Origin of the sequence: Bradyrhizobium tropiciagri (genome assembly GCF_018130545.1) — a bacterium.
GTDB classification, from domain to species: Bacteria; Pseudomonadota; Alphaproteobacteria; order Rhizobiales; family Xanthobacteraceae; genus Bradyrhizobium; species Bradyrhizobium tropiciagri_A.
Genome location: NZ_JAFCKF010000003.1, coordinates 783,597 through 838,312, shown reverse-complemented (window position 1 = coordinate 838,312; position 54,716 = coordinate 783,597). Strand labels below are relative to the sequence as shown.

The following is a 54,716-nucleotide window of genomic DNA, read 5'->3' as shown; positions in this document are numbered from 1 at the left end:
GTCGAGCTTGCGCAGCAGCGCGGGCCAGGCGAGTTCGCCGTTGCGGGCGCCGCGGCCGGGCTTTGGCAGCATCCGCTCATAAGTGTCTTCGAGGATATTCTGCGGCGGATAGATCAGCTTGGTGTTGCAGGAGAGCGCCATCACCTGGGTCTGGCAGGCGCGCTCGAGGCGGAACAGCACGTTGAAGGCGGCAGGCACCGTGCGGCCGACGACCAGCAGGCCATGGTTGCGCAGGATCATCGCTTCGTTGTCGCCGAGGTCGCGCACCAGCCGCTCGCGCTCGTCGACATTGTCGGCGATGCCCTCGAAGTCGTGATAGGCGATGTGCAGAAAGCGCATCGAGGTCTGCGCCAGCGGAAGCAGGCCGCATTCCATCGCAGAGACCGCCATGCCGGCCGGCGTATGGGTGTGCGCAACGCAGTCCATGTCGTGCTTGGCCATGTGGATGGCGCTGTGAATCACGAAGCCCGCGACGTTGACGTCATAATCTGTCGCATTGAGCAGCGTGTTGCCCTCGACGTCGACCTTGATCAGGCTGGAGGCGTCGATCTCCTCATACAGCATGCCGTAGGCGTTGATCAGGAACTGGTCGGTGGTGCCGGGCACGCGGCAGGAGATGTGGTTCGCGATCATCTCGGTCATGCCGTAGATCGCGGTCAGACGGTAACATGCGGCGAGATCGACACGGGCCTGCCATTCCTCCGCGCTCACCTGCTCGCGAACGGATTTAACGACCTTGATCGCGGGTGAGCTGACGGGGGGATTCATGGCGTTCTCTCCTTGAGATGTCTGCGAGGCCGGAGCCCGATTGTTGCGGTGGAACATAGCAGAATCTGCGCGGCGGCAAGCCGTGGCGCGCCTGCTTATTTGCAGGGCTGGCGGGCAAAAACCGAATGTGGATTGGCGCGCCGCGCCTTCGATGCCACACTGCGGAAAACAGCCGAGGCGCGTCAAATGAGCGATCGCGAGATCCGTATCGCCGTCCTGCATTTCTCCCACGAAACCGTCTCGTTCCTGCCGAACGAGACCACCCTCGACGACTTCATCTATCCGGGTTCGCCGGCGAAGGGCGTGGCGCTGCTGCAATTCGACCCGAAGAATTACATGGGCGGCTTCGTCAAGGTCGCACGCGAGTTCGCCGAGGTCGAGCTGGTCGGCATCGAATCTCCGCTGTGGCCGAAGACTTACACCGGATCGGGCTGGATCACCCAGGAGGCCTACCGGACCTTCACCGGCAAGATGATCGCAGGGCTGAAGGAGGAGGGGCCGTTCGACGGTGTCTATCTCTGCCTGCATGGCGCGATGGCGGTACGCGGCGTGCCGCGGCCGGAGGCCGATCTGGCACGGCAGGTGCGCGAAGTGGTTGGCCGCTCCGCCTTCATCGCCGCAACCTTCGACCCTCATGGCAATGAGGACGAGGCATTCCTCGAACAGGCGGACATGGCGTTCGCCGTCAAATATTTCCCGCACTATGACGCGCATCTGCAAGGCGAACGGGCGGCGCGTACGCTGGTGCGGGCGATCCGCGGCGACTTCAAGCCGGCGCACAAGACGATCAAGGTTCCCGTGATCTCGCCCACCGTGCTGCAATGGACCGGGGCACGTCCCTGGATGGATCTGGTGCAGCGCGCGTTGATTTGGGAGGCCCGCGAGGTCGACGTCTACGTCAACATCTTCTTCGGCTTCCCGTTCGCCGATGTCCCCGATGTTGGCATGACCGTGCAGGTCCTGACCAACGACAATCCAAAGCTCGCCGAGCAGGTCGCGCGCGACCTCGCCGGCACGATCTGGCGGCTGCGTGAGGCGTTGCTGCAATCGACCAGGCTGCACAGCATCGCCGAGGGCGTCGCGCTGGCAAAGCAGGCGGTTGCCGATGGCAACACGCCGGTGGTGCTGGCCGATCACAGCGACCGGTCGGGATCGGCGACCTGGCTGCTCCGCGAGATCATCGCCCAGGACCTCGCCAACACGGTGATCGCCACCATTGCCGATGCCAGGGCGCCGCGCATCCTGAAGGCCGCCGGCGCCAAGGCCGGCGATGCCTTCGATATGGAGATCGGTGGTCGCGTCGACGAGTCGGCGGGCGATCCGGTTCGTATTCAAGGCACCATTTCGGCTGCGGGCGAAGGCTACGGACAATTCTGGGTCTGCGTGCGGTTCGGCCGCAACAATGTGCTGATCCTCTCCACGTATCTGGTGCAGGTCATGGAGCCTTTCTCGCTGAAGGCGCTGGTGCCCGACATCGGCGCCTTCGATGTCATGGCGATCAAGTCGCGGGTCCACTTCCGGCGCGGCTTTGACGACAACGGCTTCGCTAAGACGATCCTGCTGGTCGAGCCAGATCAGCCGTTCCTCGGAACGACGCGTCTCGACAAGTTGCCCTACAAGAATGTCGATCTTGCGCAGTTCTATCCATACGGCAGCCCGGCATTTTCGGAGTCGTCGTCATGACGGACGGTCGCTATCGTCTGATCGGTTCGACCGCGTCGCCCTATGCGATCAAGCTGCGTGCGCTGATGCGTTACCGACGGATTCCCCATGACTGGGTGATCATGACCAAGGCATTGCGCGAAGCGACCGCGCATCTGAGGCCGATGTTGATCCCGGTGCTGCAATATCCCGACGGCAGCTACCGCGGCGAGAGCACGATGCTGGCCTATGATCTGGAAGCGCGTCACCAGGGACGCTCAGTGATCCCGGACGACAAGGCCACGGCCTTCGTCTGCGACCTGCTCGAAGACCTCGCCGACGAATGGGCGGTGAAGCCGCTGTTTCTCTATCGCTGGTGGGATCCGGAAGACCAGGCGTACGTCTCGCGCTGGGCAGGGGAGGAATGGTCGACCTCGGACGCCGAGGCTGGCAGCCGCGAGGAGATCGAGCAGTTTCGGCAGCGGCAGATCTCGCGCATGGTCATTCTCGGCGCGACGGACGAGAACAGGCCGCTGCTTGAGGAGAGCTATCGGCGAACGCTCGCGGCGTTCGAGCCGCATGTCGGCATGACGAACTATCTGTTCGGCAGCCGGCCGTCGCTGGCGGATTTTGCCTGGTTCGGCCAACTCAGCGAGATGGCGACTGACCCGAGCCCGATGCGCATCATGCGCGAACGCGCGCCGTTCACCGATCACTGGGTGCGGCGGCTCGATGACGCATCCGGCGTCGACGGCAACTGGTATCCGCGCGAGCAAGCGCTTGGCGGGTTCGCTGAGGCGCTGCTGCGGCTCGCAGGCGAACTCTATCTGCCGTTCCTGGCGGCCAATGCGGACGCATTCGCCAAAGGGCTCGATCGCGTCGAGATCAATGTCTGGGATCTGCCTTACGCGCTCGCGCCGTTCAAATATCAGGTCAAGTGCCTGCAGCAGTTGCGCGAGAAGTTCGCCGCACTGGAGGCCGGAGATCGGGCGGCGTTGAAGCCGGTGCTGGAACGCACCGGATGCCTGGCCATCCTGGATGGCGGCTGATCAATCGGGGCGGCTTCAAAACGGCGTGAGCTCAGGTTCGGTGCCTGCTGCCAAGCGCGGCCGCGATCGTCTCTGGATTCCTGATCCGCTCGATCAGCATGTCGATGCGGTCGCCGCCCCAAAACAGCTCGCCGTTGAACACCATGCTGGGCACGCCGAACACGCCGAGCGCTTCGGCCTCGTCGATAATGCGATCGTGCTCGGCGCGGGCCGGGCCGCGAACATAAGCCTCGAACGTGTCCGCGGAACCGCCGATCGCGGTAATCACGCCGGAGATCTGCGACAGGTCGTCGATCTCCAACTCATGGTTCCAGAACTTCTGGAACACCATGTCATGGTAGGGCCGGAATAGCCCGTGTCGCTGCGCGAAGAGCATTCCGGCGCTGGAGTGAAAGGCGTCGTAAATCCGGCGCGGGCCTTTCATCGTCAGTCCCTGCGCGTTGGCGAACCGTCGCGCATCCATGTAGGAGTAGCGCACCTTGCGCCAGAAATGCGGCGTGCGTGCCTCCACCGTGCCCATGAATTCGGGAATGCGTAGCGTGTAGGGCAGCCATTCCAGCTCGACGCCGCACGCCTCTTCGAGCTCGAACAGCCGTTTGTTGGCGACATAGGCATAGGGAGACTTGTAGTCGGTGTAGATCCGGACCTTCGGCTTTTCCATCAGCGTTCCTCATCCCGTCAGCACAATTGTTCCCGATCCCGCACGATGGCGCAATGCTGCGTGACGACGGAGGAATGGACGCAAACGAGTGGGCCCCGGTGCAGTCAAGCATCGCGGGGCCCTGCAACTTCGTTTTAGCGAAGGATGTCTGGTATGAACCAGTGGTGTTTCGGGACCTAAAAGCGCTTGGCCTTTGCGCTCTCGTCCTGCGGATATGTTCAGATTGTCGGCGGCACACGCGGCTAGCAGCTGCTATCAGCCTCAACGTGCACCGAGACCTTGCCGCTGAGCAAGGTCACTGGCTTTCGCCGGTGGCGTCATGCTCCTCTCCAAGAGTGGGCCGACGGACCTCTGTCCGCTTCTGCTGCCTGGCGGCCGATCCCATAATCGTCCGTCAATTCCTGCGACGCGAGGAGCAGACGCTCCAGCACCTCAACAGGTGCAGTCACGGAAATGCTGCGGCAGTTATGGCCAACTGTCAAGTTAACGAAGGGGGTAATTCAGGTCAGGAATCCTGTCGCGACTTGGTCTGTCGATACAGGGTGAAGTCCGGATCATGCGTCATTTTCCAGTAGTCGACGAACCGCCACGGCATCGCCGAGAAAACCCGGCCGCTGCTGTTGCGGTAGTAGGTCGTCATGCCCGGATGCGTCCAGATCAATTGCTCATGCTCGGCATCGACGTTGCGGATGTATTCGTCGTGCGCGTCGGGATGCACGTCGATCGCGGCGATGTCGTTCTCGATCATCTCGACGAGGCAGGCTGAGATGTAGCGGCTCTGACATTCCGACTGGAAGATCACGCTGCCGCCATGCGCCGGTCCCGAGTTGGGACCGAGCATCAGAAACAGATTGGGGAAGTCAGGCACGGTGAGGCCGAGATACGCGGTCGGATTGTCGTCGCCCCACGCCCGCTTGAGGTTCTTGCCGTCACGCCCCGTGATGTTGAGACGCGCCGCCATCTCGGAAACCTTGAAGCCGGTCGAGATCACGATGACGTCGTGCGGCCGCGATGTGCCGTCAGCCGTGATGATGCTGTCCGCCGCGAAATGATCGATCTTGTCGGTGACCAGTTCGACGTTCGGCTTGGTCAGCGTCTTGAACCAGTTGTTGTCGAGCAGGATGCGCTTGCCGTAGGGCGGATAGGTCGGCATGCACTTCTCGATCAAATCAGGGCGATCCTTCAGCTCGGAGAGGATGAAGTCGGCGAGCTCTTCGCGGTGCCGGTCGTTGCCCTTGTTGACGGCGCGCTCGGGATGCGGCCAGGCCGGGTCCTTGCGCAGGAACGGCAGCAGACCGTCGCCGTAACGCCAGAACATGTTGAAGCGATACCACTGCACATAGAACGGCAGATGAGCGAGCAGCCATTGCGCGCCTTCGGTGATCGGGTCGGAATAACCCTTCACCGGGCGTGCCCATTGCGCGGTCCGCTGGTAGACGGTGACCGAGGCGACGCGGTCGGCGATCGATGGCACCAGCTGCATCGCGGTCGCACCGGTGCCGATCACGGCGACATGCTTGCCGTCGAGCTTGATGTCGTCGGACCACAGCGCCGAATGAACCTTGAGGCCGGCGAAGTCTTCGTCTCCCGCAAAGCGGGCGGGCAGGGGATCATTGAGTTGGCCGATCGCGCTGACCAGCGCGGTGGATTCGAAGGTCTCTTCGCCGCTGGCGGTCTTCAGCGTCGAGATCCAACGCCGCTTGCCTTCGTCCCAACGTGAAGCGACCAGTTCGGTCTTGAGGCGGACGTGCTGACGGATGCCGTATTCGCGCACGACCTTGAGCAGATAGTCGAGCAGCTCCTGGCGCTGCGCGAAGTAGCGGGTCCATGGATTGCGCGCGCCGAAGGAGAAGGAATAGGAGTGGTTCGGCGTATCGACGCCGCAGCCGGGATAGCGGTTGACGTACCATGTGCCGCCGATCTCGTCCTGCTTCTCGACGATGGTGTAGGGAATGCCGAGCCGTCCGAGCGCGACGCCAAGCGCGATCGCGCAGACCCCGGCGCCGACGATCAGCACATGCTGCTGCGCCAGCCTTGCGTCGGACGGACGCTCGCGCCAGCGGGCCTCGCGGGGAACAAACCCCATCTCCTCCCGCATCAGCGGCGCATACTCCGGCGTGACGTTCTCGCCGAGCGTCGCCCGCATCATCCTCAGCATCAGCTCATCGCCGGGATCAGTGATGGCTGGCTTCGGCGCGCCGTTGGCGAACAGGTTCAGGACCGCGGCGCGGATCTCGTCCTGGATCTCCTTAGGTACACCGGCGTCCGGATCGGGGATCAGGCGCACGTCGCGCTTCGGCTTGTAGGGCGGCTCGAGCCACTTCTCGTCCCCGGTCATATGCACCAGCACCATCAGCAGCACACGGATGTCGCCCTCGGCGATGGCGGAGGACAGATCGAGGTGTGGGCGCGAAAGCTCGATATTCATACGTTGTCCTCAGCTCGCTGGTGCTTCGGGCAGACCGCCATAGGCGGCCCAGGTGGTGCCCGCGATGTAGCCGGCATCGATCGGCAGGTTGATGCCGGTTACGCCGCTGCTCTGCGGCGAGAGTAGCCAGGCGATCGCCTGCGCCACTTCCATCGGCTCGACCAGCCGGTTCAGCGCGGTCGGCCGTGCCAGCAGATCCTTGTTCAGCGCGCCCGACGCGATGCCGGCCTCGAGCGCGGCCGTGCGGGTGAAGCCGGGCGACACCGCGTTGACCCGCACGCCCGCGCGGCCCCATTCGGCGGCGAGTGTCTGCGTGATCTGGATGACGCCGGCCTTCGCCGCGGTATAGGCGTGGATCGGGCCCGACGTCATGCCGGCCACCGAGGCAACGTTGACGATCGCGCCATGTCGCCGCTTCGCCATGCCGATACCGACACTGCGCGCGACCAGGAAGGTGCCGCGCAGGTCGATATTGACCTCGCGGTCCCACTGCTCCATCCGCACCCGCTCGATTGTGTGCATCTTGCCGAATACGCCGGCCGCGTTGACGAGGCCGCTGATCGGCCCGTGCGCCTTCTCGATGTCGGCAACTCCGGTGACCACGGCGGTCTCGCTCGCGACATCGAACGGTGCAGGCCAGAGGATGGCGTTCGTGCCGACCAGCGGTTCGGGCGCGATATCGACGATGACGACGCGGTGTCCCTTATCGGCGAGCAGTGTTGCGGTCGCCGCGCCGATGCCGCGGCTGCCGCCGGTGACGAGGATGATGCCGTCAGCGCTCATGACTTCTTTCCCTTGTCGCTGGTGGTGAACAGGCCGCGAGTGACCAGCTTCTGGTAAGCCGTGATCACGTAGTCAGGCACGGCGGTGACGCCTTGCTCGGAATAGGAATAGCGTCGGCTGAGATAGCCACGTGCGCCCATCAAGACCTGGACGATGGCCTCGAATTCTTCGTCGCTGAATGTATTGGTCGCACCCGCAGCCCGCGCGCGCTGCAGAATCCGGACATAGGCATTCGAAATGTTGTCGAAGTGCTTCTGGTAGCCGATCGGCGCGAAGAACTCGGCTTCGTTCAGAATGCGGAGAAACTCCGGCACCTCGCGGATGAAATCGAAGAAGGCGCTGAAGCGTTCCACCTCCTGCCGGGCCTCGCTGGCGGTGCCGGTGCGGGCATGGATGAAGCGAACCATGTCGAGGCCGATCTTCGGCAGTAGCTGGTCGAGCAACTCCTGCCGGTTCTCGAAGTGATTGTAGAAGGTGCCCTGCGCGACGCCGGCGGCCTCGGTGATGCGCGCAACGGAGGCTTCGGCATAGCCGTATTTGCCGACGATCTTGGTCGCGGCGTCGAAGATCTTCTGCTTGGTCCAGGCGTTGCGCTCGACCCGGTTGAGCTTTGTCACCTTGGCGGATGTCGCTTGTGTCATGCGATGGCCTCGAGTTCGGCGCGGAGGACGCGTTTGAGCACCTTGCCGGATGGATTGCGCGGCAGGCTGTCGCAGAGGATCAACTGCCGCGGCACCTTGAAGCCGGCGAGCCTTGTCCGGCAGAAATCTGTGAGATCAGGCAGATCGAGCTTGGCGTCATCGGCCAGCACCACGATGGCGACCGGCTTTTCGCCCCAGCGCGCATCAGGCAGGCCGATCACCGCGACCTCGCGCACCCCGGGCATCTCGTAGATGACGCGCTCGACCTCCGAGGAGGCGATGTTCTCGCCGCCGGAGATGATCATGTCCTTCTTGCGGTCGGTGAGATAGAGGAAGCCGTCCTCATCGAGATAGCCGACGTCGCCGGTGCGGAACCAATCGCCGAAGAAAGCGGATGCCGTCTTCTCCGGATCCTTCCAGTAGCCCTGCGTCACCTTCGGACCGCGCAGGCAGATCTCACCATCCTGGCCGGCGGGCAGGCGCTTGCCGGCATCGTCGCGGATCTCGATCTCGACATGGGCGATGGCGCGGCCGGTCGAGCCGATCTTCTCGATCTCGCGGCCGGCTTCCATGAAAGTGTCGCCGCCGCAGCTTTCGGTGAGGCCGTAGGCATCGATATAGCGCGCATTCCCAAAATAATCCGAGAAGGCTCGGATGCGGACCTCCGGCGTCTTCTCGCCGCCGCCGATCGCCCATTGCAGGCTGGAGACGTCGTAGCGCTCCCGGTTCGGGCAGGTGAGGAGAGCGGTGGTCATGACCGGCGCGAACCACGCGGCGTTCAGCTTCTCGCGCGCGATCGCGGCGAGCGCCGGTTCCGGCTCGAAGGTGCGGTGGATGCATAGCATGCCGCCATGCCAGAGCACGGCGATGCCGGGCAGATCGAGCGCGCCGACATGATAAAGTGGGCCGACGATGAGCAGCCGCGTGTCGGCGTTCAATCCAAGCACCAGCGTCTGGTCGGCGGATTTCCAATAGATGTTCTCGTAGGTGAGCATCACCCCCTTGGGGCGATCGGTCGTGCCCGAGGTGTACATCAGGCGCATCAGGTCGCGCGGCTGGCGAACATGGATCGGCGCCGGCGCGATATCGGGCGCGAGGTTGGTAATGCTGGACTGCGCGACTTCATCGAGCAGTACGACGGGTGCATCGCCGACCGCGATTGCCGCCAGCTCCTCGTCGGCGACCAGCAGGCGCGCGCCGGCATTGCCGACGATGTAGCCGACCTCATCGGCTGACAGCCGATAATTGATCGGGAGGAACACCGCGCCGATATGGCTGGTCGCGAACACCAGTTCGAGAAAGGCCGTGCTGTTCTTCATCAGGACGGCGACCACATCGCCCGGCGCAATCCCGCGTGCAGCGAGCCAGCCTCCGACCTGGCGGACACGCAGATCAAACTCGGCGTAGGAGACGTCCTCGCCGCGATATTTCAGCGCACAGCGGTCCGGAGCCCGCCTGGCATGAAATGCAATGAAGCTGGAAAGATTGATCATTTGCCGCTCGTCGGGCCGATTCCGGCGCCGTTTTCTCCCTAGATGAATTATGAGTCGTAATTCATATTTGGCTTGACGTCACCCCCCTTGCTCTGAAAACATTGTGGCCATGGAGACGAAACGATCTCCGACAGGGCTTTTGGGAACGCGAACCCGACAGGGAGGGGAACGATGACGAGGACCCGGAAACCGGGCATCAGCCGGCGTTCGACGCTTGCGCTGATGGGCGCCGGTGCGATGACTTTTTCCGCGCCATGGGTGGCGCGTGCGCAGGCCAAGACGATCAAGATCGGCATGCCGACCATCCTGTCGGGCCGCGTCGCGCAACTCGGTACGTCCTCGCGCAACGCGGTGATGCTGGAAGTCGAGAAGGTCAATGCCGCTGGCGGCCTGGCCGGCCGGCAGATCGAGATGGTGATCCGCGACTCCAAGGGACAGCCGCAAGAAGCCGCGCGGATCGCGCGCGAGCTTGTCAACACCGACGGCTGCGAGATGCTGCTCGACGGCGAGGCATCGTCGGGATCCTTCGCGGTTCACGAAGTGGCGCGCGATCTCGGCGTGCTCTGCATCCACACCTGCTCGGAAGCCTCGTCGCTGACGGCCGATCCCAAGCAGCACATCCCGAACGCCTTCCGTTGTGTGCGGCAGGGCATACATGACTCGATCGTCGGCGCCAGCTACGCCGCAGGGATTGCCAAGGCCAAGGGCCTGAAGAAATGGGCGACCTGTTCACCGGACTATGCCTATGGCCGCGACACCACCGGCGAATTCGTGCTGTATCTGAAGAAGTTCGCGCCCGATGTCGAGATCATCAGCGAGTCCTGGCCAAAGCTGTTCCAGCCCGATTACACCGAGGTGGTCACCAAGATCCTGCAAGCCAAGCCGCAGGCGATGTATTCCTGCCTGTGGGGCGGCGATCTCACCTCCTATATCGACCAGGCCAATATCTACGCGCTGTTCACCCAGATGGAGGTGTTCGCGGTCAACATGGCCGACTACACCGCGCTGACCGTGGTGAAGAACCTGCCCAAGGGCATCCACTCCGGCGACCGCTACATCAAGACCTTCCCGCCGACGCCGGAGAATGCAGCCTGGGGCGATGCCTACAAGGCGAAGTACAACGAGTATCCGACCAATTGGTCGTGGCAGAACGCAACCGCGGTCATGTTCCTCAACGAGGCCGTCAAGAAGGCGGGTTCGACCGACGGCAAGAAGGTCGCGGAGGCGCTCACCGGGCTCACCATCAAGTGCCCGTTCGGTGCCGACGGCACCGTCACCATGCGCGCCGACGATCACACGCTGGTCGGCTACGCGATCGGCTGGGGTACCACGATCCCGCAGGAGCCTTACGTGCCAGACGTGAAGGCCGGCGACTGGAAGACCATCTTCGAGCTCGAAGCCGAGTGGAAGAAGAGCAAGGGTTACACTTGATCCGCACATAAGGCGGAGGCAGCACGCTGTCTCCGCCTTTGATCTGATGCTTATCGCGCGCCGGCGTTGCGGCCCGCCGTAATGGATGATTCCTGTGGACCTCGACGCGCTCGCCAGTTGCCTCACCAGCCCTGCCTGCCTGGTGACACAGACCACCAGCGGCCTGATCATCGGCATGCTGTTGTTCCTCGTCGCCGTTGGGCTGACCTTGATCTTCGGCGTGCTCAAGGTGGTCAATTTCAGCCACGGCGCCTTCTACATGTTCGGCGCCTATTTCGCGATGACGGCCTACCAGCTCACCGGCAGCTTTGCGCTGGCGATCCTGAGCGGCGCTGTGGGCACCGCCATCCTCGGCCTGATCTTCGAGCGGGTGTTCATGAGCCGGGTCTACGGCCGCGACGTGCTGATGCAGCTCCTGGTCTGCTACGCCTTCGTGCTGATCTTCGACGACGTGGTCCGCATGATCTGGGGACCCGAATTCAAGTCGATGGGCATGCCCGCCGCATTCCAGGTGCCGCCGCTGTTCATCGCCGGCGGCGTGGTGCCGCCATATTACCTGCTGCTGATCGGTGTGGCCCTCGCGGCCGCGGTGGTTCTCGGGCTGGGGCTGGCGCGTTCCCGGATCGGCAAGGTCATCCGGGCGGCCGCCCATAATCCCGGGATGGTGTCAGCGCTCGGTATCAACACCGGGCTGATCTATGGCGGCGTGTTCGCGCTCGGCGGCATGCTGGCGGGACTTGCGGGAGCGCTTGCCGCGCCGGTGCGCTCGCTGACGCCGGGCATGGGCTTCTCGGTTTTGATCGAGTCCTTCATCGTCACCGTGATCGGCGGCATGGGTTCGATCCTGGGCGCGCTGATCGGCGCGCTGCTGATCGGCTTGATCCGTTCGTTCGGATCGCTCGGCTTTCCGCTGTTCACCGAGGGGCTGATGTATCTCTTCATGGTGATCGTGCTGGTGTCGCGCCCAACCGGCCTGTTCGGCAAGGAGGTCGCATGACCGAGTTGCAGGCCGGGCAGGGCGCGCAACCGCTCGAGGTGGCCCGGATCGACGCCAGGCCGCAGCGCCATCGCGATCTTCTGATCGCGCTCATCGCGTTCGTTGTCTTGGCGCTGCTGCCGGTTTTGTTCGGTAGCAAGCAATTGCTCGACTTTGTGATCCGCTGCGCAGCCTATGGATTGTTCGCGACGTCGCTCAATCTCCTGGTCGGCTACACCGGACTGATCTCATTTGGGCACGGTATGTTCTTCGGCCTCGGTGCCTATAGCTTTGGCTTGATGATGCAGAAGACCGGCGTGCCGATCCCGGTGGCCTTCTTCGCCACATTGGCAATGACCTTCGTCGTCGCCGTCGTGATCGGGGCGATCTGCGTGCGGCTAAAGGAGATCTACTTCGCTTTCGTCACGCTGGCGTTCCAGATGCTGATCCATTCCACCATCTTGTCGTGGCAGTCGCTGACCGGCGGTGACCAGGGCCTCCGAGGCGGCATTCCGCGGCCGCCGTTCCTCGGTATCGATCTCTCGAACCATCTGCATCTCTATGTCGCGAGCTGTGCGCTTCTGGTGATCGGGTTGTTCCTGATGCGCCAGATCGCGCAGTCCCCATTCGGCTACACGCTGCGCATGATCCGGGACAACGCCACGCGGGCGAGCTTCATTGGCATCGATGTCTGGCGCGCCAAGCTGGCCATCTTCGTGCTGGCGGCGCTGTTCGCCGCGACCGGCGGCATGATCATGGCGTTGTTCGTCTCGGGAGCCTATCCCGAATTCGCCTATTGGACGATGTCGGGCGAGGGCATCTTCATCAACATGCTCGGCGGGGTGACCACCTTCCTCGGGCCGATGGTCGGCACCATGCTGTTCCTTATCCTGAATGACACCGTTACTCGTGTGACCGAGTATCACGGCATCGTGCTCGGCATCGTGATCCTGTTCTTTGCCATCGGCCTGCGCAAAGGGCTGATGGACTTCGTCGTCGAATGGTTCGCGCAGCGACGCAGCGAGGAGCGCGGTTAGCCATGCTGGAGATTCGCGGACTCTCGAAATCCTTTGGCGGCGTCAAAGCGACCGACAACGTATCGCTCGACTTCGCTGATGGCTCTCTCACCGCCGTGATCGGTCCGAACGGTGCTGGCAAGAGCACATTCTTCAACCTGATCACCGGCGCGCTGCGGCCGGATGCCGGGCAGATCCTGCTCAATGGCGTTGACATGGCGGGCAAGACGCCGCCGGAGATCGTGCGCAACGGCATCGGCCGCGCCTTCCAGGTCGCGAGCATCTTCCCGTCGCTGACGGTCGAGGAGACGATGTTGGCTGCGGTCTGCGCCGATCAGCGCCGCGCCGGTGTAACGCACCGCCGCTTCCCGTTGGCCGAGACGCGCGATCGCGCCGAGCATGCGATGGAGCTGCTCGGCCTCGCCAGCAAGCGCAACCGAACCGCGGCGACGCTGTCGCATGGCGACCAGAAGCTGCTCGATATCGCGCTCGCGCTGGTGCTCGATCCCAAGGTGCTGCTGCTCGACGAGCCGACCGCGGGCATGGGCACCGAAGAGCGCTGGCGCATGATCGACAAGGTGCGCGAGCTCTGGGAGAAGCAGAAGATCACCGTCGTGTTCATCGAGCACGACATGGACATCGTGTTCAAGATCGCGCCTGAGATCGTAGTGCTTTGTTATGGGCGAATCCTCGCGACCGGAGCGCCGGACGCGATCCGCAGGAACGAGGCCGTCATCGAAGCCTATCTCGGCAGCGACGACCATGCGGGAGCAGTGGCATGAGCGCGCAGCCGGTGGTGCAGGTCGAGGACCTCGACGTCTACTATGGCACCAGCCAGATCCTGTTCGGCGTCGGTCTGTCCGTGCGGAAGGGCGAGACCATGGCACTGCTCGGCCGCAACGGCGCCGGCAAGTCCACCACCATGAAAGCGATCATGGGGTTGGCGCCGGCGCGCCGCGGCAAGGTCACCTTGCGCGGCCAGGCGGTATCCGGGATGCGGCCGCATCACATCGCACGCGCAGGGCTCGGCTTCGTGCCGGAAGACCGCCAGATCTTCCCTGAGCATACTGTTGAGGACAATCTCGTGATCGGCCAGAAGAGGGGGCCCGATGGCGAGGACGAGTGGTCGATCCGCCGGGTCTATGACGTGTTTCCGCTGCTGGAGCCGCTGCGGTACCGGATCGCCGGACGGCTGTCCGGCGGCGAGCAGCAGATGTTGGCGATCGCCCGCACGCTGATGGGCAATCCGGTGCTGCTGTTGCTGGACGAGCCGAGCGAGGGACTGGCGCCGATCATCGTCCAGCGCATTGGCGAGTTGCTGCGGCAGCTCCGCGGTACCGGTGCCACAGTATTGATCGCCGAGCAGAACATGCATTTTTGCCTTGGCCTTGCGAGCCACGCGACGGTTATCGACAAGGGGCAGATCGTCTACACATCCTCCATCGAAGAGCTGAAGGCCAACGACAACATCCGGCAGCGCTATCTGGCGCTGTAGGGCCCTTCGAAGCTAACGGGAGGACAAATGGCGGGCGAACGCAAGCTGACGCCGACGCACGAGGCGCCGTATCGCGGGCTGAAAGTGCTCGATTTCGGGCAGGGGATCGCCTCGCCCTATTGCGCGATGCTGCTCGGGGTCTATGGCGCCGACGTGGTCAAGGTCGAGCCGCCGGAGGGCGACTGGTCGCGCTATCTCGGCACCACTTACGGGAATCACACCACACTTTCGGCGGTCTATAATCGCGGCAAACGCAGCCTTTGTCTCGACATGAAGCACAAGGACGGCATTGCGATCGCGCAGAAGCTGGCGCGCGAGGCCGACGTCCTCATTGAAGGATTTCGTCCCGGTGTCGCCGAGCGGCTCGGGCTCGGCTATGAGCGCCTGTCGCGCGACAATCCTGGCCTCGTCTATCTCTCGGTCAGCGGCTTCGGGCAGAGCGGGCCGTATTCAAAACGGCCCGGTTCGGATTCGGTGGCGCAGGCGTTTTCGGGGTTGGTCTCGATCAATGTCGGTACCGACGGCGTGCCGCATCGGGTCGGCACCACGATCTCCGACGTCGTCACCGGCGTCTATGCGTTCCAGGCCATCGCCACGACGCTGTTCGCGCGCGCGACCGTCGGCACCGGCCGTTGGATCGATGTCAATCTCTGCCAGTCGACCTCGGCGCTACTCGGCCACAAGGTCGCGGAATTCATCCTCGAAGGCGGTGCGCCGCGTGCGCTCAATGTGCCGGCCGGCACCTACCAGACGAAGGACGGCTGGATCATGGTGACGCTGGTGAACGAGCCGCAATACAAGCGGCTGTGCGCTGCGATCGGACGCGAGGATCTCGCCAGTGATCCACGTTTCGCCGATTTCGCCCGGCGTGCCGATGCCGCCGACACGCTGATCCCGCAATTGCGCGAGGTGTTCCTGACCGAAGCAACGGATACATGGCTGGCCCGACTGCACGCCGCCGATATCATCGCGGAGCGGATCCTTAGTCCCGGCGAATGGCTGCGCAACGCCCATGTGGAGGCGACCAGGGCATCGGTGCGCCAGGATACGCCGGGTGTCGGCGCGGTCTACTCGCCGCGCACGCCGGGGATTGCGAGCCTGTCCGAGGATCATCTTTGTCCAGCGCCGGACGTCGGGCAGGATAGCCGCACCGTGCTGACAGAAGCTGGATTTGGCCCGACCGAGATCGATGCCCTGCTGCTGTCCGGCGCTGTGCGGCAAGCCAAGAGCTAACAGGAGGCAGATCATGAGCACGGAGCTCGTTCGTTACTCGGTCACCGACCAGATCGCGGAGATCGTGCTGGATCGCGCGCCGGTGAATGCGCTCAGCATCCCGCTGATCGACGCATTGCTGGCGGCGCTGGCGAAGGCGCGCGACGATGAGGCCGTGCGCGCCGTCATCATCAGCAGCGCCCATAAGGTGTTTTGCGCCGGCCTCGACCTCGACATCGTCAGGGGCAAGCCCGCGATCGAGACCAAAAAATTCCTTGAGCGGCTGTATTTCGCGCTGAACGATACGCAATACCGCCTCGGCAAGCCGACCATTGCCGCGATCGACGGTGCGGTGCGGGCCGGTGGCATGACGATCGCAATCTCCTGCGACATGATCATCGCGGGCGACAGCTCGACCTTCGGCTATCCAGAGATCGACGTCGGTCTGATCCCGGCGATCCATTTCGTGCAGCTGCCGCGGCTGGTCGGCAAGCACCAGGCGTTCGGTCCGCTGTTTCTGGGCGAGCCGTTCGATGCGGCGACCGCCTTCCGCATGGGCTTGCTCAGTGAGGTGGTTCCGAAGGGCACTGCGCTCGATCGGGCCCGCGAGATCGCGCGCAAGCTGGCCATGAAGTCGCCGATCGTGATGAAGATCGGCCGCGACGCGTTCATGCGCGCGGTCGATGCCGATTTCCGCCGCTCGGTGGAGAACACGGCGGAAAGTTTCGTCGTGGTGGCCTCGACGGAGGACTGTCAGGAAGGGTTGAATGCATTCGTCGAGAAGCGGACGCCTAACTACAAGGGACGGTAGATGGCTGGATTGTATTTCGAGGAGTTCGAGGTCGGGCAGGAATTCCATCACGAATTCAGCCGGACCGTGACGGAGATGGACAACACCATGTTCAGCCTGCTGACCATGAACCCGCAGCCGCTGCACCTCGATGCGCATTTCGCAGAGAAGACCGAGTTCGGCCAGCGGCTGTTCAACAGCCTCTATACGCTCGGCATCATGGTCGGCATGAGCGTGTACGACACGACCTTGGGAACAACGGTCGGCAATCTCGGCATGACCGACGTCAAGTTTCCAAAGCCGGTGTTCCATGGCGATACTTTGAAGGCCCACACCAAGATCATCGGCAAGCGCGCCAGCAAGTCGCGGCCGACCCAGGGCATCGTCGAATTCGAGCACACCATGACGAATCAGCGCGGCGAGGTGGTGGCGAGCTGCCGCCGCACCGGCCTGATGCACTGCAAGCCGAAGGCATAGACGATGCGATCATTCCTGTTCGTTCCCGGCGACAGCACCCGGAAATATGAGAGCGCGAAGAAGACCGCGGCCGATGCCCTGATCCTCGACCTCGAGGATTCCATCGCGCCGGACCAGAAGGTGGTTGCGCGCGGCATCACGCGCCAGATGCTCGATGCACGCAATCCGGCCCAGAAGATGTATATCCGCGTCAACGCGTTTGACACGGACTTGACACTGGGAGATCTGGCCGCCGTGATACCAGGGAAGCCTGACGGCATCGTGCTGCCGAAATGCGCTGGCGCCGCCGATGTCAACAAGCTCGCACTTTATCTCGATGCATTCGAGGCCGCGTCGGGTATCGAACAGGGCACCACGCGCATCGTCACGGTCGCAACCGAGACAGCGCGAGCGGTGCTGAAGATACTCGACTTCGAGAATATGAGCCCGCGGCTGTGGGGCATGATGTGGGGCGCGGAGGACCTTGCGGCCTCGCTCGGAGCGACTCGCAACCGCACCGACGGCCGCTATCACTCACCCTTCATCCTGGCTCGGGATCTCTGCCTGATCGGCGCGGCCGCCGCCGGCGTAATCGCGATCGACACTATCGCCACCGACATCAACGATCTCGACGCGCTGAAGACGGAGGCGATCGCGGCGCGGCAGGACGGTTTCCTCGCCAAGGCCGTGATCCATCCCAAGCATGTCGATGTCGTCAACGCGGCTTTCATGCCGACCGACGAGGAGATCGCATGGTCGGAGCGGGTAATCGCGGCGTTCGCCGACAATCCATCCGGGGTCGCCAAGATGGACGGCAAGATGCTGGATAAGCCGCATCTGCGCGCCGCCGAGAAGATCCTGGCGTCGCGCCGGACATAGTCCGCGGCCAGGCGTCTCCGCAAGAAGGGCGGCGATCCGGTCAGACCGCGAGAAACTCCAGCTCGAAGGCGACGCCGTGGCTTAAGGGCCGGAGATGGATCGAGCCGCCATGGCTTACCATCACGGCTTGCGCGATTGCCAGCCCCATGCCGGTGCCGCCGCTGTCGCGGCGGGTGGTGAAGAAGGCATCGAAGATCTTGTCGCTGTTGGCGTCGGAGATCGGGTCGCCGTCATTGCTTACGGTCACCCTGACGGTAGAAGGTTCGCCGGTCGCTTCGACCTGCACCGACTTGGCATTGTGACGGAACGCGTTGTCGGCCAGATGCGCCAGTACGATCAGCGCCTTCTCGCCCGACATCCCGATCGAGCGCTCGAGGCAGCCGCTGGCGATGATTGTGCGGCCTGTAAAGCGGCTCTTCAGGTTCTCGATAACGGAGGAGAGCGGCGTCTGCTCGTTCTGTGGCACGCTTTCCGCGCGGGCCAGCTCGCGCAGCCGCTGGCTCATCGTATCGAGCCGCGCGACGTCGCCAAGAATGTTCGAGATGAAGCTTTGTTGTTCGGATCGTGTCAGCGTATCCGATTTGCTTTGCAGCGAATCCTGTAGCAGTTCGGCTGCGCCCCGGATCGAGGTCAGCGGCGATTTCAATTCGTGTGTCAGGTGAGCCGAGAAGGTGGCGATGTAGTCGGAGCGGCGCGACAGTTGCTGGGCCATGTCGAGGAAGCTGTCGGAGAGCTGGGCGAGCTCGCGGGTGCCATAGTGCTGCAGCGGCTGAAACGCGTTGCGGTCGCCGCGACCGATTCGCATGGCGCGATCGACAAGTTCGCGCATCGGACGCGTAACTGTGCGTGAGAACACCAGGCCGATGGCGATCGTCGCCAGGATGACGGCTATCGCGGCCAGCAGGAACTTGCCGCGCTCCCGATAGAGATGCTCGAAGATATTGCTCGGTGTCCGCGACGCATAGATCACCCCGGCGACGCGGTCATTGACGATGACCGGCATTGCAGAGAAGACATGAACGCCGACCCCGCGGCTGATCGAATAGATTGGCGGCGGAGGTTTGTCGGGGACACGGATGCGCAACGCGGCGCTATACTGGCCGCGTAGCGCGGCCGCCACCTCTTCGATATGGGCCAGCGATTGTCCGGCCTCCTGGCGTCCGGCGATGACGACACCCTGCGGATCGAGAATCCGAAAGCCTGCGAGCGTCACCTTCTGGGTGTCCAGCACTAGGGGCATCAGCCGTGCACCGATGGCGACATAGGCCGGGTCTGCGGGCTTGGTCGCCGGCAGCGCGTCGGGCCGTCGCCGCAAGAGGTCGTTGCCGGCAAGATCGAGCTCGGGCCGGATCGGTGTCACCTGATCGCCGGGGTCCGGCAGCGCCTCGGTTGGAACTGCGGCGCCGAGCGGGATATTATTGCGAAGCTGTGCGCGCACGTCCTGTGCATAGATCACAGCCAGCACGCGACTTTGCGCGATCAATTCGGCCTGAGTTTGACGAATGAGCTGGTTATCGTAGAGACGGAAGAAGAAAAGCCCAAGTAACGGGAGCACCGCGACAAGGGCTAGCACGGCAAAGATGATAAAGCTGAGCGACGGTCGCCACTTCTGGCGGGCGCGGTAGGACGTCATGCCTAAGGCTCGCACCGGCCGAGTTTGAACCCGACTCCGTGCACGGTCTCGATGACACTGTCGCAATTCGCCGCGGCGAGCTTGGCTCTGATGTTGCGGATATGACTGTCGATGGTGCGGTCGGAGACCTGGATATTGAGCTGATAGGCGGCGCTCATAATCTGCTCACGGTTGAAGACTGCCGCCGGCCGCGTCAGGAAGGTCCGCAGGATGCCGAACTCGATCGCGGTCAGGTGCAGCGGCGTGCCCGCGAATGTTGCGACGTGCTGCTCGGCGTCTACCGAGAGCTGTCCTTTGGACAGCGCGCCCGGCTCCGGCGCGCCAGGTCGCGGCGTCAGCCGCCGCAGGATCACATTGACGCGCGCGACGAGCTCGCGGGGGCTAAACGGCTTGGTCACGTAGTCGTCGCCGCCGATCTCGAGCCCGAGGACGCGATCGATCTCGTCGTCGCGGGCGGAGAGGAACAGGATCGGCACGTCGGATGATTTGCGAATCTCGCGGCAGACATCAAGCCCGTCGAATTCCGGCATGCCGATATCGAGGACGATCAGATCCGGTCTGTCATTTGAAAATCTGACCAGGGCTTCCTTGCCATCACGCGCCTCGACCACATTCATGCCCGCTTTCTTGAGAGCGACGCGGATGACCTCCCGGATATGGAGGTCATCGTCGACGATAAGAATACGGTGGGTCACGAGTCCACTCCGAAAAGAACGCAATCTAGCCTGTGGTTGCCGCTTGCTGACGGTCCAGGAAGCGCTGGAGCCGCCAGCTGCGGAAACCCCAGCTGCGCCATGATGTCATCTGCTCGCGTTGCTCTTTTACAAGGCAATTGCGGCGGTAAACAAGGCTCGGATCGAAGAAGCGGAGCTGAAGCGCCCTGTCGATAGCCGGGAGGGCCTGCGGGCCGAGCCGGATCAGATAATCCATATCCAGATTGACCCCGCTGCCCGAAGCTTCCCGGCTGTGGCCCATGTTGTAGTCGGCAATGATGGCCGCGAAATTGGTCAAGGAGCAGGTGTAAAGGACGATCGCCAATGCGGTCAGGTTAGCGTGGATCAACCATTCGTTCGAGCGTCGCTGGACGATGCGTGCCAGGATCAGGACCAACCCGAGCACGACAAGCAGCATCCAGACGAACGCCGCGATACGCCAGTACGTAAGCAGGTAGATCTGGACGTAGAGATCAAGCCGGAGCATCGCAGAGATAACCAGCAAGACATTCTGTCCGATCCAGAAGTAAACGAGCGATCGCATCAGACGTGATCGCTCGGCAGGGCCTCCTGGCCGCATCGTCACCAGAACGAAGCTCGCGGCGAGCAATGCGGTAATGATCAGAGGATATGCGCCGCGGTGTGCATAGGACGCATAGGTCACGTCTGCGGGCAGCGTCCCATTGCCCCAGAGATATATCAGGTCGAGGATGGTCTGGATTGAAAACAGCAGGTTGAACAGGATCAGCGAGCGCAAGATAGTGCCTGCGCCGAAGAAGCCCGTGTCGGCCGGGCGGGACCGATCGTTCTCGGCAAATCGGGGCCGATCGTCCGCCACCTCGATGTGGTTGCGCCATCGGATGTGGATGAAGGGCCAGACCAGCGCCGCTGCCGCGATCCAGAATAGCGTACGGCTAATGCTGAGATAGGAGGAGGGATCACCTGGGTTCAGCTGACTGATCCATTTCGTTAGCAATGGGTTGGCCGCCATGAACAGCAGGACGAAGAGGCTTCCGAGCAGCAACGGCACGCACCACAGGGTGAAGCTCCTGGTGAGCACGGGCAAATTGAACGCCCGGATCGCGTCCTGGAACAATCTGAGGGGGCCGATCAGATAGAGCTCGAGCAAGGAGGCAGCTCCTCGGACGAGGCTGTCGAGATAAGGATTGGTCGTCAGCATCAGGGCTGTGCCGAGGGCAAGCGCAATGATGACGAGTGAAGCCGCGTTGATATCCTCGAACGCTGGCAGTAGCCCGGCGAAGACGATCCACCCGGCAAGCAGCAGCCGACGATGTTCGAGATTGCCGCGGTTGAGAATCAGCGACGCGGAAGTCAGCGCGATTGCGAAAATGACGACCGAGAGTCCGAGGCGCTGGTCGTAGAAGAACCAATCGGCCAGTGCCGCGAGGGCAAGCATCACCGCGATTTTCGTCGGCGGGAGGTTGCTATCGACCGATTGGGTCGTGGTCTCTGGTGGCACAAGGCTTGTCATGATGACCTCGGGAGCGAAGGGATGCGTCGGCTGCAGCGGGCGGATTCGTTTGCTCCGGTATCGCATCCGGCCCGCTGCTTGGCCGACCTTGACGCCTGCATGTGCAAACGGCTGGAGCGCGACCAGCAGGAGTTCAGGATTTTTATGCAGATTGCGTGCAGATGCGCCTTGTCGGCTCGCGCCGGCGGATCTCGTCTGATAGGGACGGAGCGTTCGACCTCTTCAGTTCTTCCTGGTCCCCATGCAAATCAGCAAATGCGTCGGCATTATCCTGCTCTGGATCGCAGGCCTCGTCTTCGTCTTCGCGGGCATCAACAACAACGACCCGTATCTGGTCCCGTTGCGTGGGGCGGGCAATCTCCTCCTCGTGGCCACAAGCGGTGCCGTTGTCCTCTTGCTGGTTCGTCGCGGCGCCTGGCGCTGGCGGGCGTGGATGGGCAGGCTCTTGGTGATGCTGTGGTGCTTGCCGCCGCTTGCGATGCTGGCGGCGCACGGTGTGTTCGAGCTGCGCAGGCATCGCGTTCTTCAGACCGAACCGCTGCTCGCGCGCTCGCTTGGGCAGCATTTCATCGTCGGCTATCGGTCGTTCGATGAAGTCGCGCCACTGGCGGAGAAAGGGTTCATTGCGGGAATCTATGTCACGCGACGCAACATTGCCGGCAGGACGGCTGATGCGTTGAAGGCGGAGATCGCGTCGCTGCAGGCCAAACGGAGCGCGGTGGGTCTGCCGCCGCTGACGGTCGCGACGGATCAGGAAGGTGGCATCGTTTCGCACCTTGCGCCGCCGCTGACGAAGCTGCCTGCGCTGGCCTCACTGGCCGACCTGCCGCCGGATCAACGAAACGCAAAGGCCGAGGAGTTCGGCCGCATCCATGGCCGCGAGCTAGCGTGGCTCGGTGTTAATTTGAATCTTGCGCCAGTGCTCGACCTGCGGCCCGAGGCGAAGCGTAATCGGCTCGATTTCAATACGCTGATCAATCAGCGGGCGATCTCCGACGATCCAGCCAAGGTGGGTGCGATTGCGCGGGCCTACATTCAAGGCCTTGAGTCGGCCGGCGTGAGCGCCACGGTGAAGCATTTTCCAGGATTGGGCCGCGTGCGCGCCGACACGCATCATTTCACTGCCGACCTCGATACGCCGCTCGGCGAACTCGAGGCGACCGACTGGCGCCCGTTCCGCGATGTATTGGCGACGACCGGCGCGCGCCTGATGGTCGGGCACGTGGCGGTGAGTGCACTCGACCCCGGACGGCCTGCGTCGCATTCGAAGGCCGTCGTCGATGGGCTGATCCGAAAGACCTGGAATTACCAGGGCGTGGTCATGACAGATGATCTGGTGATGGGAGCGATCTATCAGCACGATGTCTGCACCGCGGTCGTGGAGGCGTTGAATGCCGGCGTCGATCTCCTGCTGGTCGCCTACGATGGGCTGCAATTCTACCGGTTGTTCGCGTGCGCCACCGATGCCGCTGCGCGAGGCGGCCTCGACGCCACCATGCTGCACGACAGCGAGACGCGGCTCAGGCGCGCGATGCTGATCGACTAGATCACGGGTGTCAGGAGTGCACGCCGACAGCCGATTTGTTGTCCTGCTGCTTCGACCAGGAAACATAGTAGGCGACGGCAGTCATCGCCGCGATACCGGCGATGCTGACCGCGAGCTGCCTTGTCAGCGAGTACGGACCGGTGATCAGGATCAGGTGCGCAGCGAAGGAGAGGAACACGCCCGCGCAGAACACGGCCAGCCATTCCTCGCCGCATTTGATGACCGGCTGCAGGGCATAGGATCGCAGGTACTCACAGTCGCGCGGCACCAACCAGGTGAACAGGAAGGTCAGGGTCAGGAAATGCAGGATGCGGTGCGGTGCGACTTCCTCCCGGTCGTTCTGCAGGAGCACATCGCTCAGCCCGCTCGGCATCATCTGCGCGAGCGCCGGGATCTCGCTGCTGGAGACGATCGTCAGCGCGAAGAGCAGATACAGCAACGCGGTGGCGCGCAGCGCGGGAATGGCCTGTATCGCGCGGATCGTCGGGGCGTAGCGCGTGCCGATGAGTGCAAGCCAGCCACCCATCACGAACAACAATTGCCAGCAAAACGGATTAAGATACCAGGCTCCATATGTGGATGATGTCAGGTTCCAGTCGAGGACACGGGCGGTGGCGTAAAGGGCCACGGACGCGAGAAGTGTCGCGCTCGGGACGTACAGTAGCCCGAATACGACGATCGGCTGGAAGGCCATCAGGGCGATAGTGAGTTGCAGCACGTCGAGATTGAGCGGCTTGGCCTGCAGGAACAAGCCATAGATCAGCGTTCGGATCGGGTGATCGATAAAGCCGGTGATGTTGAATTCGCTGATGATCTCGGGCGCCGCGGTTCGCGCGGCGACATAGCTGATCAACTCGACATAGATCACGAACAGCACGACATAGGCAGCATAGAGCTGCCATACGCGCTTGAAGATGCGGGTTGCAGCCACCAGGAAGCCGCGTTCGAGCGCCATCCTGGCGTAGAACAGCGTCACGGCGTAGCCGCCGACGAAAACAAACAGGTCGGTCGCGCCGCTGAAGCCGAAATTGCGCATGGTCAGGGCGCTGACGACGTTGTGCGGGACATGGTCGAGGAACAGAAACCAGTTCGCTATGCCAAGCAGCAGCGCGATCCTGAGATCGCCATCGGCTCGCGCGATCTCGGGATTTAGTGTCGAGGTCATCTGAAGCTGAAATCTGCTGGCCCGAGAAAACGAAGCGGCAATCTAAAGGGAACCCGTGCCCGGTCCGAATAGACTCTGCGTGAACCCTATCTAATCCGTTTCGGGTTCCGGCCAAGTGGTCGGTTCAAGAAAGATCACGTTTTCGCAATCATCAATTGAGCGACGTCAGACCGGCTCATGCTTGCGCAGGTCGCGGGCGTGATCCGGCGCATTGGCTTGCAGGTCCGCGCCGGTCGGGGAGATGTCCGGCAGGGCTGCCTCCGCAAGGATGTCGTCCGTGACATCCTCGACCGAACACTCGGCAATCTCGTGGATGAAGCTGATGTTTGTGTATTCCCGCGACGCGACCCGGGAGACGATCTCGCGCCGTGTCAGCTCGGGATCGACGATCGCCTCGCGGCCACGGCGGCCATAGTCGATCATCACAACAAAATACTGCATTTGCCTGAAAGTTCGGTGCGTTGACTTGCATCGATTAGTATTTCCGATAATCGGAATACTGTCAAGATAAAATGCCGAAAATCGGAATTCGCGCGAGGGTGCACTGACCGATTCGGTGGCAAGGCACCCGAATCGATCAGCGCGGTCCTGAAACAGCGCCCTATTTGTCGGACGATCGGCCGCCCTTGGAGGCGGATTTGCGGCCCTTGGCCGCTGTCTTGCCGCGCAGCCTCTCGATCTGGCCGCGGGGCAGGGTGACGCAGATTTCGCCGATCCATTCGAGCTTTACGCCGTTGATCGGCTTGGCATTGAAGCTCTTGAGGTTGACGGTGCCGGACGAACTGCCGCGTTCGATCGTCTTCAGGTAACGCTCGCCGCTCTTCAGGCGGACCGCAGCCTCTTCTCCGTAGAAGCTCGACAGCGGATAGCGCTGCTCGCGATAGACCACGATGACGTCGCCGTTCTCGTACTTCGGCAGCATCGAATCGCCCGAAACTTCGAGCGCGACGGTCTCCTCCGTCATCGGGAACGGAAGCTCGATCTCGCCGAGCCCCTCCGGCGGGACCTGCTCCAACTCCGGCTGGATCGTGGCGCCGGCGCCGACCCGGCCCACGATCGGCACCGAGTTCAACTCCAGATATTCCATGATCGGAGCGATCTCCGATGCCTTGATCAGCCGTATTCCCGACAGGATTTCGGACACCGCCCCGGCCCGAACCCCCATTGCGCGGGCAAGGCCGCCCTTGCTCTTCCCGGTCTTTTCCAGTGCTCGTTCAATCAGTGCAGCGTCCAGCATGTTTCATCCTCTCCAAGCCTGGACACACTAATACCGTTACGATTATCAGAATTCAAGCTTGACTTTTTCTTCGGAATATCGGAAGGTGCCCGAGGCGCCGGTGAACTGACAGAAATGGGAATCTGGAATGGAAATGATGAACTGGCTGCCCGAGCACTCGGCAGCCTTGGAGGACCTGCGCGCCCGCGGCTTGTCCTATTCGGAAATCGCTGACAGGATCAACGCATCCTTCAATACGACCTACACTCGCTATGCGGCCCTCAGCCGGGCGCAGCGCATGGGGTTGGCGGGCCTCGATCGGCCCGAGCCGTCCCTGCCGGGGCGCCTCGATCCACCCGGGCCGTCCTCGCCCGAGCTTCCGGGGATCGAGCGGCTGCGCGAAGGACGGGCCGAACCGAAGCCCGATCTGATTCGCTGGCCGAAGATGTTCGCCGAAACGGTGGAGATGCCTCTACTTCGTTGCGCTGCGGTCGCGCCTCGCCATCTTTCGCTGCTCGACCTCAAACCTGGAGATTGCCGCTATCCCTACGGCGGGGATGCCGACGGCGAAGCCATGACCTTCTGCGGTCATCCAAGCCGCTCGGGCTCAAGCTATTGCACCCCGCATCTTGCCTTGAGCCGCGATCCTGAGACCTCGGCGAGGCCTGTCCTAAACGATGCCTGGCTTCGAGCCGTCGGAGCCATCTGAGGCAATTTCTCCCGACCGGCAGGACTTCGGTCCGCAATTCGCAACCCCGACCGCGCGAACGACGCTGCGCGCTCATCATCAGACATCAGGAGGTCATCAATGCCGCGCGCAAAACGCCGGAAACCGTACGATCCCGCTGAAACGCATGATCGACGCTCGACGGATCTGCCCATTAATGCCGAGGTGGCGACCGTCGAGGTCGACGATCCGCTCGCGCTCGGGCCGGGTGACAAGATCGTTGCGTTTCGCTCGATACGCAACGATCCACTCGGCCGGTTGCATGCGCACCGACAGATCGACGACACGCAGTATCGGAGCGGTCGGGCTTTTCAGCACGACTGGGAGAAGGCAGAGCGTGGCCCGCGTGCCGTGGATACCACGCGTGAATACGTCGATGGCGGTCAACAACGTGAGCCGATCACGGAGGGACAGCGCCAGGCAGCCTTGCGTTTGAACCGCGCAGAGCATGAACTTGGCGCCGATGGATCGGCGTTGGTGCACGACGTCCTGATTATCGGCATGACCATGGAGCAGGTTGGGCAGCGGCGCGGACTGCGCACGCAGCGCTGGCACGACTATTTCGCGCGACGCCTCAAGGAATGCCTTGATCGGCTGGCGTTGATGTACGGGCTTGCCACGGCGAACAAGGTTCCCGCGAAGGGCCGGTAATGCTGATGTAAGGTGATGCGCTTACGTGCCGGTTGCCGTGCAGGCAGCCGGCACATCACATTGCAAGACTGTGCTTTGCCTCACACTCCATCCTTGTCTGCGATCGCGATGTGCTCCGCCGTGTTGTGTGGAAGATGGTCGACAGTGGCGCGGACTCTCATGTAACTTCACTCGCGTCGACGACCTTCCTGCATTCGGGCGCAATATGATTGCCTCTTCTGCGGGGAATGGTCCGGTACGCCCACAAGGGAGTTCGCAGCGGCTACGCCCGCCTTCATCTCATGCTGCATCGAGAACATCACGAGTCACGTGGGTCGATGCCGGCGCGGAGTCCGATCAAATTACCCAAGGAGAATCGACCGATGAATCACACTGGAACCTGCTTTTGCGGCGCCGTCGAACTCAAGGTCACGGGGGAGCCCGAGGCGATGGGCTACTGCCACTGCCGTTCATGCCGCTCCTGGTCCGGCGGTCCGGTGAATGCGTTCAGTCTCTGGAAGCCCGAGGCGGTCGAGGTTACCAAGGGCGCCGCTCATATCGCGACATTCGAGAAGACCGCGATGAGCCAGCGCAAATATTGCAGCAAGTGTGGCGGTCACCTGATGACCAACCACCCGACGCTTGGGCTCGTCGACGTGTTCACGGCAACGATTCCGACGCTGAAATTCAGCCCCGGCGTTCACGTCAACTATTCCGAGGCGGTGTTGCCGATCCGCGATGGTCTGCCCAAGTTGAAGGATTTTCCGGCAGAGTTCGGCGGCTCCGGCGAGGTGATCGCCGAATAGCGCGACGGTTCTCGACGACGAAAGCGGGTGGCGAGGGAGCATCGCCACCCGCCGATGTCTCCTCTTCCATCGGCCTCCGTGACATATCCGCCGGCAATTTCCTCGACATTGAACCGGTCCGACTTGTCGGTACCCCTGCGCCACAGGGACCGCGGCCGACCGCAGCCATGTCAGACGAAGGTCCCGCCCTGCAAAATCCGGGTTTGGTCTTGGTGACGGGCTTCCGCTAAAAGGCAAGCAGTGTCGGTCGCGGTAGCGGCCGTCGTATTTCGCCTGACAAAAAAATAGAGGAAGCGTTCAGATCATGACCAGACCAGAACTGCCGGGGCGCACGCCGCGCGGGGAGGGAGTTCCGACGGCGCTCGACGGCCTGCTGGTTGTCGACTTCACCCGCGTCGTGGCCGGCCCGGCCTGCACGCAAACACTGGCAGATTTCGGTGCCGAGGTCATCAAGATCGAGAATCCGGATGGCGGTGACGACACGCGCGCTTACGAGCACGCCGAAATCGGCGGGGAGAGCGCGGCATATCTGAGCCTCAATCGCAACAAGCGCGGCATCGCGCTGGATTTCAACAATCCGGCAGCACTTGACGTCGCGCGCGCCTTGATTGCCAAGGCCGACGTCGTGGTGGAGAATTTCTCCGGCGGCGTGATGAAAAAATTCGGTCTCGATTATGCGTCGGTGTCGCCGACCAATCCGCGGCTGGTGTATTGCTCGATCTCTGCCTACGGCCGCAAAGGTGATTTCGCGCTACGTCCAGGTTTTGACCCGATCACGCAAGCCGAAAGCGGCTTCATGTCGCTCAATGGCTTTCCGGATGGCGAGCCGGTGCGCACCGGTCCGCCGATCGTGGACATGGCAACGGGCATGTCGGCCTGTAACGCCATCCTGCTGGCGTTGATTGCGCGCGACCGGCTGGGTCGCGGCCAGCAGGTCGAGGTCGCCTTGATCGATACCGCGGTGTCGATGACCGGTTTCTATGGCATGGCCTATCTCATCAACGGCAACAACCCTGGGCGCTTCGGCAACTCCCCGAACGGTTCGCCGACCGTCGGCGTCTACCGGGCATCCGATGGTCCGCTCTACATGGCCTGTGCCAATGACCGGCTCTATCGCCGGCTGGTCACCGACGTGCTGGAGCGCCCGGATCTCGTTACCGATCCCGAGTTTGCCCACCGGAAGAACCGGACGGCCAACAAGGAGAAGCTGCGCGACATCATTGCCAGCGTGTTCGCGAGTGACACGCTTGAACACTGGATGGCGAAGATGAAGAAGGCCAACATTCCGGTCGGCTATCTGCGGACGGTCGAGGAGGGATTCAACGCACCCGAGGTGCGCGACCGTCACCGACTGAGCAAGATCGCCCATCCAACCGCCGGCTCGGTTCCGAACATCGAGCAGCCGGTCAGTATGAGCCTGACGCCGACGATCGATCCCGTTGCGGCGCCGCTGCTCGGTCAGCACACGCGCGACGTGTTGGTCAAGACGCTTGGCTATGACGACCGTCGCATCGCTGCATTGGCGGAGGCAGGCGCGTTCGGCAAGGCAGGAAACACCGGCTAGCCGCGTTGCCTGCCTGCACCGAAGATCAGATATTCGCAAAGCAAACCGACGTGGGCGAGAGCAACGGCTCTCACCTCGCGGGACGTCGTTCAGACGCCATGGGCCCCGGTGCGCGCGGCGGCCGTCAAGCCGGAATTGGCCCGTTTCGGGACCTCAGTTCGGCTTGCTGCGCAAGTTGTTCCTTGGCATACTTTCAACTTCCTCGGGCTCCGCTCGATCAATTTCGAGGCGTGCCATCCGGAGTATGAGGGTTGCCGTGGTCAGGCCGAGGCGTTCGGCCTCTTGCGCTGCAGTGTCGACCTTCTGGGCCAAGCCTTCACGTTTACCTGGGTATGCCATTCGTAATCCTCACTTAAGGTGCGAGATGAAAAATCCCACATATGTTGCAGAGCTGCAGAAGAAGCTCGGAGCTCCATCGAGCGAAACACTGGAAAGCCTGCGACTGCTGAAGGCCTTCCTTCGACTTGCGCCCGACCAGCGTTCCGAGGTCATCGAGCTGGTCGAACGTTTGGCGGTTGAACCGCCGCGCGATCCCTCACTGTCCTGAGGTGCTCGCAATCTCTCCTGTGCGTCAGTGGTTCATTGGTTTCGCGGGCGGCTGTATCGCGATCACGTAGATTGCGCCGCCCTCGAGCGCCTCGGATTGATGCCGGGTGCCGGCAGGCAGCAGGATCGTGTCACCGGCACCGACCACCCGCTCGCCGCCATCCCAAATGAAGTTCAGCCGGCCGCTGACGATCATCAGGATCTCATCGACCGGATGGGTGTGGAAGTGATGCACCTTGCCGGCCGCATCATGCTGCAACTCGACGGAGCCCTGGGCCGGGAGCAGGTTCAGGATCTCCGGATCAATGGCAAATGTGGTCTTCGTGCCCGCGATGATCTGGGTCATGCTGCCTGTTCCTTGTTCGCGATCGGTGGCGTCTTGTTCTGCGCGAGCTTGGCGAAGGGACAGCCGGCGCTCGCGTTGTTGTCGTCGTGCAGGAAGTACTGCAGGTATTCGCGACCTTCGCTCGCGCCGTAGCGGCCGAGAAGCGGAGAGGGGCTGGCGCTGTCATACGGGATCAAGCGCTTGCGCACCTCGGCGAACGCGGCGTTCGCCGCCTTTTCCGTCCCGAGGATTTTTTCAAACACCCAGCGCGGCTGGAACGTCAGCATGAAGGCGCTGGACCGCCGGCTCTGGCGCATCACATGCGCAGGCGTCGTACAGACCACGAAGATCGGCTCGCCCGCGAACGAGAATTCCCACATCGGGTGATCGATCTGTTCGGGAATCTCCGTCGGCCATGGATTCTTGTCCAGCCGCGCGAGCTGGTCGAGCGTCAGCCACATCTTGCGATAATAGGCGTCGAGCGTTTGGACCGGGCGAGGCCGCGTGAACACGATCAACGACGTGTTGGGACCGAATGAACGCGCCTCCGACACGTATTGTCCGAGTTGCTCGCCGAGCACTGCGACATCATACGGATCGAGGAAGAGGTAGCGGAGCTGGTCCTGGCGATGTCCGGTCACTCCGAACACGCAAGGGAACGGTCTTGCCTCGCTGCTCATCTGAGCCTCAAACTCGGAGAACATCACGCTTTGCCAACTGCTGACCGGAAAGCTTGACGCGACTTCGCCTTTTCTCAAGAACAAGCGCTCCATAATACCCCCTACACTCATAACGACACTAACGAGCTATCAACTTGCTTCTCATCACGAGTGGCCCGGCAATACCCGGCAACGACATGAGAAGCAGAATGACGATCAAGGCGCTGTAGCCGCCGTCATCGATCGCGGCCGTGTTGTGCACGGCGTCGGTTCCGGAGGCGTGGCTCGCGGCAAGCATCGCGAAGCCGATGATGGGCTGCGCGATGCCGGCGAATATCCCGGCGGCAGTGGTGTTCACGGAGGCGCCGACGCCGATCAGGTCCGCGGTGTAGAGCTTCTTGACGCATTTCAGCACCAGCGGGACGGTGCCGCCGGCGACGAGGCCCAGAGCCGTGAACACAACAGTGACGTAGGCGAGACCAAATGTCTGCGCGATCGGCGGCAGCAGCATTGCGATCAGCAGCATGCGCAACGCGCAGATGCCGATCAACGCGCGGTCGAGTGCCGCTGCGGCACGATCGGCGACGTGACCGAGGAAGATCGAGCCGAGCGCGTTGCCGATCATGAAGGCGAGCAGCGGCGTTCCGGCCGCCGTCGGCGAGATATGGAAGAAATGGGCGACCATCGGAATGCCCCAGACGCCCGACAGCGTCGTCACGACCGCAAAGTGCGAGGCAAACGTCATTGCGCAGCCCCAGTTCGCGACATGCGCCAGCGCTTGCCGCGCAGCGATCACGACGCCCTTCAGCGTCTTGTTGCTATGCGAGGCCGGATCGGGCTTGAGCGCGAGCTTGGCGAAGGCGAGGTTGGCAAGTCCGATGCAGGCGATGAACAGGAAGCAGGCCCGCCAGCCAAACCCGGAGACGGCGGCGGCAAGCGGCGTGGTCGCAATCACGCCTCCGACATAGCCGGAGACCTGCGAGATGCCCGACATCATGCCGAACCGCTCGTCGGAGAAGCTCTGCGCCACCAGCTTCAGGAGTGCGGTGAAGACCAGCGCGTCACCGCAGGCGACGATCAGGCGCGCGGCAAAGACGTCGAGCAGGTTCGGTGCCAGCGCGAAGGCGGCGCTGCCGAGCGAGGAGGCGATCATGCTGACGAGGACGACGCGCTTGACGCCGTAGCGATCGACCAGAAGTCCGGCCGGGATCTGCATCAATGTGTAGCCCCAGAAATAGCTCGAGGCCAGCATCGCAACACCGGCTGCATCGGTGTTGAAGTCGTGCATGAAGCTGAGGCTTACCGATTGCGGCGACACGCGTTGCAGGAAGGCAATGGCGTAGGCGATCGCTACCGCCGTCCATGCGAGATAGGCGCGATCAGTGAAGCGCGACGTCGGGGCGTAAACTGCTTGTTGTCCGAGCATCGACATCAGACCCTCGCGTAACCGACTGAGAAAAGGGCATCCGCTGAATTCGGAATCTTGCGCGACATCGCAGCATCGACCAGCGACGCGGTGCCATGATAGGCCTGCCGATGGTGTTTAATGTGGCCGTAAGCGCCGCGCATGATCATGTCCGGCAATTCGAGCGGCTTGCCCGGATAGAGCGAGGTGCACATCTCGATACACGCGGCCTGCAACGCCGGATCCTGCGCATCGTCGAGCAATGATGGAGACACTTTTTCGCAAATCTTAGCGTTCGCTGCCCAGACGATCGGATTGCGGGTGCGCCAGCCATAGAGCACGTTGCCGTCGGGCCGCTCGGTTGCGCCCGAGCATTTCAGGACTTCCGATGTGAAGAAGCCGTAGAAGCCGCGGCCCTGGTGCGCAGGCAGCACTTCCGTGCCGCTTCGATAGATTCCAAGTCCGGCCGACATCTGCAGGACGCGGTAGACGGAGAAAGCCACGAGGCCGGATCCGTCATAGACGAGGATCAGGCTGTACTTCTTGTCGAAGGGCGAGGAGGTTGCTGTCCAATGCGGCTCGGTAGCCTGCCAGTTGACGGCAATGATGCCGTTCATGGCGTCCATCAGCGGCTGACGGTCGCAGGCTTCGATCCGGGAGGCGTCGGGTAGACTGTAGACCGCGTAGTCCGTCCAAGGCGATTTGATCGCCTCATATCCGCTGCCCAGATGTCGCGACATGGCAGAACTCCAGAATTCCATCGCGAGCTATACAGGGCGGCCTCCAATGGCTTAAAGGACAATATGCCCTCGAAAACTGCCAAACCGCCCCGGCCCGAGGCGCGCGACAAGAAAGCCGCGCGGCGGATCGCGATCATCGCCTTTCCAGGCGTGACCTTGCTCGACATCTCGGGGCCGGCGCAGGTGTTCGCAGAACTGGAGGCGATCGAGCTGCCCGGGCCCGACTACGCGCTGTCCTACCTATCGACCTCGGGCGGCCTGGTGCCGACCGATGTCGGCATGATGATCGACACGGCGCCGATCGCCAGTCTTGCGCCCACCGAGGTCGACACGCTGGTGATCCCCGGCGGGCCCGGCATCTGGAAGATCCGCAACGACGCCGCGTTGATGAACTGGATCGCGGAGGCGCTGCCGAAGGCACGCCGGATCGCGTCGGTATGCCTCGGCGCCTTTGCCCTGGCCTGGACCGGGATCCTGGACGGCAAGCGTGCTGCAACGCACTGGCGTTATTGTCCGCGTCTACAGGACAGCTTCCCCAACATCCGGGTCGAGCCCAACGCGATCTTCGTCAAGGACGGACATGTCTGGTCATCGGCGGGGGTCAGCGCCGGCATCGATCTGGCGCTGGCCATGATCGAGGAGGATTTCGGCCACACCATCGCGCTCGACGTTGCGCGCAGGCTTGTGGTGTTTCTGAAACGGCCCGGCGGTCAGAGCCAATTTTCGACCGTCCTTGCAGCCCAGGCATCGGACGTCGAGGGACGCTTCAGCGCGCTGCACGCCTGGATCATCGAGAACATTACTGAAGACCTCAAGGTCGAGACCCTCGCGGAAAAGGCGGGGATGACGCCGCGCACCTTTGCCCGGACCTATGTCAGCCGCACCGGCATGACGCCGGCGAGCGGCGTCGAGGCGCTGCGCGTGGAAACGGCGCGCTTGCTGCTCGAAAGCCGTCAGATCGGCGGCGTGGTCGAGGTCGCCAAGCGCGCGGGATTTGGCGACGACGAACGAATGCGGAGGGCCTTCCTGCGCCACCTCGGCGTGTCGCCGACCGAGTACCGAAACCGGTTCTCGGGCAGTTAGCCCGCCTCAGGCGAGCTCGGTTCGGATGTGGGCGCTTCGCGTCGCAAGCGGATCTATCCCACGAGCGAATAGCTGGCCTTCGTTGGCCGGATTCGTCGCTCAGGTGGTAGCTTTTCCGGTTTGTCTGCGGCTAATGTGCCGGCCAAATCGGGAGAAGAAACACCATGAATGACGGGACCCCCATTCGACAGGCGCGCAATGTTGAGCTCGGCGCCAGCGGCGAGGAATTCCAGAACTTGCACGAATTCGCGCAAAAGGCCCGCGCAAGGTTGAACCAGAACGCCTGGGACTACATCGTCGGCGCCTCCGAAACTGAGACCACGATGCGCCGCAACAGAATGGCGCTCGACGAGATCGCGTTCCGGCCGCGCGTCCTGCGCAACGTCATCAATATCGATCCGTCCACCGAGGTGTTCGGACGTAAGCTACGGCTTCCCGTGATGATCGCTCCGGTTGGCGCGCTCGAGATCTTCGATCCGGACGCGGGCGCGGCCGTTGCGCGCGGCGCGGGAACGTTTGGCGCGGCGCACATGCTGAGCTCCGTATCGGAGCCCGGGCTCGAGAACACCGCCAAGGCGGCGCCTGATGCCTTGCGCATCTTCCAGCTCTATGTGCGTGGCGACGACGCCTTCGTCGAGGACGTGGTCAGCCGTACCGTCGACAACGGCTACGCCGCGTTTTGCCTCACCGTGGACACTGCCCATTACAGCCGGCGCGAGCGCGACATTGCCAAGCGCTATGTCCGCGAGAGCCGCATCCGCGCCACCGGCGGCGACTTCCAGAAGGGCCTGGAATGGCGGACGGTGAAGTTGATCAAGGACAAGTTCAAGATTCCGCTGATCCTCAAGGGCATCGCGACCGCCGAAGACGCCAGGATCGCGATCGACCATGGAGTCGACTGGATCTACGTCTCAAATCATGGCGGACGGCAGCTCGACCATGGCCGCGGGTCGATGCATGTCCTGCCCGAGATCGTCCAGGCCGTCGCGGGCCGCGCCAAGATCATGGTCGACGGCTCGATCTGCCGCGGTACCGACATCGTGAAGGCTATCGTCTCGGGCGCCGACCTGGTCGGGATCGGTCGCCTGCAATGCTGGGCGCTGGCCGCGGCCGGCGAGGCGGGCATCGTTCGGATGCTTGAATTGCTGGAGGACGAAGTGATCCGCTGCCTCGGTCTGCTTGGCGTCACCAGCTTCGCCGAACTGGACAAGTCCTACCTGCATCCGGCAATGCCGACCAATTTGCCGAGCGTGTTCAGCGCATTCCCGCTGCTTGATATCGAGCCCTATCGCTACTGACCGGCCACGAGAGATACATGACGCGATCGGGGCGCGGGGGTGCCTCGATCGCGCGCCATCAATCTGTGCCGTCCATGAAGCCGCCGCGGCTAAGACAAAGTCTGATCCAAATGCGGCACTAGTCGAGGCGAATGGCAAACGATCCATTCGCTGAATTTTCACTTGAACGGGCGATCGGCCTGCGCTGGACCCTCCGGGATATCCAGGCCGGCCGGCTCAAATTGTCGCCGGTCAGCGACGAGGATCTGCGCGTTCTCACCGAGCTCGGTCTGGTCGAGCTGCATGACGACGAGCCCGAGCTGACGGAGGCGGGGGCCGCGGTGCTGAACGACTGAGCGATCCGGCGGCTAGCGCGCGTTCAGAAAGCTTTCGCCGGCATTGCAGGGCGTGCACTGATAGGTCAGGACGTCGTAGACTTGGTCGCGCGGCTCGATCAGGGCGAGCCGCATTTGCGTGCCGCACTTCATGCACGGCATCTCTATGCTGGTTTTGAATCGGGTGCAGGTTGGTGTCGGACGAACGGCGCGCAGCATCGGATCCCCTTATTCCCCAAGAGACGCGAACGCGACCAACAACGAGGCCGAATCACTATGCCACAGTGCTGACATGATTGGAATCGGCTGCGGCGCGATCCGGCCTCAGCTAGGTAATTTTTCCTCGATACGGGCGCTGACGGCGTCACGATCTATGCTAACGTCGCCGGACGCTTATTTCAGGGGGCGATCATGATTGAGCCGAAGCTTGAAGTTCCCGCCGAGTTGCGCGATCTCGCGGAAAAGACCATTGACCAGGCCGAACAGGCTTTCAGCCTGTTCTTTGATGCCGCGAGCAAGTCGATGACGGCGATGCCGGGCACGGGGACCGAGATTTCCAAACAGGCGCTGTCGTTCACCGAGCAGAACATGAAGGCGGCGTTCGAGCACGCGCGCAAGCTCGTGCATGCGACTGATCTGCAGGAGGCGATGCGGATTCAGTCGGAGTTCCTGCGCAGCCAGTTCACCAATGCCGGTGAACATATGCGCCAGATCAGCGGAAGCGTGATGTCCGCGACCAAGGACGCGGCGAAAGGCAAGTTCTAGGACGCGCCTAGCGCCGGCGCGCGACGGCGACGCCGAGCAGAAACGCGACGAACAGGCTCGCAAGCGGCGCTTCGCGCGTGACCGCACTGACCGTGGCGAGGGCTCCGCCGGGCCGACGCGAGGTCGCGATCGCGTCGCTGAGGCGATCCGCCGCCGCGCGAAGTCCGTCCGAGACCTCCGTGATGGTGCGCGAAACGTCTGTTGCGGTATCGATCGCGCGCTCGCCGAGTGTGGGCTGTAGCGGAGACTCGGGCGTTTCGGTGCTCATCTGTCGTGCCGCGGTTTGACTGGAAGCCAGGTGACTGTTGCCTTTGGCCGCCACCGGCTCGCGCGTTTTGTTTGAACGGCGGGTAGTGACCACATATCGTGGAAAATTCAGCAGTTGTGGATTGGTTCCACAGGCGTGTCTCGCTTTCTGATGGGGGAACCGGAAACTTGCGCGCAGGTCGCGGCTTGTCTCCATGGAGGAGACGACGATGACAACGCATGCGCATGGCATAGCGGATGGCCATTCGGTCAAGCAGCGAAGCCGGCACGGTGGCACGCCGCTGTTGGTCGCAGCCATTGTTGCGATCCTTGGTGTGTTGGGAATGCTGATTGTCGACCACGGTCCGTGGAGCAAGCCGAAGGTGCAGCCGGCCGCTTCCGCGAACTACTCAACGACCGGCGAGGCGGCACGCGCTGCTGGCGCTAGGGTGATGCCGACCGAGCCAAAGACGCCGATTGAGCCCGCTCCGCCCGGTCCCAAGCCCGCTCAACCGGCTAACCCGATCCCTGCCCAATGATACGAGGCGTGGACGGGATTTCATCGGCGCAACGTGGCGAGATTGACTCGCCGGACAAGCCGGTGGCACAAAAATCACTGTCGGCACTATCGCTGATGATCAGCGCACGCTGACGAGCATGCCCCACACTGCGGCGAATCCCGCACCGACGAGAACCAGCACGGGACTGTCGCAGAAGATTCCGCCATATTGGCACATCGTGACGCCCATCGAACCGATCTGGTGATGGCCCGCGGCATAGAACAGGCCGGACAGGACCGCGAGCACGGCAGCAACGAAATACATCGACGCTTCCTCCTTGCAATCGAACTGCGGCACGGGTCGACCGACGCGAGCCAAAATTGTCCTGATGTCGATCCAAATGTTGTGAGCCGATCTCCAACTTGACACGTCGGGCAACTCACCGGCACACTGACATCATCGCAACGAGCATACGGCGATCGACGCCGGCACGTGTTGCGATTCCGGGATCATGCACTGACTTTCGTTCAAGGCGGTTTCTCACCGTCGAAGCCGACGCATCGCATTTTACCGATCGCGTTCAACCCGCAAAAAGGGTTTGACACGTCGGGCAACTCAGGGGCATAATCCGAAAATCAGAAATTGTTGAGCCCGCGCGGAGCAATCCGCGGCGGGCTTTTTCTTTGCCGTTTCACCAATCGGACGGCGGCCGCACCGTCACGACGCCACATCCTCCCAGCCTGTCGCCTGAGCGTCGCAAGCGTGCCGCCGTCCGAACCCAATTGATACGAGCACTAATTGGCCGGTGCGCGCGAACGCGCCGGTCCTGCGGCGCGGCGGAAGCCGGCGCCGCCCGCGGCCCCACTCGTCAGGGATAAGGTTCGCGCCCCAAAGATCGCCGCCCGTTGCGCGATCTGCCGCACATGTTATTCCATCGTCGCACCGCGCGTGATTGGCCGATCAATGGGGGTTACATGATCGCTTATCTGCTCGCGATCTTCTGCACAAAAAATCCTGAACCATGCGCAACAACTGCTCGGGTCGATGGACCCTGCCGGCTGCATTTGCTCATATAGCTTTAGGGGACAGATATGCACCTCTGATTTGCTCCCGGTGAACGTCGGGTGTTCTTCAGACTCGCTGGTTCAATAATGAGCAGTTGGGTGATGGCTTATCTAAATCGCTTCCGCGGGGACAGTTCATGGACGTCGAGCAAGTTTTCAACGCCTTGCCGATGATCAATCATTTCTCTGCGGTTGCCGCTATCGGGTGCGTGTTTCCGACGTATTTTCACCGTCTCCGTCCAGCGACTTACAGATTGCTCCTGTCGATCGGCATCGTCTTCGGCCTTTCGCCGTTGGCGGTCGCGATTACGACAGTACTCCTTGCTTCGTTCTCAGACCCTGCTATTCGATTGCTCGCAATCAACATGCTGCTGTGGTGCTCGCCGCTCGCTATTGTCCTGATGGCTATACTGGCGCGCATCAAGCGGCTAATCCGCGCGCGCTTGTGGAGCACCGTAGTCCTCACATGCATCATTGTAGATTGGGTGGGAATGGCCTCTCTTATCTCGGCCCTTTCGTAAACGCCGGTAGCGATCGGAAGCCCTTACATCCGGCGAAAGATCAGGTCGACCATGGCTCCCGTTCGGTCATACCGTAAGAAAACCCTGGCAGAGGTTCAATCGATGGCGCCTCAAATCGCTATCGGGGCAGCGCGGTACGGAGTACCGGCCGAAGCGATCGCTGGCAGTTTGGCTCAGGAGCAGTTCGACCAAACTGCGAGCCACTGGAATCAGATGAAAGCTCGGCTGTCATCTCTCGACGCGGATGGATTTCTTTCCGCAGCGTACGCAGTAGGGAGGAGCGTAATCCCGAGCAAGCAGCGTCGGATTTTATCCGTGCTATATACGATGCCGATCCAAGCGCGGTAACGGTTGGATCGGATATTCTGAAGAAGTTCAGAAATCATCTGCTCGTCGACTACGGTCCGGCCGGCATCAAATTCCACAATGCGATTCGGGCAATTTCTAAGTATCCAGATCATCCCGCCTTCGCACCTTATGTAAATAATCTATATTCCGCTGGTGTCGCGTTGCAGAACGGCGGCGACAAGGCGCTTACGGCATCAACGATGGCCGCATATTTGCGGCATGGCCTTGGCGTCTATCAATCCAACATGAGCGTCAATGGAGATCCCACGACTGGATCAATGCCTGGAACGGCTTGAGCCCGGAGCTGCAACGTGCGTTGCTTGTTCAGTTTTACAAGCAAGGCCCGGCTCCTGAGCGGTGCTAAGAAGAAAATTGAATGCTGCGCAGCGCGGTGTTCCCTATGTTCCGCAAATTGGCGCGGTCGTTAGCCGACGGTCCGGCCGACTTTGCAGACCGCTGGAGCGCGGTGCCGGCATCTGCTGCGAGGGGCGCGGCCGAGCCGCTCGCAGCGTCACCCGACGATGTTTCGCGGGAGGAAGCCACCAAGAGAGCGGCTATTCGGCGCCTGGTCTGCGTACCGCTCGCACGCGAGGGCCAGACTGCATTCGACGCCGGAGCGCCGGCCGTGCCGTTCGTTCCGTCGGCATCGATCTTGCCTTCCAGCCCGCCCGTTACATTCAACGAGCGGTTTCCCAAGTCCTATCGCCCGTGGGCACGCCTTCGGCCTCGTCGAGACCGCTAGGCCCGTTCAGCGGGCAGCCTACGCGATATCTGCCGCCGTCGGTGTTTGGCATTCCGGACAATTCCGGTGTTCCGGAGATGGATTTTAGTGATTGGCTGGCCAGCCTGATCCGGCCACATCCTCGTCAGTGATCGTCAGGCGCCGTTAATCGCAGCAAGGCGGTGGCTCGGCGCGCATGCGTCTTGTCCTATCGGCAGGAGCCTCGTCGACCTTGAAAATTTCCACTACAAACATCTACGCCGTAGCTGCTGGCGCATCGCATATTACCGATCGTATTCAGGTTGTAAGAACGGTTGACACGTCGGGCAACTCAGGGGCATAATCCGAAAATCAGAAATTGTTGAGCCCGCGCGGAGCAATCCGCGGCGGGCTTTTTCTTTGCCGTTTCACCAATCGGACGGCGGCCGCACCGTCACGACGCCACATGCTCCCAGCCTGTCGCCTGAGCGTCGCAAGCGTGCCGCCGTCCGAACCCAATTGATACGAGCACTAATTGGCCGGTGCGCGCGAACGCGCCGGTCCTGCGGCGCGGCGGAAGCCGGCGCCGCCCGCGGCCCCACTCGTCAGGGATAAGGTTCGCGCCCCAAAGATCGCTGCCCGTTGCGCGATCTGCCGCACATTTCATTCCATGGCCGCATCGCGCGCCGACAGCCGATCAACGAGGTTGCATGATCGCTTATCTGATATCGCTCGCGCTCGTGAGTCTGATCGCCATTGCATTGTTGGAGGCGGCATGAGCGCCGAGATCATCCAGTTCATTCCGCGCCCGCGCCGGGATCGCGAGCAGACAGATTTTCCGACGATTGCATTCCGCTCGGCACTGCCCGGCCCCGAACCGGATCACGCGGACACGGCGCCGAGCGAATATCTGCCGTCCGATTGGCAGGAGAAGTGAGGTGGCGAAGACGATTACACAAATCCGTTCGCTTGCGAGGAGCCACACGCGAAGCGCGCTCAACGCCTTGGTCGGCGTCATGCGCTCGACCAATGCAACGCCGGCTGCCCGCGTCTCCGCTGCCAATGCTATCCTCGATCGTGGATGGGGCAAAGCGCCGCAGGCGATCGAAAACGGCGACAGCGCGCTCGAACTTGTGCACCGCATCGAGAGGATCATCGTTGAGCCTGACGACGTTGAAGGCGAAGAGGATTAACAGTTGCGGCGTTTAATGCGGGCGGAGCTGCGTCCAGGTCGGTGTACTGGCCTGATCAGGCCGCGTCCTTGTCAATAACAATCTACGGCCGACGATCGCAGCAAGGCCACCGCCTGCGCGCGAGTGGCCTTGCCTTATCGAGAGCAGCCTTGTCGATCCTGAAAATTCCGACCGCAAAAGTGTTCGAGCCGCTGTTGCGGCCGGCGCGTTACAAGGGGGCATTCGGTGGCCGCGGTTCGGGAAAATGCGTCATCTGGGACAAGGTTCTCGGTCTTGGGACGACGCCACAACTCACGGGAGATGTAAGCACCTGGGCCGGCATGATCATGGGCTTCTATTTTGGAAAGCGCACGTTCGAAAATGTCGCACGCATCATTCGACGGTGACGGGATGCAGGAAGCCGATGTCAAAGCGATCGTGATGGAAACGCTTATTGAGCAAGATCGGGTGCGAAGGAGCGATATCGACGCCGTCGTGGTCAAGACTATTGCGACCGTCCTGACTTCATTCGGCTTCGAAGAGGGAGACCGACGTGAGTTGCGCGCGGACTTTCAGCACCTCCGGCGCTGGCGGCGTAGCGTCGAGCAGGCGCAAAGTTATACCTTCAAAGCGGTCATCACCGTGATCGCTACCGGCTTTCTCGGCGCGGTCTGGCTGGGCATCAAGGCCACGCTCGGAAAATAACGCGCCTTATCCCCGCGCCCGGGGACAGACGTCCAGATCGTGGATCTGGGCGCCTTAGCTGACAATATGACTCTCGAGGTGCGGCAATGTATCGGATAAGTGAAGTAGATCCGCTGGACAATGAGATCGCTGACTCACTTGCCGAGCTTCATCAGCTGACTTTCTGCGACGGGACCCGCGTACCGGACTTCGAGCAGGGATATTGGTGGATAGCATTCCGCGGAACCAGTCCGATCGCATTCGCGGGCGTTATGCCTTCAACCCATGTTACCAATGCTGGATATCTGTGCCGGGTTGGCGTCGCGATGCCGCACTGCGGTCATGGTCTACAAGTGCGGCTTACACGCGCATTGGAAGCGCGAGGGCGGCGGGCCGGCTGGAAAGCGATCGTCTCGGATACGACCGACAACTGTATCTCGGCCAATAACTTTATCAGGCTGGGGTATCGGCTTTTCGAGCCCGTCGCGCCGTGGGCGTGGCAGCACTCGCTGTATTGGCGGAAGGAGCTTGTCTAGATACTGTCAGGTGGGCGAACTGATGCAAGATGCGACGACGTTGAGCGCCCGATGGCCGAATAGGCCGCCGGGTGCCCTTACGTTCCTGGGCCGCAAATTGCTCGTTCGACGAGCGGTCGTTGGTGCGACCGCGATCCCCGATTGTTGATTTCGCCGGACGTAGCTTTGCGCGCCTTGATCTCTGGTGATCGATCGATAAACTAGGCCGCACGGCTCGATCGCATGCGCAAACGTCCTGGAGATCGAACGAAGGAAGAGACCATGGTGGAGGTTGGCCGCGGGCTCGACGCGAAGGTACCGCCAAGCCCGGATGTGGATCGTTATTCGGTCATGGTCGCCCGGGCCGCCGCGCTCGTTCCAGCCTTGCGTGAGCGGGCGCAGCGAACTGAAGAGTTGCGCCGTTTGCCGCCGGAGACCGAACGGGAACTGCAGGATAGCGGTCTTTTCCGGATCCTGCAGCCGAAGCGCGTCGGAGGCAGCGAACTCGACTATGTTGCCTTGGTCGATTGCGCCGATGCCCTGGGGCAGGGTGATGCCTCGGTCGCCTGGAACTTCGCCAATCTTGCAAGTCATCACTGGATGCTGGGGATGTTCGCCCCCGAGGCGCAGGCTGCGGTGTGGGGCGAAAATCCAGACGCGCTGATCGCGTCTTCCTTTGTCTTCCCGGCGGGCCGTGCCAGGAAGACAACCGGCGGATATATGCTGAACGGTCATTGGCCGTTCTCGTCCGGAGTGGAAGCCTGCGGATGGAACATGCTTGCGAGCGTGGTTGCCTCGGATGACGAGGCCGATGGCGTCGAATATCGACTATTCCTGTTGAACCGACGAGACTACAGCATCGACGATACCTGGAATGCGGCCGGCCTGCGCGGAACTGGATCGAACGATGTGCGCGTGATCGACGCATTCGTTCCTGAGCATATGACGGTTGCCGTCAGCGATCTTGCCGGTGGTGCGACGCCAGGCAGTGTCGTCAATCCGAACGCTCTGTACAGGCTTCCGGTCTTTTCGTTGTTTCCCTACGTGTTGTCCGGAGTCGGCCTGGGAAACTCCCAGGCTTGCCTTGACGATTATGTCGAGATCGCGCGACATCGCGCCTCGACATATAACCGGGCCAAGATCGGGGACCTGCAGAGCACACAGATCAAGATCGCCGAGGCGTCGGCGAAGATAGATGCCGCGCGGCTTATCATGCGTGCGAACTGCGTTGAGGTGCTTGCGCAAGTCCGGCGCGGCGATATCCCGAGTATTGCGCAAAAGACGAAGCTGCGGCGCGATGGCGCGTTCACGGTCAATCTGTGTACCGAAGCGGTGTCGCTTCTATTTGCCGCGAGCGGGGCGCGCAGCCTGTTCACCTCGGGGGCGCTGCAGCGTCAATTCCGCGATGCGCATGCGGTAAACGCTCATCTCGCCTTCAATTTTGATGCGGCGGGCACCAACTACGGGCGGGTGGCTCTTGGGCTGCCGTCCGAAAACCTGACGCTCTGAGGCTCGCTGGATGTCTGATTCACCCAAACATCTGACGGATCCGGCAAGCGAGCTCGCAAGCGACAGTTCGACGATCGATCCTCGTGACTTCCGCAATGCACTCGGCACGTTTGCGACCGGTGTGACGATCGTCACCGCGATGTCGGCCGAAGGACGGCCGTACGGAATCACATGCAATTCGTTCGCGTCGGTGTCGCTCAACCCGCCGCTGGTGCTGTGGAGCCTCGGCATGTTCTCGCAGGGGCTGCCGATCTTCCAGAATGCCAGCCATTTTACGGTCAACGTGCTTGACGCGTCCCAGCAAGCGCTGGCGACGCAGTTTGCCAGATCATCCGGTGACAAGTTTACCGGTGTGAGCTGGAAAGCAGGCCTCGGGAACGCTCCCGTGCTGGCCGACGTGGTCGCAAATTTTCAATGTCGTGCGGCCAATCGCTACTATGGCGGCGATCACGTTATTTTCCTGGGAGCGGTCGAAGCATACGCGTACAACCGGAGCAATCCGCTGCTATTCGCGCACGGAGGTTTTGGCCGGTTCCTGGCTGACGATGGTAACAAGTCATCATGAATCGAAAGACGCCGGCCAAGCGAGCGCGAGTCAAGCAGAGGCGACTATCAGCCGACGACCGTCGCAGTGAGTTCGTCACCAAGGCAACCGAGCTCTTCGCGGAGGAGGGATTTGGGGGCGGCACGCGCGCGCTCGCTCGCAAGCTCGGTGTGACGCAGCCGCTGCTTTACCGATACTTTCCGAGCAAGGACGATCTCATCAAGGAGGTTTATCGCAAGGTATATCTCGAACCGCTTGAGATCGGCTGGGAGAAAATACTGTCCGATCGGTCGCGACCGCTCCGCATGCGGCTGCAGGAATTCTACGAAATCTATACGGACGCGATCTTCAACCGGAAATGGCTGAGGATCTATCTCTATTCTGGCCTGAAAGGCCTCGATATCAATCGGTGGTATGTCGGCATGGTCAGGGACAAGATCCTGACCCGTATCCTCAGGGAATGCCGCCACGACGCCGGCCTTGCAGCGCAAGGCAGGCCCAGCGCCGCCGAGCTGGAGCTAGCCTGGGTGTTTCACGGCGGCATCTTCTACTATGGCGTACGCAAGTACATCTACGAAGCGCCTGTCCTGGAGGACAAGGCGCAGATGATCAGTGATGCGCTGGATATCTTCCTCGCGGGATTTGAGAAGATGGCGGAGGTTGCGACCGACCGTCGACGGGCGCCGATCAAGGTCGTCGGCTGAACCGCTCTACGTCGTCGCCATCTGGCCCCGATACCAATCGCCGATCTCGCTTGCCGTCATCAGTGCTACGGCGTCGTGGCCGAGCACGTAATCGAGCAAAGCCTCAAGGTACTTAATTCGATGTGGCACTCCGGTGATGTAGGGATGCACCGAGATTGCCATGATCCGTGCGTTCTCTGCGCCTTCGAGATACAGCCGATCGAACTGGTCGGTGCAGCGCGTCAGGAACTGCTCCGATGGAAGGTGCTGAAGCGCGTGAATGACGATGTCGTTGGTCTCGACGGAATAGGGAATCGTCGTCACGGTTCCGTGGGGTGTGGCGATGTCCTGCGGGAGATCGTCGATCACCCAGTCCGCCACGTATTCGATCCCGTTGAGGCGCAGGAGATCGAGCGTTTCTTCAGTCTCGGTCAAGCCTGGGCTTTCCCATGATCGCGGTGGCTTGCCGGTGAATTCCGCAATGGTATCGACCGCGCGCTTGATTGCGTCCGCCTGGTTTTCCAGCTTGTGCATCGGGCCCTGGACAAAACCATGACCCATGAATTCGAACCCGGCCTCAAGCGCCGCGGACGCCACACGTGGATAGGTGTTGCAGACGTTGGCATTCGCAGCCAGCGTCACCGGTATCTTTCGATCGGTGAATGCCTTGAATTGTCGCCAGAAGCCGGCACGCATGCCGTATTCATGCCAGGACCAATTCGGCACGTCAGGCAGCAGGGGCTGGCCCATCGGCGGGCTCAGGACGGTACGCGGCATCGCATTCCCGATCCGCCATTCCTCGACGTTGAGGATGACCCAGACGGCAAGCTTCTTGCCGCCGGGCAATGTCAGCTTCGGCCGATCAACCTGTGCCTGGTACGGAATGCGATCAGTAAAGGCCATGTCGGAACTCCCTGGATCACGCTGGCCCGGCGCCTGCGGCATTGATGCGCGGCAAGACCTTCTCGGCCATCAGGATCATCGATTGACGACCAAGCTCGCGATCCCTCCAGTCCTTGCCGGCATAGAGCAGAGTTCCGAAGGGGCCGGTTTCCTCCTGGAACGCCAGCAACTGATCGACCACGCTTTCGGGCGTGCCGTAGATGATCAGCTTGTCGCAGATCGAATCCAACGTAACCTCAGCGTCTGGTTGGTCGCGCCGTGTCTTGAACAGCTCGAGCCGGCCGCTGCGCTTCAGCTTCGTGAATAGCTGGTGATAATAATACACGTAGGGACTGTCTGATGACGTGGCATAGGCCTTCGCCGTTGCAGCGTCGTTTGCGACGAACACGCTCTTGGCAACGCGCCAATTGGCAGTGTTGGCGGCCCGGCCCGCACGCTCGCAACCCTCGACATATTTGGGCCAATGGCTCTTCACCCAGGCGGGCATCAGGAAGTTTGCCGAGATCGGATCCCAGCCGCGTGCCGCGGCTTCCGTGACGCCCTTTGAGAACGGCGCAACCGCGGTCACCACGATCGGGGGGTGCGGGGTCTGCAGGGGACGGGCTACGATTCCTTGGCCAATATCCTCGATCAGGGTCTTCTTGACCGAGACATTCCAATACTTGCCTTGCAAATCATAGGGCGGCTTGCCGGCCCAGATATCGAGAACCTGATTGATGGCCTCGAGGAACATCGCATTGCGATCAGCATCAAGATTGCCGAAGATCTCCGCGTCTGACAGCAATCCGCCCGGACTTATGCCGAATATGAAGCGGCCATCGAGCATGTGATCGAGCATGGCCACGGATGCAGCGACGGTTGCCGGATGCGTGTTCGGCATGTTGATAGTGCCGGTTCCAAGCTTGATCTGCTTGGTCGCGGCCGCGAGCCAGGCAATGAAAGCGATGCTGGACGTTATGTTCTCGGCCTTGTCGGTGACGTGCTCGCCGACATAGGCCTCGCTGAACCCGAGCTCATCGGCAAGCAGGAAGGCCTCACGGTCCTCCCGGAGCGATTGCCGCCAATCCTTATCGAGAGGATGGATCGGCATCGTAAAGAACCCGAGCTTCATGATCCGCGCCCCTGCGCGTTGAACTTTAGTTGGTTACGAACCTGCGTCCTTCCCGCCACGAAGACAAGTCCTGCCGAACAAATAATCACTCGATAAACAAGCTTGACCTTTGATGGGGGCGGCCCTCTAATCGGCCAAACTAAAATTGGGCCCGGGAGGCCACGCCCACATGAAAGCTGCGGCTTTCGCCTACGCCCGCGCGACCAGCGTCGTGAATGCGCTGGAGCTGCTCGCCGCGCATGGCGACAAGGCGAAGGTTCTGTCGGGTGGCCAGAGCCTGATGCCGGCGATGAACCTGCGGCTGTTATCCCCGGACATTCTGGTCGATATCGGTGGCCTCGCCGAGTTGCGCGGCATCGCGGTGAGGGGAGATCTGCTGGCTATTGGCGCGCTGACCCGGCATGTCGATCTGCTCCATTCGCCGGAGGTTGCGCTGCACGCGCCGCTGCTGCGCGATGCGGTTGCGCAAGTTGCTCATCCCGCAATTCGCAATCGCGGAACGATTGGCGGCAGCCTCGCCCATGCCGATCCTGCGTCGGAACTGCCAGCCTGTGTTGTTGCGCTTGACGCCACGATCGTTGTTCGTGGGCCGCTCGGCGAGCGTCGGATTGCTGCCACCGCGTTTTTCAATGGAATCTACGACACGGCGCTGGCGCCGGATGAATTGCTGGTCGCGGTCGAGGTGCCGGTCGCAGGCCACGGCTCCGCATTTTTCTTTCACGAGTATGCCCGGCGGCATGGTGACTATGCGCTCGTTGGTCTCGCCGCTCGCGCTGTCGTCGCGGGCGACCGGTTCGCCGAGCTTCGGCTCGGCTTCTTTGCCGTTGGCGATCGACCGCTGCTCGCTGCGGCCGCCAACAGGTTGATCAATGTATCCGTGACGCCGGCCTTGCTCGCGGAGGCAACGACGGCGCTCGCCGACGAACTCGATCCACAGGAAGATCAGCAGGCTAGCCCAGCCATGCGCCGGCATCTCGCCGCAGTCTTGCTCCGGCGCTGCGTGGCTGCCTTGCTGGCAAGGCCGGAACTCGGGGTGACCTCGTGAACGCTCCGATTCCAGTCTCGCTTCTGGTCAACGGTGAACCCATCGACGCCGTCATCTTGCCGCGGCTCAATCTCGCTGACTTTCTCCGCGATAATCTGAAGCTGACGGGAACCCATGTCGGTTGCGAGCACGGCGTGTGCGGTGCCTGCACCGTCCGGATCGATGGCGAGATCGTTCGCTCCTGCCTGATGCTGGCGGTGCAGGCACAGGGCGCGTCAGTCGAGACTATCGAAGGGCTCTCCGATAGCGGTGAGATCGCTGATCTGCAGGCGGCCTTTCGCGAGCGCAATGCATTGCAGTGTGGCTACTGTACGCCTGGAATGCTGATGACAGCGCAGGACCTGCTGAAGCACACGTCCGTACCTGATCGCCGGGCGATCCGCGAGCATCTGTCCGGCAATTATTGCCGCTGCACCGGCTATCAGGCCATCGTTGACGCTGTCGAGGCGACAGCCAAGACGCGCGCGGAGCGGGCCGCATGACGGTGACCCGTGCGCCAGCAGGCCTTTCGGTGCTCGACCGGCCGAATTCCTACATCGGCAAGACGGTGCCGCGCCCAAATCTCGACAGGCTGCTGCAGGGACGCGGACAATACGTCAGTGATCTGGAATTGCCACGGATGGCGCATGTGGTTTTTCTACGCTCGCCATATGCCCACGCCAGAATTGGGGCGATCGATGCCGACGCGGCCAAGCGCATGCCCGGCGTCATTTCCATCGTCACAGGTCGCGAACTTGAGCGTGTTATCACGCCGTGGGTCGGCGTGCTGTCGCATTTGAAGGGGTTGAAGTCGGCGCCGCAACACGCGATCGCGGTCGACAAGGTTTGCTGGCAGGGTGAGGCAGTTGCGGCGATTGTGGCGACCAGCCGCGCGGCAGCCGAAGATGCCATGGAGCACATCGCGGTCGACTACGAGGAGCTCGGGGCGGTTACCGACATGCGCACGGCGCTCGATTCGGCAACGCCGGTCATTCACGCCTCGCTCGGCGACAACCTTGCTTTTGAACGGACCCTTAATGCCGGCGATGTCGACCATGCATTTTCGGAGTCCGAGGTCGTCGAGGCCGATTTCGTCTTCGGGCGCCACACCGGCGTCACGCTTGAGCCACGGGCCGTTGTTGCCGACTGGAACGCGGCCGAGGCGCGGCTCACGATCTATCAGGGCACGCAGGCGCCTCACATGGTGCAGAACATCGCGGCCCTGCATCTCGGATTGAAGGAAGCGCAGGTCCGGGTGGTCTGCAAGGATGTCGGCGGCTCGTTCGGCATCAAGGTTCATATCTACGCCGACGAAATGGCAACCTATGCGCTGTCCAAGTTATTGCGCCGGCCGGTCAAATTCGTCGCCGACCGCGTCGAGAGCTTCAACACGGACATTCACGCCCGCGATCATCGATGCAGAGGGCGGATCGGCGTCAAACCGGACGGCACCATCACGGCCTTCGAGATCGATGACCTGACGGGGATCGGTCCGTACTCGATGTATCCGCGCACCAGTGCCATCGAGGCAAATCAGGTGGTCAATCTGGTCGGCGGGCCCTATGTGGCGCTGAACTATCGGGCGCGGGCGCGGGTCGTCTTCCAGAACAAGAACGTCATGTGCCAATATCGGGCGGTTGGGCATCCGATTGCCTGTTCAGTCACCGAAGGCCTGGTCGATCTGGCCGCAGCGAAGATCGGCATGGACCCCGTCGAAATCCGCCGGCGCAACCTGATCGCCGACGATGCCTATCCCTGCGCGTCACCCTCCGGCATGAAGTTCGAGCAGCTTTCGCATCACGTCTCGTTGGCCAAGTTGCTTCAGATGATGGATTACGACGCGTTGCGCGCCGAGCAAGCGGCGTTGCGAGCCAGAAACATTTACCGGGGCATTGGAATCGCCAGCTTCATCGAGGTGACCAACCCCAGCGCGGCCTTTTACGGCGTCGGCGGCGCCAAAATCTCGTCGCAGGATGGTGTCGCGGTCCGGCTCGACGCGCAGGGATCGGTGATCTGCCAGACCAGTATCACCGAGCAGGGGCAAGGGTCGGAATCGCTCACCGCCCAGATCGTGGGTAGTGTGCTTGGTGTCTCGATGGATCGGGTTCGCGTGACCCTGGGTGACACCGACAATACGCCCTATGGCGGCGGCACCTGGGCCTCGCGCGGCGCTGGCATCGGCGGCGAAGCCGCATTGCAGGCAGCCAAAGTTCTGCGCCGGAATATTCTCGATGTCGCGGCGGCCATCCTGCAATCGACGCCGGCCGGGCTCGATATCGTCAACAACAGCATCGTCAACGCCGGCGACGGCGCGCCACGCATGGAGCTGAACGAGCTGGCGCGGATCGTTTATTTCCGGCCAGACACCCTTCCGCCCGGCATCCAGCCCGAGTTGATGGCGACCCGGCATTTCGTTCCGCGCCAATATCCGTTTGCGTTCACCAACGGCGTGCAGGCCTCATGGCTCGAGGTCGATACCGAGACCGGGTTCGTGACGCTGCTGAAACATTGGGTCGTCGAGGACTGCGGCACCATCATCAACCCGCAGCTGGTCGACGAGCAAATCCGGGGCGGCGTCGTGCAGGGGCTCGGCGCGGCGCTGTTCGAGAAGTGCATCTATGACGAACGCGGTCAGCTGACCAACGCCAACATGGCGGATTACCTGGTCCCGATGTCCGGCGAGATGCCCGATATCGAGATCGGCCACGTGGTGTCCCCGACGCAGGAGACCGAGCTGGGAGCCAAGGGGGCGGGCGAGGCGGGGACGGCTGGCGCGGCAGCTGCGGTTGCCAACGCGGTCAACGACGCGCTGCGGCCGTTCGGCGCAACAATTACAGAGATTCCGCTGACGCCTCAGGTTATCCTGACGGCCTTGGGACGAATCTGATGTGGAGACGTTCCAGGCAAAGATAAGACGATAAGCAAAACACAGACAGTTCTTGGGGAGGAATAGTCATGACGAGCAAGGTCATCAAAGCTGGATCGATATCGCGGCGTCGTCTGCTGACGACGGCAAGTGCCGGCGCCGCTCTCGCCGTTTCACCGTTTCGCATCAATCTGCTGCAGGCTGAGGAAGCACCTATCAAGATCGGCTTCCCCGTTCCATTGACCGGGCCGTATGGCGCCGAGGCCCAGGACCAGGTGCGGGCCGGTCAGCTGGCTGTCGCCCAGTTCAATGATGCCGGTGGTCTCAACGGCCGCAAGGCCGAGCTGGTCGTGCGCGATGACAAGCTCAATCCTGGCGAGGCGGCAACGCGGACTCTGGAGCTCGTTGAGAAGGAGAAGGTGAATTTCGTCGTCGGCAGTCTGTCGGCGGCGGTTCAACTCGCGATCAACAACGTCACCAAGGAGCGCGGTGTCATCTTCAATTCGATCAGCCAGTCCGACGCCATCAACGAGGCGGCAGACTTCAGCAAGTACACCTTCCACGAGGCGCTGAACCCGCACATGACGTCGGGCGCAGTCGGCCGCTACGCCTTCGCCAAATTCGGCAAGAAGGTTGCGTTCCTCACCGCGGATTACGCCTATGGCCACGAGATGGTTCGCGGCTTCCTCGAGGTCGGCAAGGAATTCAACATCGAGAATCTCGGTGACATCCGCCATCCGCTGGGAACGACAGATTTCTCCACGCTGCTGCCTCGTCTCCAGGCGCTGAAGCCCGATATTCTCTGCATCAGCAATTTCGGCCGCGACCAGCAGATCGCGCTGAAGCAGGCCACTGACTTTGGCATCAAGAAATCGATCCAGATCATCGCGCCGCTACTGTCGCATGCCAGCCGCGTCGCAGCGGGTCCGCAGGCATTCGACGGCGTCGTCGGCGGTTGCTCGTTCTATTGGGGCATCGAGGACAAGTTCGCCTCGACCAAGGCGTTCAACGACGCGTTCCGCAAGATGTATGACGGCAAATTGCCGACCGATTACGGTGCGCTCGGCTATGGCGGCGTTCGGACCGTGCTCGAGGCGGTCAAGGGCGCGGGCAGCGTCGAGACCGACAAGGTCGTCGCCGCATTGGAGGCCTTGAAGTACGACTACTACAAGGGACCACAATACTATCGCAAGTGCGATCACCAGTCGGTGCAATCAGTGCTCGTGATCAAGTCGAAGTCCAAGGACATGAAGAACGAGTCTGATGTGTTCGAAGTCCTTTCGACCGAAGAGCCCGACGAGAAGTACCTGCGCAGCTGCGAAGCGCTTGGTCACAAGAGCTGAGCGATACGACGACGCGCGCCGCGGGTGGTGCGCGTCGTCCGAGGGGGACAAATGGCAGGCCTGAGCTTCGACCTTATTGCTCTGCAACTATTCGCCGGGCTGGCGCTCGGTGCGATCTACGTACTGTTTGCGATTGGGCTTTCGCTGATCTTCGGGATGTTGACGGTCGTCAACTTCGCCCATGGCGCGTTCTATATGGTTGGCGCTTATGTCGGGCTTTATCTGATCTCGATCGGAGGCAATTTCTGGATCTGTCTCCTGGCTGTGCCGATCCTGATTGGGCTGTTCGGCCTCGCCGTCGAGCGCGTGCTGATCCGGCCGCTCTATGGCCGCGGCATCGACTATCCGCTGCTGCTGACCTTCGGGTTGAGCTACGTGATGGTCGAATGCGTGCGCATTGCTTTCGGAAAGACCGGCTATCCCTTCGATACGCCGGAGGTCTTGCAAGGCGCCGTCAACATCGGTGTCGGCTATTTCCCGCTTTACCGTCTGTTTGTGATCGGAGCGACCGCGGTCGTCCTGCTGGCGCTTTGGCTGTTCCTGGAGAAGACCAGTTTCGGGCTCATTATCCGCGCCGGCGCGCGCGATCCGCAGATCGTCCGCGTGCTTGGGGTCGATGTTTCCAGGGTCTGGTTGATCGTGTTCGGGATAGGCACCGCGATTGCGGGGCTCGCCGGGCTGTTGGCGGCTCCGCTCCAGGGCGTCATTCCGGAGATGGGCGGCACCATCCTCGCTGAAGCTTTCGTGGTCACGGTGGTGGGAGGAATGGGCTCGATCGGCGGCGCGGTACTGGCAGGCCTGCTGGTCGGTGTGGTGGTCAGCATGACCTCACTGTTTGCACCCGAGATGGCCAAGGTTTCGATCTTTGCCTTGATGGCGATCGTTCTGATCGTGCGTCCCCAGGGGTTCTTCGGCCGCGCCGGATTGATGAGCTGAGCCCGGCATGACCGAAATGACTCAGTCGATCAAACAGCCCCCTGCCACGACGGGAAGCTGGTACGAGTTCGCAACGCGGCACCGCGCGAGCATTGTAGCTGCGGTGATCCTGGTCTTCCCGCTGGTGATGCCGTTCACGGCGCTCGCCGTGAACATTCTGATCTATGGGCTCTACGCGCTCGGCTTCAACCTCGTGTTCGGCTATCTGGGCCTTCTGTCGTTTGGTCATGCGGCGCTGTTCGGGACCGGTGCCTATCTCTGCGGCATCGCCATCGTGCATTTCGGCTGGCCATGGTATGCGGCGATCGCGGCCGGCATCGCCGGCGGCCTGCTGATGGCGTTGGTGATCGGCGTGCTCGCGATCAGGACCCGCGGCATCTACTTCGCGATGGTCACCATGGCGCTGTCGCAGTGTGTCTACTACCTGTTCTATCAAGCCGTTGACCTGACCGGCGGAGAAAACGGCCTCCGCGGCATCAATGTTCGCACCATCGATCTGTTCGGCCTACAGATCGACTTCATCAATCCGATGATCCGGTATTACGTTATTGCGGCTTTCGTGATCGCCGCATTTTTCGTGATGTCGCGAATTCTCGCGTCGCCCTTTGGTGCCGTCATTGAAGCCGTGCGCGAGAACGAGATGCGTGCCCGCGCGTCGGGCTACGACGTGACCCTGACGCGATTGCTGACTTTCGTTTTGTCAGGCGGCTTCTGCGGCCTCGCGGGTGCCTTGCAGGCCCTGCATCTGTCGATCGTTCCGATCGAGATACTGCACTACGAGACCTCGGGCCTTGTCGTGATGATTGCTCTGCTTGGTGGGATGGGGACATTCTTCGGGCCGATGATCGGCGCGGCGGTCTTCCTGATTCTGGAGAATATTGTCTCCGTGTGGACCGTTCATTGGCAACTGATCGTTGGCGCCATCTTCGTTGCATGCGTGCTGTTCTTTCCTGCCGGCATCTGGGGCACGTTGATCGCTCGGGGCAAACGATGACCGCCATGGCAGATCAAGTCAGCGAAATCATCTTGCGCACCAGGGGCGTCGGCAAGACGTTCGGGAAGTTTGTCGCGCTCAACAACATCTCGGCCGAATTTTCCAGAGGTGCGATCACGTCCATCATCGGTCCGAACGGGGCCGGAAAGAGCACCTATTTCAATTTGCTTTGCGGCGCCTTTCCGCCGACGAAGGGCAGCGTCGAGTTCGAGGGCAGGGACGTTACCGGCCTGCCGCAGCACCGCTTTGCTCACATGGGGATCGCAAAGTCCTTCCAGATCACCAGCGTCTTTCCGCAGCTCACGACGCGTGAGAACATTCGCGTCGGCCTGCAGGCGCTGGTGTCGAGATACGACATCTGGCGACCGCGCGCGCGCTTGAGCGAATTGGTCGAACGGGCGGACGAGTTGCTGGCTCTGGTCGGATTATGGGACTCCCGGGAACGTGCCGCCAGGACGCTCGCGCATGGCGAGCAGCGCGCACTGGAGATCGGCATGGCGCTTGCCAGCCAGCCCCGCTTGCTGCTGCTGGATGAACCCACGGCCGGCATGAGCCCGGAAGAAACCCGGACCATGATGGATCTGATCGTAAAGCTCGCCAAGGAACGTACGGTCATTCTCGTCGAGCACAAGATGAAGCTGGTGCTTGGGATCAGCGATCGTATCCTCGTGCTGCACCACGGAGAGCTGCTCGCTGAGGGAACGCCG

At 62.1% G+C, this 54,716-nt stretch carries 59 protein-coding genes (2 of these 59 cut by a window edge); 38 read left to right on the top strand and 21 right to left on the bottom strand.

The features are described 5' to 3' along the window. On the bottom strand, positions 1 to 768 hold the 5' portion of the coding sequence (locus JQ616_RS16710; protein ID WP_212015981.1) for a class II aldolase/adducin family protein. 27 nt of this gene lie to the left of the window's left edge; only the first 768 of its 795 coding nucleotides appear in the window; it begins with the start codon at positions 766 to 768; the stop codon falls past the left edge of the window. A gap of 186 nt (positions 769 to 954) precedes the next feature. On the opposite strand from JQ616_RS16710, the gene JQ616_RS16705 reads away from it, so the two are divergent. Beyond that, a complete protein-coding gene (locus tag JQ616_RS16705) occupies positions 955 to 2,451 on the top strand; it encodes a M81 family metallopeptidase (RefSeq protein WP_212015979.1) in 1,497 nt (498 codons plus the stop codon). Beyond that, positions 2,448 to 3,458: a glutathione S-transferase N-terminal domain-containing protein gene (locus JQ616_RS16700; protein ID WP_212015977.1), complete on the top strand. Its 1,011-nt coding sequence runs from the start codon at positions 2,448 to 2,450 to the stop codon at positions 3,456 to 3,458. The genes JQ616_RS16705 and JQ616_RS16700 overlap by 4 nt, the downstream gene beginning before the upstream one ends. Positions 3,459 to 3,489: 31 nt before the next feature. Here the strand turns inward: JQ616_RS16700 and JQ616_RS16695 are convergent, their stop codons facing one another. The 5 genes from JQ616_RS16695 to JQ616_RS16675 all read right to left on the bottom strand — a co-directional run bounded on the left by JQ616_RS16695 (position 3,490) and on the right by JQ616_RS16675 (position 9,464). Continuing rightward, the gene (locus JQ616_RS16695) at positions 3,490 to 4,119 is read right to left on the bottom strand and encodes a 2-hydroxychromene-2-carboxylate isomerase (RefSeq protein ID WP_212015975.1); all 630 of its coding nucleotides are present in this window, start codon (positions 4,117 to 4,119) and stop codon (positions 3,490 to 3,492) included. A gap of 505 nt (positions 4,120 to 4,624) precedes the next feature. After that, on the bottom strand, positions 4,625 to 6,547 hold the full coding sequence (locus tag JQ616_RS16690; RefSeq protein WP_212015973.1) for a flavin-containing monooxygenase: 1,923 nt from the start codon (positions 6,545 to 6,547) through the stop codon (positions 4,625 to 4,627). A 9-nt stretch (positions 6,548 to 6,556) separates the two neighbouring features. Next, positions 6,557 to 7,330 (bottom strand): SDR family NAD(P)-dependent oxidoreductase, encoded by a 774-nt coding sequence (locus JQ616_RS16685; protein WP_212015971.1) that lies wholly within the window; start codon positions 7,328 to 7,330, stop codon positions 6,557 to 6,559. Then, complete coding sequence (locus JQ616_RS16680) at positions 7,327 to 7,971, bottom strand: TetR/AcrR family transcriptional regulator (protein WP_212015969.1); 645 nt, start codon at positions 7,969 to 7,971, stop codon at positions 7,327 to 7,329. The genes JQ616_RS16685 and JQ616_RS16680 overlap by 4 nt, the downstream gene beginning before the upstream one ends. After that, entirely contained in the window at positions 7,968 to 9,464 is a 1,497-nt protein-coding gene (locus JQ616_RS16675; RefSeq protein ID WP_212015967.1) for an AMP-binding protein, read from the bottom strand. Before JQ616_RS16675 ends, JQ616_RS16680 begins: the two co-directional genes overlap by 4 nt. 171 nt (positions 9,465 to 9,635) lie before the next feature. Here JQ616_RS16675 and JQ616_RS16670 point away from each other — a divergent pair, with 171 nt between their 5' ends. The 9 genes from JQ616_RS16670 (at position 9,636) to JQ616_RS16630 (ending at position 17,719) form a co-directional block, all read left to right on the top strand. Continuing rightward, positions 9,636 to 10,895, top strand: a complete 1,260-nt coding sequence (locus JQ616_RS16670) for an ABC transporter substrate-binding protein (RefSeq protein WP_212015965.1) — start codon at positions 9,636 to 9,638, stop codon at positions 10,893 to 10,895. Positions 10,896 to 10,989: 94 nt separating this feature from the next. Then, positions 10,990 to 11,892 (top strand): branched-chain amino acid ABC transporter permease, encoded by a 903-nt coding sequence (locus tag JQ616_RS16665; protein WP_212015963.1) that lies wholly within the window; start codon positions 10,990 to 10,992, stop codon positions 11,890 to 11,892. Then, positions 11,889 to 12,908, top strand: a complete 1,020-nt coding sequence (locus JQ616_RS16660) for a branched-chain amino acid ABC transporter permease (RefSeq protein ID WP_212015961.1) — start codon at positions 11,889 to 11,891, stop codon at positions 12,906 to 12,908. The genes JQ616_RS16665 and JQ616_RS16660 overlap by 4 nt, the downstream gene beginning before the upstream one ends. Before the next feature lie 2 nt (positions 12,909 to 12,910). Next, positions 12,911 to 13,669 (top strand): ABC transporter ATP-binding protein, encoded by a 759-nt coding sequence (locus tag JQ616_RS16655; RefSeq protein ID WP_212015959.1) that lies wholly within the window; start codon positions 12,911 to 12,913, stop codon positions 13,667 to 13,669. After that, on the top strand, positions 13,666 to 14,382 hold the full coding sequence (locus JQ616_RS16650) for an ABC transporter ATP-binding protein (protein ID WP_212015958.1): 717 nt from the start codon (positions 13,666 to 13,668) through the stop codon (positions 14,380 to 14,382). Before JQ616_RS16655 ends, JQ616_RS16650 begins: the two co-directional genes overlap by 4 nt. Positions 14,383 to 14,409: 27 nt before the next feature. Further along, the gene (locus JQ616_RS16645) at positions 14,410 to 15,615 is read left to right on the top strand and encodes a CaiB/BaiF CoA transferase family protein (protein WP_212015957.1); all 1,206 of its coding nucleotides are present in this window, start codon (positions 14,410 to 14,412) and stop codon (positions 15,613 to 15,615) included. Between the two features lie 13 nt (positions 15,616 to 15,628). Continuing rightward, positions 15,629 to 16,405 carry an enoyl-CoA hydratase/isomerase family protein gene (locus JQ616_RS16640; protein ID WP_212015956.1) on the top strand — a complete coding sequence of 259 codons (777 nt, stop codon included), beginning with the start codon at positions 15,629 to 15,631 and terminating at the stop codon, positions 16,403 to 16,405. Further along, the gene (locus tag JQ616_RS16635) at positions 16,406 to 16,861 is read left to right on the top strand and encodes a MaoC family dehydratase (protein ID WP_212015955.1); all 456 of its coding nucleotides are present in this window, start codon (positions 16,406 to 16,408) and stop codon (positions 16,859 to 16,861) included. It begins immediately after the preceding gene. Positions 16,862 to 16,864: 3 nt separating this feature from the next. After that, positions 16,865 to 17,719 carry an HpcH/HpaI aldolase/citrate lyase family protein gene (locus JQ616_RS16630; protein WP_212015954.1) on the top strand — a complete coding sequence of 285 codons (855 nt, stop codon included), beginning with the start codon at positions 16,865 to 16,867 and terminating at the stop codon, positions 17,717 to 17,719. Between the two features lie 40 nt (positions 17,720 to 17,759). Here the strand turns inward: JQ616_RS16630 and JQ616_RS16625 are convergent, their stop codons facing one another. From JQ616_RS16625 to JQ616_RS16615, 3 genes are read right to left on the bottom strand one after another with little or no spacing between them, the layout of a single operon-like run. Beyond that, a complete protein-coding gene (locus JQ616_RS16625; RefSeq protein WP_212016351.1) occupies positions 17,760 to 19,352 on the bottom strand; it encodes an ATP-binding protein in 1,593 nt (530 codons plus the stop codon). A gap of 2 nt (positions 19,353 to 19,354) precedes the next feature. Next, entirely contained in the window at positions 19,355 to 20,047 is a 693-nt protein-coding gene (locus JQ616_RS16620; protein WP_212015953.1) for a response regulator, read from the bottom strand. A gap of 25 nt (positions 20,048 to 20,072) precedes the next feature. After that, positions 20,073 to 21,557 (bottom strand): DUF4153 domain-containing protein, encoded by a 1,485-nt coding sequence (locus JQ616_RS16615; RefSeq protein ID WP_212015952.1) that lies wholly within the window; start codon positions 21,555 to 21,557, stop codon positions 20,073 to 20,075. Between the two features lie 241 nt (positions 21,558 to 21,798). Here JQ616_RS16615 and JQ616_RS16610 point away from each other — a divergent pair, with 241 nt between their 5' ends. Beyond that, positions 21,799 to 23,103, top strand: coding sequence for a glycoside hydrolase family 3 protein (locus JQ616_RS16610; protein WP_212015951.1), 1,305 nt, complete (start codon positions 21,799 to 21,801; stop codon positions 23,101 to 23,103). A gap of 10 nt (positions 23,104 to 23,113) precedes the next feature. Here JQ616_RS16610 and JQ616_RS16605 read toward each other — a convergent pair whose 3' ends face one another. The 3 genes from JQ616_RS16605 to JQ616_RS16595 form a co-directional block, all read right to left on the bottom strand. Continuing rightward, positions 23,114 to 24,268: an OpgC domain-containing protein gene (locus JQ616_RS16605; protein WP_212015949.1), complete on the bottom strand. Its 1,155-nt coding sequence runs from the start codon at positions 24,266 to 24,268 to the stop codon at positions 23,114 to 23,116. 165 nt (positions 24,269 to 24,433) lie between these two features. Further along, the gene (locus JQ616_RS16600; protein ID WP_212015947.1) at positions 24,434 to 24,709 is read right to left on the bottom strand and encodes a hypothetical protein; all 276 of its coding nucleotides are present in this window, start codon (positions 24,707 to 24,709) and stop codon (positions 24,434 to 24,436) included. Positions 24,710 to 24,869: 160 nt separating this feature from the next. After that, positions 24,870 to 25,505 (bottom strand): LexA family transcriptional regulator, encoded by a 636-nt coding sequence (locus JQ616_RS16595; RefSeq protein WP_212015945.1) that lies wholly within the window; start codon positions 25,503 to 25,505, stop codon positions 24,870 to 24,872. Positions 25,506 to 25,632: 127 nt separating this feature from the next. Here JQ616_RS16595 and JQ616_RS16590 point away from each other — a divergent pair, with 127 nt between their 5' ends. The 5 genes from JQ616_RS16590 to JQ616_RS16570 all read left to right on the top strand — a co-directional run bounded on the left by JQ616_RS16590 (position 25,633) and on the right by JQ616_RS16570 (position 29,758). Beyond that, complete coding sequence (locus JQ616_RS16590) at positions 25,633 to 26,193, top strand: GcrA family cell cycle regulator (protein WP_212015943.1); 561 nt, start codon at positions 25,633 to 25,635, stop codon at positions 26,191 to 26,193. Between the two features lie 99 nt (positions 26,194 to 26,292). After that, the gene (locus tag JQ616_RS16585; RefSeq protein WP_212015941.1) at positions 26,293 to 26,862 is read left to right on the top strand and encodes a DUF6456 domain-containing protein; all 570 of its coding nucleotides are present in this window, start codon (positions 26,293 to 26,295) and stop codon (positions 26,860 to 26,862) included. A gap of 362 nt (positions 26,863 to 27,224) precedes the next feature. Then, complete coding sequence (locus JQ616_RS16580; RefSeq protein WP_212015939.1) at positions 27,225 to 27,647, top strand: GFA family protein; 423 nt, start codon at positions 27,225 to 27,227, stop codon at positions 27,645 to 27,647. 301 nt (positions 27,648 to 27,948) lie between these two features. Beyond that, on the top strand, positions 27,949 to 29,211 hold the full coding sequence (locus tag JQ616_RS16575) for a CaiB/BaiF CoA transferase family protein (protein ID WP_212016348.1): 1,263 nt from the start codon (positions 27,949 to 27,951) through the stop codon (positions 29,209 to 29,211). A gap of 364 nt (positions 29,212 to 29,575) precedes the next feature. Continuing rightward, a complete protein-coding gene (locus JQ616_RS16570; protein ID WP_016847357.1) occupies positions 29,576 to 29,758 on the top strand; it encodes a hypothetical protein in 183 nt (60 codons plus the stop codon). Between the two features lie 24 nt (positions 29,759 to 29,782). Here the strand turns inward: JQ616_RS16570 and JQ616_RS16565 are convergent, their stop codons facing one another. The 4 genes from JQ616_RS16565 to JQ616_RS16550 all read right to left on the bottom strand — a co-directional run bounded on the left by JQ616_RS16565 (position 29,783) and on the right by JQ616_RS16550 (position 32,886). After that, complete coding sequence (locus JQ616_RS16565) at positions 29,783 to 30,103, bottom strand: cupin domain-containing protein (protein ID WP_212015937.1); 321 nt, start codon at positions 30,101 to 30,103, stop codon at positions 29,783 to 29,785. Further along, positions 30,100 to 30,762 carry a YqcI/YcgG family protein gene (locus JQ616_RS16560; protein ID WP_249136820.1) on the bottom strand — a complete coding sequence of 221 codons (663 nt, stop codon included), beginning with the start codon at positions 30,760 to 30,762 and terminating at the stop codon, positions 30,100 to 30,102. Before JQ616_RS16560 ends, JQ616_RS16565 begins: the two co-directional genes overlap by 4 nt. Before the next feature lie 118 nt (positions 30,763 to 30,880). Next, a complete protein-coding gene (locus tag JQ616_RS16555) occupies positions 30,881 to 32,173 on the bottom strand; it encodes an MFS transporter (RefSeq protein ID WP_212015933.1) in 1,293 nt (430 codons plus the stop codon). Beyond that, positions 32,173 to 32,886 carry a hypothetical protein gene (locus tag JQ616_RS16550; RefSeq protein ID WP_212015930.1) on the bottom strand — a complete coding sequence of 238 codons (714 nt, stop codon included), beginning with the start codon at positions 32,884 to 32,886 and terminating at the stop codon, positions 32,173 to 32,175. Before JQ616_RS16550 ends, JQ616_RS16555 begins: the two co-directional genes overlap by 1 nt. Positions 32,887 to 32,949: 63 nt before the next feature. Between JQ616_RS16550 and JQ616_RS16545 the strand changes: the two genes are divergently transcribed. The 3 genes from JQ616_RS16545 to JQ616_RS16535 all read left to right on the top strand — a co-directional run bounded on the left by JQ616_RS16545 (position 32,950) and on the right by JQ616_RS16535 (position 35,602). Then, complete coding sequence (locus JQ616_RS16545) at positions 32,950 to 33,969, top strand: GlxA family transcriptional regulator (protein ID WP_212015928.1); 1,020 nt, start codon at positions 32,950 to 32,952, stop codon at positions 33,967 to 33,969. A 164-nt stretch (positions 33,970 to 34,133) separates the two neighbouring features. Further along, entirely contained in the window at positions 34,134 to 35,267 is a 1,134-nt protein-coding gene (locus tag JQ616_RS16540; protein WP_212015926.1) for an alpha-hydroxy acid oxidase, read from the top strand. A 131-nt stretch (positions 35,268 to 35,398) separates the two neighbouring features. Further along, positions 35,399 to 35,602 (top strand): hypothetical protein, encoded by a 204-nt coding sequence (locus JQ616_RS16535; protein WP_212015924.1) that lies wholly within the window; start codon positions 35,399 to 35,401, stop codon positions 35,600 to 35,602. Between the two features lie 12 nt (positions 35,603 to 35,614). On the opposite strand, the gene JQ616_RS16530 is transcribed toward JQ616_RS16535, so the two are convergent. After that, positions 35,615 to 35,800, bottom strand: coding sequence for a hypothetical protein (locus JQ616_RS16530; RefSeq protein ID WP_163157998.1), 186 nt, complete (start codon positions 35,798 to 35,800; stop codon positions 35,615 to 35,617). A 192-nt stretch (positions 35,801 to 35,992) separates the two neighbouring features. Here JQ616_RS16530 and JQ616_RS16525 point away from each other — a divergent pair, with 192 nt between their 5' ends. Further along, positions 35,993 to 36,346: a phasin gene (locus JQ616_RS16525; protein ID WP_163158000.1), complete on the top strand. Its 354-nt coding sequence runs from the start codon at positions 35,993 to 35,995 to the stop codon at positions 36,344 to 36,346. A gap of 7 nt (positions 36,347 to 36,353) precedes the next feature. Here JQ616_RS16525 and JQ616_RS16520 read toward each other — a convergent pair whose 3' ends face one another. Beyond that, complete coding sequence (locus JQ616_RS16520) at positions 36,354 to 36,614, bottom strand: hypothetical protein (RefSeq protein ID WP_212015922.1); 261 nt, start codon at positions 36,612 to 36,614, stop codon at positions 36,354 to 36,356. Between the two features lie 208 nt (positions 36,615 to 36,822). Between JQ616_RS16520 and JQ616_RS16515 the strand changes: the two genes are divergently transcribed. Then, positions 36,823 to 37,131 (top strand): hypothetical protein, encoded by a 309-nt coding sequence (locus JQ616_RS16515; RefSeq protein WP_249136818.1) that lies wholly within the window; start codon positions 36,823 to 36,825, stop codon positions 37,129 to 37,131. 99 nt (positions 37,132 to 37,230) lie between these two features. Here JQ616_RS16515 and JQ616_RS16510 read toward each other — a convergent pair whose 3' ends face one another. Further along, complete coding sequence (locus tag JQ616_RS16510; protein WP_212015920.1) at positions 37,231 to 37,416, bottom strand: hypothetical protein; 186 nt, start codon at positions 37,414 to 37,416, stop codon at positions 37,231 to 37,233. Positions 37,417 to 38,293: 877 nt separating this feature from the next. Here JQ616_RS16510 and JQ616_RS16505 point away from each other — a divergent pair. The 9 genes from JQ616_RS16505 to JQ616_RS16465 all read left to right on the top strand — a co-directional run bounded on the left by JQ616_RS16505 (position 38,294) and on the right by JQ616_RS16465 (position 44,853). Then, on the top strand, positions 38,294 to 38,677 hold the full coding sequence (locus JQ616_RS16505) for a hypothetical protein (RefSeq protein ID WP_212015917.1): 384 nt from the start codon (positions 38,294 to 38,296) through the stop codon (positions 38,675 to 38,677). Between the two features lie 1,823 nt (positions 38,678 to 40,500). After that, the gene (locus JQ616_RS16500; protein WP_212015915.1) at positions 40,501 to 40,662 is read left to right on the top strand and encodes a hypothetical protein; all 162 of its coding nucleotides are present in this window, start codon (positions 40,501 to 40,503) and stop codon (positions 40,660 to 40,662) included. Between the two features lie 79 nt (positions 40,663 to 40,741). Continuing rightward, positions 40,742 to 40,918 (top strand): hypothetical protein, encoded by a 177-nt coding sequence (locus tag JQ616_RS16495; RefSeq protein WP_349630000.1) that lies wholly within the window; start codon positions 40,742 to 40,744, stop codon positions 40,916 to 40,918. A 149-nt stretch (positions 40,919 to 41,067) separates the two neighbouring features. After that, on the top strand, positions 41,068 to 41,304 hold the full coding sequence (locus JQ616_RS16490; protein WP_212015911.1) for a hypothetical protein: 237 nt from the start codon (positions 41,068 to 41,070) through the stop codon (positions 41,302 to 41,304). Positions 41,305 to 41,308: 4 nt separating this feature from the next. Then, a complete protein-coding gene (locus JQ616_RS16485; protein ID WP_212015909.1) occupies positions 41,309 to 41,602 on the top strand; it encodes a hypothetical protein in 294 nt (97 codons plus the stop codon). Positions 41,603 to 41,688: 86 nt separating this feature from the next. Beyond that, positions 41,689 to 42,117 (top strand): GNAT family N-acetyltransferase, encoded by a 429-nt coding sequence (locus tag JQ616_RS16480; RefSeq protein ID WP_212015907.1) that lies wholly within the window; start codon positions 41,689 to 41,691, stop codon positions 42,115 to 42,117. A 261-nt stretch (positions 42,118 to 42,378) separates the two neighbouring features. Further along, on the top strand, positions 42,379 to 43,605 hold the full coding sequence (locus JQ616_RS16475; RefSeq protein ID WP_212015905.1) for an acyl-CoA dehydrogenase family protein: 1,227 nt from the start codon (positions 42,379 to 42,381) through the stop codon (positions 43,603 to 43,605). A gap of 10 nt (positions 43,606 to 43,615) precedes the next feature. Further along, the gene (locus tag JQ616_RS16470; RefSeq protein WP_212015903.1) at positions 43,616 to 44,170 is read left to right on the top strand and encodes a flavin reductase family protein; all 555 of its coding nucleotides are present in this window, start codon (positions 43,616 to 43,618) and stop codon (positions 44,168 to 44,170) included. Further along, positions 44,167 to 44,853 (top strand): TetR/AcrR family transcriptional regulator, encoded by a 687-nt coding sequence (locus JQ616_RS16465; protein ID WP_212015901.1) that lies wholly within the window; start codon positions 44,167 to 44,169, stop codon positions 44,851 to 44,853. The genes JQ616_RS16470 and JQ616_RS16465 overlap by 4 nt, the downstream gene beginning before the upstream one ends. A 6-nt stretch (positions 44,854 to 44,859) precedes the next feature. On the opposite strand, the gene JQ616_RS16460 is transcribed toward JQ616_RS16465, so the two are convergent. Further along, positions 44,860 to 45,735: a polysaccharide deacetylase family protein gene (locus tag JQ616_RS16460; RefSeq protein ID WP_212016344.1), complete on the bottom strand. Its 876-nt coding sequence runs from the start codon at positions 45,733 to 45,735 to the stop codon at positions 44,860 to 44,862. A gap of 16 nt (positions 45,736 to 45,751) precedes the next feature. After that, positions 45,752 to 46,846 (bottom strand): LLM class flavin-dependent oxidoreductase, encoded by a 1,095-nt coding sequence (locus JQ616_RS16455; protein ID WP_212015899.1) that lies wholly within the window; start codon positions 46,844 to 46,846, stop codon positions 45,752 to 45,754. 169 nt (positions 46,847 to 47,015) lie between these two features. Here JQ616_RS16455 and JQ616_RS16450 point away from each other — a divergent pair, with 169 nt between their 5' ends. The 7 genes from JQ616_RS16450 to JQ616_RS16420 all read left to right on the top strand — a co-directional run. Further along, on the top strand, positions 47,016 to 47,891 hold the full coding sequence (locus JQ616_RS16450; protein WP_212015898.1) for an FAD binding domain-containing protein: 876 nt from the start codon (positions 47,016 to 47,018) through the stop codon (positions 47,889 to 47,891). After that, positions 47,888 to 48,373 carry a (2Fe-2S)-binding protein gene (locus tag JQ616_RS16445; RefSeq protein ID WP_212015896.1) on the top strand — a complete coding sequence of 162 codons (486 nt, stop codon included), beginning with the start codon at positions 47,888 to 47,890 and terminating at the stop codon, positions 48,371 to 48,373. Before JQ616_RS16450 ends, JQ616_RS16445 begins: the two co-directional genes overlap by 4 nt. Beyond that, positions 48,370 to 50,757, top strand: coding sequence for a xanthine dehydrogenase family protein molybdopterin-binding subunit (locus tag JQ616_RS16440; RefSeq protein WP_212015894.1), 2,388 nt, complete (start codon positions 48,370 to 48,372; stop codon positions 50,755 to 50,757). The genes JQ616_RS16445 and JQ616_RS16440 overlap by 4 nt, the downstream gene beginning before the upstream one ends. A 68-nt stretch (positions 50,758 to 50,825) precedes the next feature. Then, the gene (locus JQ616_RS16435) at positions 50,826 to 52,079 is read left to right on the top strand and encodes an ABC transporter substrate-binding protein (RefSeq protein ID WP_212015892.1); all 1,254 of its coding nucleotides are present in this window, start codon (positions 50,826 to 50,828) and stop codon (positions 52,077 to 52,079) included. Positions 52,080 to 52,130: 51 nt separating this feature from the next. Further along, a complete protein-coding gene (locus JQ616_RS16430) occupies positions 52,131 to 53,015 on the top strand; it encodes a branched-chain amino acid ABC transporter permease (protein WP_212015890.1) in 885 nt (294 codons plus the stop codon). A 7-nt stretch (positions 53,016 to 53,022) separates the two neighbouring features. After that, the gene (locus JQ616_RS16425) at positions 53,023 to 54,009 is read left to right on the top strand and encodes a branched-chain amino acid ABC transporter permease (protein ID WP_212015889.1); all 987 of its coding nucleotides are present in this window, start codon (positions 53,023 to 53,025) and stop codon (positions 54,007 to 54,009) included. Further along, positions 54,006 to 54,716 carry the 5' portion of an ABC transporter ATP-binding protein gene (locus tag JQ616_RS16420; RefSeq protein WP_212016342.1) on the top strand. 60 nt of this gene lie beyond the right edge of the window, so only the first 711 of its 771 coding nucleotides appear in the window; its start codon is at positions 54,006 to 54,008; the stop codon falls past the right edge of the window. The genes JQ616_RS16425 and JQ616_RS16420 overlap by 4 nt, the downstream gene beginning before the upstream one ends.

Excerpts from the sequence above, each read along its gene's own strand:
- JQ616_RS16670 (WP_212015965.1), top strand. The coding sequence starts at position 9,636 with ATGACGAGGACCCGGAAACCGGGCATCAGCCGGCGTTCGACGCTTGCG.
- JQ616_RS16515 (WP_249136818.1), top strand. The coding sequence starts at position 36,823 with ATGACAACGCATGCGCATGGCATAGCGGATGGCCATTCGGTCAAGCAG.
- JQ616_RS16610 (WP_212015951.1), top strand. The coding sequence starts at position 21,799 with ATGCAAATCAGCAAATGCGTCGGCATTATCCTGCTCTGGATCGCAGGC.
- JQ616_RS16520 (WP_212015922.1), bottom strand. The coding sequence starts at position 36,614 with ATGAGCACCGAAACGCCCGAGTCTCCGCTACAGCCCACACTCGGCGAG.
- JQ616_RS16485 (WP_212015909.1), top strand. The coding sequence starts at position 41,309 with ATGCAGGAAGCCGATGTCAAAGCGATCGTGATGGAAACGCTTATTGAG.
- JQ616_RS16700 (WP_212015977.1), top strand. The coding sequence starts at position 2,448 with ATGACGGACGGTCGCTATCGTCTGATCGGTTCGACCGCGTCGCCCTAT.
- JQ616_RS16510 (WP_212015920.1), bottom strand. The coding sequence starts at position 37,416 with ATGTATTTCGTTGCTGCCGTGCTCGCGGTCCTGTCCGGCCTGTTCTAT.
- JQ616_RS16495 (WP_349630000.1), top strand. The coding sequence starts at position 40,742 with ATGCGCTCGACCAATGCAACGCCGGCTGCCCGCGTCTCCGCTGCCAAT.
- JQ616_RS16435 (WP_212015892.1), top strand. The coding sequence starts at position 50,826 with ATGACGAGCAAGGTCATCAAAGCTGGATCGATATCGCGGCGTCGTCTG.
- JQ616_RS16570 (WP_016847357.1), top strand. The coding sequence starts at position 29,576 with ATGAAAAATCCCACATATGTTGCAGAGCTGCAGAAGAAGCTCGGAGCT.
- JQ616_RS16460 (WP_212016344.1), bottom strand. The coding sequence starts at position 45,735 with ATGGCCTTTACTGATCGCATTCCGTACCAGGCACAGGTTGATCGGCCG.
- JQ616_RS16580 (WP_212015939.1), top strand. The coding sequence starts at position 27,225 with ATGAATCACACTGGAACCTGCTTTTGCGGCGCCGTCGAACTCAAGGTC.
- JQ616_RS16455 (WP_212015899.1), bottom strand. The coding sequence starts at position 46,846 with ATGAAGCTCGGGTTCTTTACGATGCCGATCCATCCTCTCGATAAGGAT.
- JQ616_RS16465 (WP_212015901.1), top strand. The coding sequence starts at position 44,167 with ATGAATCGAAAGACGCCGGCCAAGCGAGCGCGAGTCAAGCAGAGGCGA.
- JQ616_RS16530 (WP_163157998.1), bottom strand. The coding sequence starts at position 35,800 with ATGCTGCGCGCCGTTCGTCCGACACCAACCTGCACCCGATTCAAAACC.
- JQ616_RS16560 (WP_249136820.1), bottom strand. The coding sequence starts at position 30,762 with ATGAGCAGCGAGGCAAGACCGTTCCCTTGCGTGTTCGGAGTGACCGGA.
- JQ616_RS16630 (WP_212015954.1), top strand. The coding sequence starts at position 16,865 with ATGCGATCATTCCTGTTCGTTCCCGGCGACAGCACCCGGAAATATGAG.
- JQ616_RS16430 (WP_212015890.1), top strand. The coding sequence starts at position 52,131 with ATGGCAGGCCTGAGCTTCGACCTTATTGCTCTGCAACTATTCGCCGGG.
- JQ616_RS16645 (WP_212015957.1), top strand. The coding sequence starts at position 14,410 with ATGGCGGGCGAACGCAAGCTGACGCCGACGCACGAGGCGCCGTATCGC.
- JQ616_RS16565 (WP_212015937.1), bottom strand. The coding sequence starts at position 30,103 with ATGACCCAGATCATCGCGGGCACGAAGACCACATTTGCCATTGATCCG.
- JQ616_RS16545 (WP_212015928.1), top strand. The coding sequence starts at position 32,950 with ATGCCCTCGAAAACTGCCAAACCGCCCCGGCCCGAGGCGCGCGACAAG.
- JQ616_RS16555 (WP_212015933.1), bottom strand. The coding sequence starts at position 32,173 with ATGTCGATGCTCGGACAACAAGCAGTTTACGCCCCGACGTCGCGCTTC.
- JQ616_RS16660 (WP_212015961.1), top strand. The coding sequence starts at position 11,889 with ATGACCGAGTTGCAGGCCGGGCAGGGCGCGCAACCGCTCGAGGTGGCC.
- JQ616_RS16475 (WP_212015905.1), top strand. The coding sequence starts at position 42,379 with ATGGTGGAGGTTGGCCGCGGGCTCGACGCGAAGGTACCGCCAAGCCCG.
- JQ616_RS16505 (WP_212015917.1), top strand. The coding sequence starts at position 38,294 with ATGGACGTCGAGCAAGTTTTCAACGCCTTGCCGATGATCAATCATTTC.
- JQ616_RS16540 (WP_212015926.1), top strand. The coding sequence starts at position 34,134 with ATGAATGACGGGACCCCCATTCGACAGGCGCGCAATGTTGAGCTCGGC.
- JQ616_RS16535 (WP_212015924.1), top strand. The coding sequence starts at position 35,399 with ATGGCAAACGATCCATTCGCTGAATTTTCACTTGAACGGGCGATCGGC.
- JQ616_RS16695 (WP_212015975.1), bottom strand. The coding sequence starts at position 4,119 with ATGGAAAAGCCGAAGGTCCGGATCTACACCGACTACAAGTCTCCCTAT.
- JQ616_RS16550 (WP_212015930.1), bottom strand. The coding sequence starts at position 32,886 with ATGTCGCGACATCTGGGCAGCGGATATGAGGCGATCAAATCGCCTTGG.
- JQ616_RS16605 (WP_212015949.1), bottom strand. The coding sequence starts at position 24,268 with ATGACCTCGACACTAAATCCCGAGATCGCGCGAGCCGATGGCGATCTC.
- JQ616_RS16600 (WP_212015947.1), bottom strand. The coding sequence starts at position 24,709 with ATGCAGTATTTTGTTGTGATGATCGACTATGGCCGCCGTGGCCGCGAG.
- JQ616_RS16650 (WP_212015958.1), top strand. The coding sequence starts at position 13,666 with ATGAGCGCGCAGCCGGTGGTGCAGGTCGAGGACCTCGACGTCTACTAT.
- JQ616_RS16470 (WP_212015903.1), top strand. The coding sequence starts at position 43,616 with ATGTCTGATTCACCCAAACATCTGACGGATCCGGCAAGCGAGCTCGCA.
- JQ616_RS16680 (WP_212015969.1), bottom strand. The coding sequence starts at position 7,971 with ATGACACAAGCGACATCCGCCAAGGTGACAAAGCTCAACCGGGTCGAG.
- JQ616_RS16655 (WP_212015959.1), top strand. The coding sequence starts at position 12,911 with ATGCTGGAGATTCGCGGACTCTCGAAATCCTTTGGCGGCGTCAAAGCG.
- JQ616_RS16590 (WP_212015943.1), top strand. The coding sequence starts at position 25,633 with ATGGAAATGATGAACTGGCTGCCCGAGCACTCGGCAGCCTTGGAGGAC.
- JQ616_RS16425 (WP_212015889.1), top strand. The coding sequence starts at position 53,023 with ATGACCGAAATGACTCAGTCGATCAAACAGCCCCCTGCCACGACGGGA.
- JQ616_RS16690 (WP_212015973.1), bottom strand. The coding sequence starts at position 6,547 with ATGAATATCGAGCTTTCGCGCCCACACCTCGATCTGTCCTCCGCCATC.
- JQ616_RS16615 (WP_212015952.1), bottom strand. The coding sequence starts at position 21,557 with ATGACAAGCCTTGTGCCACCAGAGACCACGACCCAATCGGTCGATAGC.
- JQ616_RS16585 (WP_212015941.1), top strand. The coding sequence starts at position 26,293 with ATGCCGCGCGCAAAACGCCGGAAACCGTACGATCCCGCTGAAACGCAT.
- JQ616_RS16635 (WP_212015955.1), top strand. The coding sequence starts at position 16,406 with ATGGCTGGATTGTATTTCGAGGAGTTCGAGGTCGGGCAGGAATTCCAT.
- JQ616_RS16440 (WP_212015894.1), top strand. The coding sequence starts at position 48,370 with ATGACGGTGACCCGTGCGCCAGCAGGCCTTTCGGTGCTCGACCGGCCG.
- JQ616_RS16595 (WP_212015945.1), bottom strand. The coding sequence starts at position 25,505 with ATGCTGGACGCTGCACTGATTGAACGAGCACTGGAAAAGACCGGGAAG.
- JQ616_RS16705 (WP_212015979.1), top strand. The coding sequence starts at position 955 with ATGAGCGATCGCGAGATCCGTATCGCCGTCCTGCATTTCTCCCACGAA.
- JQ616_RS16525 (WP_163158000.1), top strand. The coding sequence starts at position 35,993 with ATGATTGAGCCGAAGCTTGAAGTTCCCGCCGAGTTGCGCGATCTCGCG.
- JQ616_RS16685 (WP_212015971.1), bottom strand. The coding sequence starts at position 7,330 with ATGAGCGCTGACGGCATCATCCTCGTCACCGGCGGCAGCCGCGGCATC.
- JQ616_RS16625 (WP_212016351.1), bottom strand. The coding sequence starts at position 19,352 with ATGACGTCCTACCGCGCCCGCCAGAAGTGGCGACCGTCGCTCAGCTTT.
- JQ616_RS16675 (WP_212015967.1), bottom strand. The coding sequence starts at position 9,464 with ATGATCAATCTTTCCAGCTTCATTGCATTTCATGCCAGGCGGGCTCCG.
- JQ616_RS16500 (WP_212015915.1), top strand. The coding sequence starts at position 40,501 with ATGAGCGCCGAGATCATCCAGTTCATTCCGCGCCCGCGCCGGGATCGC.
- JQ616_RS16480 (WP_212015907.1), top strand. The coding sequence starts at position 41,689 with ATGTATCGGATAAGTGAAGTAGATCCGCTGGACAATGAGATCGCTGAC.
- JQ616_RS16640 (WP_212015956.1), top strand. The coding sequence starts at position 15,629 with ATGAGCACGGAGCTCGTTCGTTACTCGGTCACCGACCAGATCGCGGAG.
- JQ616_RS16450 (WP_212015898.1), top strand. The coding sequence starts at position 47,016 with ATGAAAGCTGCGGCTTTCGCCTACGCCCGCGCGACCAGCGTCGTGAAT.